Below are 55,573 nucleotides of genomic sequence, written 5' to 3'. Positions count from 1 at the left end.
TGTAGACGGTGAAGGCTGACGCCTCCGCGGCCACGCTCGGGCGCTCGGCGGCCGGTGCGGCCAGTGCGCGCGCACGCCCGGCGCCGTCGAGTGTCCGCACCACGTTGCCGTTCTCATACCAGATCGAATCGACGAGCCACTGACCGATGCCGTCGACGTTGCCGTGGATCGCGGTGTTGGTGACTGCACCGACAGCATCGACGAACCACAGGCTCGCGTGTTCGAGGTCCGCGCTCGTCGGGGTTGCCGCCGGGATGTGATCAGGGCTGAAGACGGCGTAGGCCTTCGTCGGCACCGTGCTCTGCCCCCACTCCGCGGCTGATGCCGCAGAGAGGTCAGGTAGCCCCGCCGTGATGGTCGCAAGGTCGTAGGACACGGTCCAGGTGACGGGCGTCCCGGTGGCGTCGTTCGAGTGCTCATCCAGCGGACGGGTGACCGTCGTCAGACGACCGGAGGCGTCGTAGGTGAACTGCCACGAGACTTGCCCCGGCGGCGCGAACCGCTTCAGCAGGGTACGACCGGCGACCGTCGTCGTGTCGTACTCATACGTCGAGCACAACGGCTTGCCGGCGCCTGCACCGTCGGGGTCGCGGCTACACACCGTGCCGAGACGCCCGGCGGCGTAGGTGTAGGTCGCCAGCGTTACCGCAGGCCGCCCAGCCACGACACGTTGGATGGTCGAAACCCGTCGAGCATCGCCGGTGCCGGTGTAGTTGACCTTGAGACCCCGACAACCCGTCTCCTGAACCGACGCCGTGCAGGTTGCGGCAGCCCCGGGTTCGGTTTCGGCGATCCAGGTGAGGAACCTGTCGTCATCGAACGTAAAGGTCGTCTCGGGCTCTTCCTCGGGTGTGTTGCTTGCCTCGAGCAGGACCCACGATCCGTCCTCGCCCTGCTCCCACACCGTCTCCGAGGACGGTGCCCGCGTCAACGTCACCGTGGCACCATCGAGGGTGAGGCGGCTTCCGTCGTCGACACCGGCCGGTCGGAACTGCACAGGCCCGTTCGGTGCCGTCGGGTCGATGCCCGGGTCCACCGTTGTGAACATCTGGGACGCGCCGCCTGCGGTGACCAGCACGAAGGTACGGTCCTTGGCGCGGTGATCAAGCAACTCTGCAGTGGATTCGCCCGGGGCGAGCAGTGTGTCCGACCAGCCTGGTCCGAACGGCCCGGGCGTCGTGGTCGATCGGTCGAACGAGGAGAACGTGCGCCCCACTCCCGCCAACGTGTCGGTGGCGTCAGTCTCCATCAACGACATCTCACCCGTCAGCAGCGCCACCTGGGCCGGCCCGACCGCGGTCACGGGGAGGTTCGGGCCGAATGCATTGTCGACGAGCTGGACCTTCCGCGGCCCCGAGCACACCTGCGACGGCGTTCCCGCGTAGGTGAAGCACGCATTCAGCTCGATCAGGGCAGGCGCCTTGATCGCCGCCTTCGGCACCGCAGCGCTTGCGGGGTCTTCCTGCGCCGTTGCGTCCCACAGAAGCGCAGGTGAGGTCGACGCCGATCCGTCGCTGGCGTTCGTGACCGTTCCCAGCCACGGCTCACCATCGTCGGCGAGTCCCTGGACAGGATGCCACGCGGTCTGCCCCGAGTAGCGCCACGACAGTGCCGCTGTGGTGGCATTCGGGGGACCAGACACCTGCACGGGGAACATCGCTGTCGAGCGAGTGGAACTGCTGGGTGCAAGGAACGACGCGCCGCCGTACCCGAAGGTAAAGGTTGCCGTCGATCCGACATTGCCGGCCTTGTCAGTCGGGGTCACCGTCAGCTTGTGGGAGCCCTTCCCGGGAAGCCACGCCAGCGATGCGGCGCCGCCCGTTCCCGCAGACAACCGAGGCTTGGACACGCCGTCTAATGTGTACGCGAACGATGCAGTATCGCTGGCACCTGTTAGCGTAAACACGTTCGACGACGGCGTGTCCTGCCGCCATTGCCCATTTGTGAAAGCCGATGCGGTTATCGCTACCGCGGGCTTCGCGGTGTCGGTCGTGAAAGCCGTCGAGGCCGAGTATGCCTTCGAGCTCAGACTTCCGTCGTTGGCGCGCACCTTTACCGAGTAGGCGACGCCGTGAGCGAGTGTCCCGGCCGGGACCGTCACAGATGCGCTCGAACCAGACGCGACGTAGGCGGACGTCCCGGTCCACTTGAGTGTTGCTCCTTGGTAGACCTCGAAGATACCCCGCACGTTGCCACCGTTGGGGTCCGCCACCGTGGACCGAAGGGTCGGAGTGAGCAGTACCGAGTACCCGGACGAGCTTGCAGGCGAGGTCGTGACCGAAGGAGTTCCGGCCGTGTTTGGGTATGAGTTGTAGGTAACCGCCATCCGTGGGCGCGTATCGGGGTTAGAGTGCTCGCTGGAACGGTACTTGCGCCAGGTGTAGTTGCTGGCCTCGTTGTCGGCGGCGATCCGGATGCCCCAGTTGCTCGACCCGTTGGCCCACGCCTGCACGATCGCGGTTGCATCCCACGCCGCCTGGTACCCGTCCGCATCACAGGACGCCGAGTAGCCGTATGCGGGCGAGAACGTACTTGAGCCGGTTGAGGTGACCGTCGGTTGGTTCGCCCAGGTCAAATCTCCGACCGACCAGGTCTCGGTGATGCGGCTGATCCGGATGGCCGAAGCTGTGCACGAGCCGGAGTACCAGTTCCGCATCTTGAACGTCGCCGAGACGATGTCCTGACCGGACCCGCCGTTGTCTGCCAGCATGCCGATGAACTTCACGAACGAGCGCGCCTTGTGACCGCCGGCGTCGTACGTGCCCGCCCGAAGCTCGCTCGAGCCGCCTTGGCTGGTGGTGTAGTCGGCGTTCTGGACCCAGGAGTCGCCGTTGGCGTAGCTGGTGTAGGACGGGTCCACCGTGACCGGATACTGGGTCGCCGGGTCGGACAGCCACGCCTCGTCGGGCGACAGCACCAGCGTCTGCTTCTCCTTGGCACCGCTGCCGCTGGTCTCAACGGCGGTCTCGACCGGCTCGACATTCGCCGGGAGCCCGTCGTGGCCTTCAGTGGCATCCCACATCAGCGGCTGCGGGGCGGTGACCACCTTCTTGCCGTCCGCCTTCAGCACCAGCGACCCGTTGGCCTTCTCAATCAGCTCACCCTCCGGGGTCTCCAGCGGGATCGGGATCTCCAACGGACCCGTCGGTGCCTCACGCAGCACAACCGAGTGCGAGAACCCCGTCGGCAAGGCCGTCACCACAAGATCGCCGTTCTCGACCGCGCCGGGATAGGTAACGATGTTGCCGTCCACGACCGGTTTCGGCAGCACCGTCGGCCACCCGAACGACGACCGGTTGCCGTCCTTGTCGGTCACCGTCGCGAACGTCTTGTCCCCGCCGTCGGAGAACACCACATCCGCCGACGCATACCGCGCCGCCAAACCCTCATTGTCGGCGGTCGCGACCACGTCCGTGTCGATGACGCGCCATGCCCCGGCGTCGTCGGCGACGCGGACAGGCCCCGACGCCGTCTCCGACGTCCACGTTCCATCCGGGTTCGCAAACACCTGCGCTGACTCGGTACGAGCGGACAGGTCCTCCACCGGTTCGCCAGTAAGCCGGGCGGTGACCGCCGCCGACACCGCATCCGGACGCTCCGTCACGCCGTCGCCGTCCGAATCCGACGCAGCCTTCGCTGGTGGTGGGTCCGCTGGAGCCGAAGGCTCAGCCGCCGCTGGCGACCCCGCCAGCAGTCCTGCAACCAGCGCCAGAGTCACAACCGCGACAACCGCGACGACCAACGACGACCAACGACATCAGGTACAACCTGCCGCATCATTCGCTACCCCGACGGCAGCATCACAGCCGCAAATCTCGCGGGCCGCTACAGTGGAACACCACTCCATCTGCCGGAACGTGACCAACCCGTGATAACCCGAGGCGCCCTTTCCAGACTCGTCGGCACGTTGTGGACCAAACTGCTCCGCGAGCGACGTTCGACTCCTGATGAAGGTCAACTCACCGGAGAGCGAGCGAACGCCCAGACCGCGATCGCGAATGCGGGCCCATGCCGACAAGAGCAGTGACGGCGCGCCACCGTCCGCTCAAGCGCTCCACGGGGACGGTGGCTGCGAAAGACGATCGCGCATGCAGCATTCGCGTGGAACACCCCCGGCCAGGGGATCGTCTTATCGCGTCGACCACGCTCGCTCGCACCAACCTCTCGACGCGACGATCCAGAAGAGAGCACCGACCCGAAGACCCAAGAGTCAATCAGATGGTCGCCCTCCTGACAGCCGCACCGCTGCGCCGCCAGCCAGTGCCGCCAGCGAGCACCGGCGGCAATTGTGGTGCGGTCCGCGAAAATGCCGCCCCCGGCCGCGCGGCGCCCCGGACGTAAGATGCGGCCATGACCGCCAGCGCGCACGGATCGAAGCTGCCAGGCCCACTCACCCCCGCCGCGGAGGCACCCGACCGCAACCTCGCCCTGGACCTCGTCCGGGTCACCGAGGCTGCGGCTATGGCTGCTGGACGCTGGGTCGGGCGGGGAGACAAGAACGGCGCGGACGGTGTCGCGGTGAACGCGATGCGGTCGCTGATCAACACCGTCGGCATGAGCGGCGTCGTCGTCATCGGCGAGGGCGAGAAGGACAACGCGCCGATGCTCTTCAACGGCGAGCAGGTCGGTGACGGCACCGGTCCGGCTGCCGACGTCGCCGTCGACCCGATCGACGGCACCACCCTGACCGCCAAGGGCATGCCCGGCGCCGTGTCCGTGCTCGCGGTCGCGCCTCGTGGGGCGATGTTCGACCCGTCCGCCGTCTTCTACATGGACAAGCTCGCCGTGGGCCCCGAGGCCGCCGACGTCATCGACATCCGCCTCCCGATCTCAGAGAACATCCGGCTGGTCGCCAAGGCCAAGAACCTCTCCGTCTCGTCGGTCACGGTCTGCGTCCTCGACCGACCGCGTCACTCGCAGCTCGTCGACGAGATCCGCGCGACCGGCGCCCGCATCAAGTTCATCTCCGATGGCGACGTCGCGGGCTCGATCTACGCGGCACGCCCTGGCACCGGCGTCGACATCCTCGCCGGCGTCGGCGGCACGCCGGAGGGGATCATCAGCGCCTGCGCGATGAAGGCCCTCGGCGGTGCGATCCAGGGCAAGCTCTGGCCGACCGACGACGAGGAGCGCCAGAAGGCCGTCGACGCCGGGCTCGACGTCGATGCCGTGCTCGGCACGGACGACCTCGTGAAGGGCGACGACTGCTTCTTCGTCGCGACCGGCATCACCGACGGCGAGCTGATGAACGGGGTCCGCTACGGCTCGGGCATCGCCGTCACGGAGTCGCTCGTGATGCGCTCGCGCTCCGGCACGTACCGCAAGATCATCTCCGAGCACCGCATGGAGAAGCTCAGGGCGTACGCCGCGATCGACTACGACGGCTGACACGCGATGCCCGTGCCCACAGCCCGGACGCTGGTCGTCGGCGAGGCGCTGGTCGACCTCACCGAGAGCCCGACGGGCCTCGTCGAGGCACGTCCGGGCGGTTCGCCGCTCAACGTCGCGGTGGGGCTGGCCCGGCTCGACGTGCTCACGACGCTCGCGGCGCAGGTCGGCGACGACGACGAGTACGGCGAGCTGATCCGCGACCACGTCGACGCCTCTGACGTCGACCTCCGCTCGCTCCCGCCTCACCACGGAGACACGTCTCTGGCTCAGGCGCGGCTCGACGCCGACGGTGTGGCCTCGTACCGGTTCGACCTCGCGTGGGACCCGACCGAGATGCCGAGCGCGAGCGACTTCGACCTCGTCCACGTGGGCTCGATCGGCGCGACGCTGCTGCCGGGTGCCGACGCGGTCGGTCGTCTCGTCGACGAGGCGTACGCGGCAGGCGTCGCGGTCTCGTACGACCCGAACGTCCGCCCCGCGATCACCCCGGACCTCACCGACGTACGGCGCCGGGTCGACCGGATCGTCGCCCGCGCGTCGTTCGTGAAGCTGAGCGACGAGGATGCGCGCACGCTGCGTCCGGACCTCGAGCCGTCCGTCTACGCCGACGAGATCGCGGCTTCCGGGCCACGGCTCGTGGTGCTCACCCGTGGCGGTGCCGGGGCTCGGTTGACCAGCGGCGACGTCTGCGTGGAGCTCGCCGCACCGCCGGTCACGGTCGCCGACACGATCGGCGCCGGCGACTCCTTCATGGCGGCGCTGCTCGCGGGCCTCGCCGTCCGCGAGTGGCTCGGACGGCCCTCGTACGACGCCGACGCCCTCACGTGGCTCGGGACGCTCGCGGCCCGCGCGGCAGCGATCACCTGCTCGCGGCCGGGCGCCGATCCCCCGTGGCGGCGGGAGCTGCTGCCTACGATGGAGGCGTGACCGAACGCCTCGCCACCCTCGACAGCGGGATCACCCTCGCGTACGAGACCTTCGGTGACGCTCACGATCCCGCCCTGCTCCTGATCATGGGACTGGGATGCCCGATGAACTGGTGGCGGACCGAGTTCTGCGAGGAGTTGGCGGCCCGGGGATTCCACGTGATCCGGTACGACAACCGTGACACCGGGCGCTCGACGCGTCTCGACGACCGACCGGTGACCCGCCGGCAGGTCGCGGCCACGGCTGCGGGGTCGCGCCGCCACGTGCCGTACACGTTGTCCGACCTCGCGGACGACGCCGTGGGGCTGCTGGACGCGCTCGGCATCGACGCCGCGCACGTCGTCGGTCAGTCGATGGGTGGGATGGTCGCGCAGACGATGGCGATCGAGCACCCGGACCGCGTCCTCTCCCTGACGTCGATCATGTCGACGACGGGCCGCCGCACGGTCGGGTGGCAGCACCCCCGACTCGCCGGCATGCTGCTCGCGACCGGCGGCGTGGGCGAGGACGGCTACGTCCGCCAGTCGATGCGCAGCGCGCGGGCGATCTCGAGCCGCCTCTACGGCCTGCCGCCCGCTGCGGTCGAGGAGCGCGCCCATGAGACGTACGGACGCGGCTGGTCGATCCAGGGCACGATGCGGCACATGCTCGCGGTGTTGACCCAGCCCGACCGCACCCACGTCCTCGGCGACGTCCGTGTGCCGACGCTCGTGATCCACGGGGGCGCCGACCGGATGGTCGACCCGTCAGGGGGCCGCGCGACCGCGGCCGCCGTACCGGGTGCGATGCTCCTGATGGTCCCCGGGATGGGGCACGAGATCCCGGTGGCGCTCGAAGGTCTCTTCGCCACCGCCATCGCCCGCAACGCACGGAGGTCCCATGCACACACGCGGTGACGCGGTCGTCCGGCGACGCGAGGACGGCGCGCTCGAGCTGCGGGTCAACGGCGTGTTCGTCATGGACGACGTCGAGACCACCTCGGAGCGCCTCCTGGCCCGCGCCGCGCTCGCCGGGTGCGCCGACCCCAGGCACGTCGTCGTGGGCGGGCTCGGCATGGGCTTCACGCTCCGCGAGATCCTCACCGACCGCCGCGTCAAGCAGGTCACCGTCGCCGAGCTGGAGTCCGCGATCCCCGCGTTCATGCGCGAGGGCACGCTGCCGGGCGCCGACCTGCTCGAGGACCGCCGGGTCGCCCTGCGCGTCGACGACGTCCAGGCGGTGGTGGCCGCGCTGCCCGAGACGAGCGTCGACGTGATCCTTCTCGACGTCGACAACGGGCCCGACTTCCTCGTTCACGACACCAACGCCGCCGTGTACGAGGCGCCGTTCGTGGCGACCTGCGCGGCGCGCCTGCGCGAGCGCGGCGAGCTGTGCATCTGGTCGATGGACGACTCCGCTCCAGTGCGCGAGGCGCTGACCGCCTCCTTCGCCCACGTGTATGCCGAGCGGGTCCCCGTACGGCTGCAGGGACGCGAAGAGGCGTACTGGCTGCTGCGGGGGCGGGTCCCCCGCCGTTGAGTCCATGCCGTACGGATAATCTCGGCCCATGAGCACTGAGACCGAGTACCGCATCGAGCGCGACACCATGGGCGAGGTCAAGGTGCCCGCCAACGCGCTCTACAAGGCCCAGACGCAGCGCGCCGTCGAGAACTTCCCGATCTCCGGCAGCACTCTGGAGCCGCAGCACATCCGCGCGATCGCGCTGGTGAAGCTGGCCTGCGCCAAGGCGAACGCCGAGCTCGGCGTCATCGACCAGGACGTCGCCGACGCCATCATCGCCGCCGCGCAGGAGGTGGCCGACGGCAAGCACGATGACCAGTTCCCGATCGACGTCTTCCAGACCGGGTCCGGCACGTCGAGCAACATGAACATGAACGAGGTCATCTCGACGCTCGCGACCCGCAGCCTGGGTCGCGACGTTCACCCGAACGACCACGTCAACGCGTCGCAGTCGTCCAACGACACCTTCCCGACGTCGATCCACGTCGCCGCCACCGAGGCCGCGACGAACGACCTGATCCCGGGCCTCGACCACCTCGCGGCCGCGTTCGAGGCGAAGGCCTCGGAGTGGGCCACGATCGTGAAGTCCGGCCGCACGCACCTCATGGACGCGACGCCGGTGACCCTCGGCCAGGAGTTCGCCGGGTACGCGGCGCAGATCCGTCGCGGCATCGAGCGCGTCCGGTCGGCGCTCCCCCGCGTCGCGGAGGTCCCGCTCGGTGGTACGGCGGTCGGCACCGGCATCAACACGCCGGCCGGCTTCCCGCAGCGCGTCATCGCGATCCTCGGCGAGGAGACCGGTCTGCCGCTGACGGAGGCGGTCGATCACTTCGAGGCGCAGGGCGCGCGCGACGGTCTCGTCGAGCTCTCCGGCCAGCTCCGTACGATCGCGGTCAGCCTCATCAAGATCAACAACGACCTGCGGTGGATGGGCTCCGGCCCGCGCACGGGCCTCGGGGAGCTGCAGCTCCCGGACCTGCAGCCGGGCTCGAGCATCATGCCGGGCAAGGTCAACCCGGTCGTCCCCGAGGCCGTGCTCATGGTGTGCTCACAGGTGATCGGCAACGACACCACGATCACGTTCGCCGGTCAGTCGGGTGCCTTCGAGCTCAATGTGCAGATGCCGGTGATGGCGCGGGCGCTGCTCGAGTCGATCCGCCTGCTCGCCAACTCCTCGCGCGTCCTCGCCGACAAGTGCATCGCCGACACGGTCGCCAACGAGGAGCGCTGCGCCGAGCTCGCCGAGTCGTCGCCGTCGATCGTGACGCCGCTCAACAAGTACATCGGCTACGAGAACGCCGCCAAGGTCGCCAAGACGGCGCTCAAGGAGAAGAAGACGATCCGCCAGACGGTGCTCGACATGGGCTTCGTGGACGACGGCAAGGTCACCCTCGAGGAGCTCGACGCGGCGCTCGACGTCTTGTCGATGACGCACCCATGATCTGACTCGTACCGAGGCCTCAGTCCGTGAGGAGCGAGTCGACCTCGGCGGCTTCCCAGCGCAGGGCGTACGCGGGGCCGCGGACCGTGACGCCGCCGGCGAGGTCGACGTGCAGCGCATCGTCCGCGGAGGAGCCGAACGGGTCATCAGCGACGAGCATCCGAGGGATCCCCGTACGCCGGACGGTGATCTCCCGCAGGCCTGGGACCACCAGCAGCTCCGTGCGCTCCCGCCGTACGACACAGACCTGCGCCGGGCCCGACTCGGTCCCGCAGGCGAGGGTCCGCTCGTCGACGCCGAGGTTGGTGCTCCCGATCACCGTCCGTACGACCAGGAGGGCGGCCAGGGTCGCGAACGTGCCGAGGGCAGCGCCGAGCAGGAGGACGAGAGGTCGGGGCATGCCGCACAGTCTGGCGTGCGCGCCGACCCGGGAGGCGCAGAACCCGACCCGGGAGGCGCAGAACCCGACCCGGGAGGCGCAGAACCCGACCCGGCAGCGTCAGGAGATGCGGCGCGCGACCTGGTAGCCGTCGCGGTCGAGGGCGAGCTCCCACTCCGTCCCGGGGTGCTGGACCTCGGCGTACGCGACGGCGTCGGGCGCGGCCTGGCCCCACCCGGCATAGGCGTCGATCACCACCCAGTCAGGCACCGTGTCTCCGACCGTGCCGGTCCAGTAGACCGTCCGCCCCGTCGACAGGTGGGTGATGAGTCCGATGTCCGTCTCGACGCTCGCCCCCTCGGGGACCAGGTCGAGCACCTCCCGCGCGGCGGCGGCACGCGGGCTGGCCTCGTACGTCGCCGCGTCGGCGAGCTTGGCCAGCGGGAACTGCGAGACCAGCGCGAGCGCGACGGCAGCGGCCACTGCCGGGACGTGCGTGGCGTAGCGGCGCATCCAAGCCGGCGCACCGCCCTCGCGCAGCCGCACGATCGCGTCGAGCATCGCCGCGAAGACGATCGGCATGAGCACCAGGCCGTAGTGCCAGTCGGTGCCCCAGTAGTAGGGATTGTCGCCGACGAAGCGCCACAGCAGGGTCGGTCCCGCGACGAGCACCCACGGCGAGCGCAGCGCGAGGAAGCCGGTGACCCCGAAGGTCGCGATCAGCGTGGGCAGCTTGGCGTCCCACCCCGTCCAGAACGTCTCCCACGGACCTGGCCCAGCCTCCTCGCCCGCGCCGATGACGCTGACGTAGTCGTACCCGCCTCCGGGGTTCAACGCCGGGATGATCACGAACAGGGTGAGCAGGAAGCCGCCGAGCCCGGCCAGGGCGGTCGCCAGGCCGATCCTGCGGGCGCCCGACAGCGCGAGGGCGACGCCGACCGCTAGCACGGTGAGGCCGAGGTCCTCCTTGACGAGCAAGAGCGGCAGGGACCACAGCGCCGCGGCTCGCCAGCGCCGTTCGACGTACGCGATGCCGGCGAGCGCGAGGAACAGCGCGGCGAACGCGACCTCATGGAAGTCGACCCACACCGCCGAGGCGATGCCGAACGACAGCCCGTACGCGAGCCCGACGGCGAGACCACCTGCCGTGCCGAGCAGCCGTACGGCGCCGCGCGCGATCACCCAGACCGACAGCGCGACGAGCACCGCCTGGGCGACGAGCAGCGTCCGTCCGTCGGGGAACATCCGGTAGAACGGCGCCACGAGCGCGGTGATCGGCGAGAAGTGGTCGCCCAGGATGTGGTAGCCGGGGCCCTTGATGTCGACGATCGGCGCCTCGAGGCGCGAGTACGCGGCGATCGCCTGCTCGAAGATCGCGTTGTCCCATGACGGCGTCTCGTACCGGCCGAAGCGCAGCAGCGACAACGTCGCGTACGCCCCGCCGCACAGCACGGCGAGCACTGCGGGCCCGACCATGCCGAAGATCCCGGCACGCCTGCGCACGCCGGGGTCGTCGTCAGTCCTCGGGTCGCTCATGCCGTCACGTTATCCGCCGCGGCATGAGCCGCCGCCAGGAACCTCAGCTGGGTCGGGGCCATCCTCCGCCAGTAGCCGACGTCGTGACCGCCACGTTCGAAGTCGCCCGCAGGTCGTGTGTCGAAGCCCTCGACGAAGTCTCGCGTCGCGTCGTAGAACGGGTCACCTCGCCCGCAGTCAACACGCAGACGGGTTCCCGCGAGGCTGCGTTGGCGCTTCATGACGCTCACGCGCGCGAAGTCCGCCGCGTCGTCATACGCACCCGGCGTGGTGTCGTCGTACGAGCGCCACAGTGCCGGCCTCATCACAGCGACCCCGGCGACGCGGCCGCGCCCGAGCGTCCGTGCGAGGTGCAGCGCGCCGAAGCCGCCCATCGACCAACCGGCGAGCCCGATCCGCTCAGTACGCAGCCCGCGGCGCTCCAGGAGCGGCAGCAGCTCGTCGATGACCATCGCGGCGGCGTCGTCGCCGTCGGCTCGGCGATGCCAGTACGACTCGCCTCCGTCGACGCTCGCGAGGGCGAACGGCGCCGCGCCGCCGCGTACCGCCGCGACGAGGAAGCGGTCCAGGCCGAGGTAGCGGCTGCTGAAGGCCGAGGCATGATCGTTGCCGCGGCCGTGGAGGACGACGGTGACAGGAAGGTTCTCGCGGTGCCCCGGTGGCCACGCGATCGCCCATCCGCACGACCGTCCACGGCGTGCCTTCGAAGCGAACGACCCTCCGATGACCTCACCGCCCTCGACGCGGGGTACCTTGCCGTCCGGCCCGTCGAGGACGTCGCGGCCGACCGCGAACGCGCCCGCGCCGGTCGCCGTCACCGCCACCGTGGCGCCGAGCCCGACGAGGAGTCTGCGGCGCGTGATCGGATGCGCCGGCGGACCGGCAGTCGGGAGGGACATACCGACATCGTGGTCCACCGCGGCGAGAGTGTCACCGGAAACACTGACCCGGGGGCGCCAGATACTGACCCGGGTTGGTCAGTACCAGCCGTTGCCTTGCTTGAACGACAGCGCCGAGCACGGCGTGCCGTACGCGTCCTTGATGTAGCCCAGGCCCCACTCGATCTGCGTGGCCGGGTTGGCCTTCCAGTCCTTGCCGGCCGAGGCCATCTTGGACCCGGGCAGCGACTGCGGGATGCCGTACGCGCTGGACGTCGGGTTGTCGGCGTTCCAGCGCCAGTTGCTCTCGCCGACCCACAGGCTGTTGAGGCACGAGAACTGGCGCTGGCCGAACCCGAAGTCGGCGAGCATCGACCTGGCGATCTTGCGGGGATTCTTGGCCTGCATCTTGGCGATCCTGGCCTTCTCGGCCTTGCGCTTCTGTGCCGCCTTGGCGGCCTTCGCGGCCTTCTGCTTCTTGAGCTCTGCGGCCTTCTGCTTCTTGACGTCCGCGGCGGACGGCGTAGGCGCGGGCCGCTCGCCGGAGCGCGAGGTCTGGGGCTCGGCGCGGTCACCGGTCTCGCCGGACGACTCGCCCTTCAGCACCTCGAGGCCGCGGACAGACGCCACCTCGGCCTCGGGTGGAGCCGCCGTGGCTCCGGCGACGGCACCACCGACGAGCGCAAGCGTCGCCAGCGCGGACAGGGTGACCGCGATGCGGGCTCGCGGGGTACGCGCACGAGTCAGAAGACGGCTCGCGAGCGGGGCCCGTGCGGCTTTTCGGCGCGCACGGGTATAGGGGGATGACACGCTATGTCCTCCGGGGGAAAGGAATGGACGCGGATTTACCCAGCGTGCGACGAGATCAAACCGTAATCAACCGGACAACTCGCCTAAACTCCCGCAGATGCGGCCCTGACCTGCGCAAACGGACTTTCCTGAGAATCGCACGGGCGGGCGCGTGGACCCGGCCTACCCCTCGTCGGTCGGCGCCGCGTGCCCGCCCGCCGCGGAGGCAGGACGTGCGGCCCCGGCATCGCCGTCGCCACCGCCCTGCGGCCGCAGCATGAGATTCTCGCCGGTCTCGGGATCGAAGAGGTGGAGCTTCCTCACGTCCATCACGAGCTCGGCATCATCGCCCTCACGAATCCGGGTGGTGGGCTCGAGCGTCACGACGATCTGCTGCTGCATCTTCTCGCCGTCGAGGTCCTTCGCCAGCTCGTCCAGCGTCGTGCGGACCTCCGGCGGTGCCTCGAACGGGATGTAGGCGTACTGCTCGTTGCCCAGCCACTCGACGACGTCCACGCCGGCGGTGAAGCGCACTCCGCCTTCGGGAGCACGCGATGCGGAGGCGTCGGTGAAGTGCTCAGGCCGGATCCCGCCGATGAGCAGCTCGCGACCCTTCGTCGCCTCCGCCATCTCGGGCGGCATCGTGAACGACACGAACGGCAGCTCGAGCTGGTCGCCCTTCGGCCTGGCGGGGAGCATGTTCATCGGCGGCGACCCGATGAAGCCGGCAACGAACAGGTTGACCGGGTTCTCGTAGAGCTCACGCGGCGTCGCGACCTGCTGCAGCACGCCCTTTTTGAGCAGCGCGACCCGGTCGCCGAGCGTCATCGCCTCGGTCTGGTCGTGGGTCACGTAGACGGTCGTCACGCCGAGCTTGCGCTGGAGCCGCGCGATCTCGGTCCGCATCTGGCCGCGCAGCTTCGCGTCGAGGTTCGACAGCGGCTCGTCGAAGAGGAACGCCTGGGCATCGCGGACGATCGCTCGCCCCATCGCGACGCGCTGACGCTGGCCGCCGGACAGGTTCGCTGGCTTGCGTTCGAGGAACTCGGTGAGTTCCAGCGTCTCTGCAGCATCGCGCACCTTCTTGTCGATCTCCTCGTTGGAGCTGCCCTTGTGCAGGCGCAACGGGAAGGCGATGTTCTCGTAGACGTTCAGGTGCGGATAGAGCGCGTAGTTCTGGAACACCATGGCGAGGTTGCGATCGCGCGGCGGGAGGTCGTTGACCCGCTTGCCGTCGATGAGCATGTCACCGGAGGTGATCTCCTCGAGCCCGACGATCATCCGCAGCAGCGTGGACTTGCCGCAGCCGGACGGACCCACGAGGATCACGAACTCGCCATCGGCGATCTCGAGGCTGACGTCGCGCACGGCCGGAGCATTGTCCCCGTACTGCTTGACGATGTTCTTCATCTCGATGGTGGCCATGGGTCAACCCTTCACTGCACCGGACGTGAGGCCGGAGACGATCTTGCGCTGGAACAGGAGGACGATGATGAAGATCGGGACGGTCACGACGACCGAGGCCGCCGCGATCGCCGCGATCGGCTGGTCGAACTGTGACGCGCCGGTGAAGAACGCCAGCGACGCCGGGACGGGGATCGCTCGGGTCGTCGATGTCAGGGATATGCCGAACACGAAGTCGTTCCACGCGAAGAAGAACGTGATGATCGCGGCCGTGAAGACGCCGGGCGCCGCAAGAGGAACGATGACCTTGCGGAAGGCCTGCCACGACGTCGCCCCGTCGACCTGGGCCGCTTGCTCCATCTCCCACGGGATCTCGCGGAAGAACGCCGAGAGGACCCAGATCGACATCGGGAGCGTGAAAGAGAGGTAGGGGATGATCAGGCCGAGCCAGGTGTCGTAGATGCCGATCGCGCGCCACATGTCGAACAACGGGCCGACTAGCGCGACGACCGGGAACATCGCGATCGCCAGAGCCATCGAGAGCACGAACTTCTTGCCCCGGAACCGCAGCCTCGCGATCGCGTACGCGGCGAAGGTCGCCAGGACCACCGAGATCGTCGTCGCGATGACCGAGATGCCAAACGAGTTGATCAGCGCGTGCTGGAACAGGTCGAACTTGAAGACGGTCTCGAAGTTGTCGAACCCCGGGTCGTGCGGCAGGAACCCGCCCTGGTTGACGTCGGCGTTGCCGCCCTTGAGGGACAGCGAGACGAGGTAGACCACCGGAGTCAGCGTGTAGAGCACGATGAGCTCCGCGCCCAGGATCGATCCCCACGAGATCTGCGGGGCCTTCTCACCGAGCAGCAGCCCGACCGCACCGGTGATCACGAAGACGGTGCCGGTGATCAGCCACAGCCACAGGTCGGGCCGCTCGATGAGCCACAGCCCGGCTCCGGCGAAGAGCAACCCGATCAGGATCGCGACCAGCGACCACAGCACGCGGGCCTTGCGACGCGGTGACATGTCAGTCTCCCCTCACCTGGCTCAGGTCCACCCGGAACACCTTCATCAGTCCGAACGCGATGATCAGCACGGAGAGGAACAGCAGCACGGACATGGCCGACCCGAGGCCGAGCTCGACGCGTTGGATCATCGCGTTGTAGACCAGACCCGACGGTGGAGCGGTCCCGTTCGCGAAGCCGGTCATGATGAACGGGCTGTCGAAGATGCGGTAGGCGTCGAGCGCCCGGAAGAGCACGGCGACCATGATCGCGGCGCGCATCGACGGCAGGATCACCTTCCGGAGACGCTGCCACCACGTCGCGCCGTCGACGGTCGCCGCCTCGATCGCGTCGTTCGGGACCTGCGAGAGGCCGGCGAGCAGGAGCAGGGACACGAACGGCGTCGTCTTCCAGATCTCGGCCAGGCAGATGACGAAGATCGACCCCCAGAAGTCGTCGAACATGTTGGTGCCGGGGTCCAGGTGAAGCCACTGGTTGACGAACCCGGTCGTCGGTTGGAACGCGTACAGCCACGCGTACGCCGAGACGACGGTGATGATCCCGTACGGGACGAGGATCGACGCCCGGACGATCCCGCGGGCGACGAGGATGTTGTTCATCACCATCGCGAACCCGAAGCCGATCACCAGCTCGACGGCCACAGTGACGACCATGATGAACACCGCCACTCCTACCGCGCGCCACCATAGCGAGTCCGACAGGACCACTCCATAGTTGGAGATCCCGACGAACTCACGGTTGTCGGGGTCGGTCAGCCGGTAGTTGAACAGCGAGAGATAGAGGGCCCGCAGCATCGGCCACGCGGTCACCAGCAGCATCACCGCGACGGCAGGGCCGGCAAGCTTCCAGCCGAGCCGGTTCTCGGCGCTCTCGGGCGTACGGGTCTTCGTCCGCCGCTCCGTGGCTGCGTGTTTCGGCTCGTCGGTCGTGGTCGCCATCGTCATCGCCTCCTGCTTCCCGCCGCGCCCGTCACAGAAGTGCCTTGCCCTGCAAGACGTCCTCGATGTATTGCTGCGACTCGGCAGGGGTGGTGTCCGGATCGACCGACGACGGCGGGTGCCAGCTCGAGTAGAGCGCAGTGCTGATGTCGCTCCAGTACGGCGTCAGCGGCCGCGGCGCAGCGGCGTCGATGCTCTCGCGCCACAGGGCAGCCATCGGGAACGCCTTCTGCATCTCCGGGTCGTCGTAGACCGCCGACCGCGCCGGCTGGTTGCCGGACGCCATCGCGTAGGTCTTCTGGCTCTCCTGCGAGGTCAGGCACGCCGCAGCGTCGTAGGCGAGCTCGGGGTGCTTGCCGTAGCGGGAGACACCGATGTTGATGCCGCCGTACGGCGGTCGGCTCTCGTCGCTGTCGGTGGTCTGCGGGTAGCGGGCCCAGCCGATGTCATCCTTGAACGGGGCGACGTTGGGATCGGAGTAGACGTACGTCCAGTTGACGAGGAACCCGCCGTTGGCCGCCGAGAACGATGCCACCGTGCCGCCCTCGTCCGCGTTCGACAGCGCGGGCGGCGCGGCCGACGAGTTGCCGAGCTTGGAGACGATCTCCGCAGCGTCCTTGCCGGCAGGGCTGTCGATGGTGATCTTCGCGTCCTTGCCCGCCTCGGGGTCCTCGACGATCTGACCACCCGCGCCCGAGACGAGGGCGTTGATCCAGACCGAGTAGCCCTCGTACCGCTTGGCCTGCACGCTGACGGTGGTGCGGGTCTCCTCAGCGGCGTCGATGACCTGGTCCCAGGTCACCGGCTGGGTCATGTCGAGCCCAGCCTTCTCGGCGACGGACTTCCTGTACCAAAGCACCTGGGTGTTCGACCAGAGCGGCACCGCAACCAGGTTGTCGTCGTACGTCGCCGCCGCGACGGCGCCGTCGAGCATGCCCTCCGAGAGGGTGGTCTGCTGCTCCTTGGGCATCGTCTCAAGGAAGCCGGCATTGGCGAACTCCGCGGTGAACGCCGGGTCGAGGCTCATCAGGTCGATCGACGTGTCCTCTGCCGCGAGGCGTCGGACGAGCTGCTCGCGCTGCTGCGACGCGTCGTTCGGCAGCAGCTCCACCTTGATGTCATAAAGGCCGTCGGACTCCTCGCTGCACTTCAGTGCGAGGTACGCCTGACCACCCGGAGCTTGCTTGCCGTCCTCGCCCGTGACGTACGGCTCGAGGTTAGAGACGTCCGGGTTGATGTACCAGGTGAGCGTCGGTGTGTCCCCGCTCGACTCGCCGCCGCACGCGGCCAGTCCTGCTGCCGTGCCGACCACGGCGACGGCAGCCGCCAACCGCCGCCCAGCCTTCGTCCCCATCGACTGCTCCCGTCCGTTGATGCGTCCTGGGACGCCTGACGTACGTGACCTCTCACACTGAACCACAGCGGTGGGACTCGTGCAGCCCGACACGGCGCTACAAGGCGGGGTCTTCGAGCATCTCCGTGACGAGCGCCGCGACCGGCGAACGCTCCGACCGCGTGAGCGTGACGTGGGCGAACAGCGGATGGCCCTTGAGCTTCTCGACCACGGCCACCACCCCGTCGTACCGTCCGACCCGCAGGTTGTCGCGCTGGGCGACGTCGTGGGTGAGGACGACACGCGAGTTGGCCCCGATGCGCGACAGGACGGTGAGCAGCACGTTGCGCTCGAGCGACTGCGCCTCGTCCACGATCACGAAGGCGTCGTGCAGCGAGCGGCCGCGGATGTGGGTCAGCGGGAGGACCTCGAGCATCCCGCGGTCGATAACCTCCTCGACGAGGTCACCGGACGTGACGGCGCCGAGCGTGTCGAACACGGCCTGTGCCCACGGCCCCATCTTCTCGGCCTCGGAGCCCGGCAGGTAGCCGAGGTCCTGACCGCCGACGGCGTACAACGGCCTGAATACCACGACCTTCTTGTGCATCCGCCGCTCCATCACGGCCTCCAGACCGGCGCACAGCGCGAGCGCGGACTTGCCCGTACCGGCGCGCCCACCCATCGAGATGATCCCGATCTCGGGGTCGAGCAGCAGCTCGAGAGCGACTCGCTGCTCGGCCGAGCGGCCGTGCAGCCCGAACGCCTCACGGTCGCCGCGGACGAGCTTCACACGCTTGTCCGGAGTGACCCGTCCGAGGGCGCTCCCCCGCTCGGACAGCAGCACCAGACCGGTGTGGCACGGCATGTCCAGCGCCTCTTCGAGGTCGACGAAGCCGCCCTCGTACAGGACGTCCACGTCGGCGCCGGCGATCTCGAGCTCGGCCATGCCGGTCCAGCCTGACTCCAGCGCGAGCTCGGCGCGGTACTCCTCGGACGTGAGCCCGACGGCCGAGGCCTTGACCCGCATCGGCAGGTCCTTGGAGACGAGCGTGACGGCGTTGCCATCGTCCGCCAGGTTTTTGGCGACCGAGAGGATCCGCGTGTCGTTGTCGCCGAGCCGAAAGCCCGACGGAAGCGCGCCCGGGTCGGTGTGGTTGAGCTCGACACGGACCGTGCCCCCCTCGTCGTTGACGAGCAGCGGGCTGTCGAGGGTGCCGTGGCGGACCCGGAGGTCGTCGAGGAGCCGCAGCGCAGCGCGCGCGAAGTAGCCGAGCTCGGGATGCGCCCGCTTGTCTTCGAGCTCGCTGATGACGACGATCGGGACGACGATCTCGTGCTCGGCGAAGCGGGTCAGCGCCCGGGGATCGGCGAGAAGCACGCTGGTGTCGATCACGTACGTCCGGCGCTGAGCGGAGGTCACACTGTCTGCAGCCACGACTGTCTCCTCGTCACGAGCCCACGCGCATCCCCGCGTCGGCTCACTCTCTCGCAGATGGAGCCGGGACGAGGGCGGCGGACCCGGGGGCGGGACCACCTCCGTCCGCGCGCACCGAAGCCGTGACGACGCCTGTGACGGCGTGCGCTCCGAACGATCGATGATGCACGGTCGGGCCTCCCGGTGCCGGTGGGATGTGGGCCCCGCCGACGAGACGACCGTACGACCGACGCGCGTGTGTTCTGTTGCGACACGCCACCGAAGCGATGAACGTCTGGTTACGCGGTCGGGGCTCGGCGCGCGCGCCAGGTGAGGCGTCGTACGAGGCTCCAGACCAGGACGGACGTGGAGAGTGCGGCGAGCGCGAGCCCACCCCACTGATACCAGGGGGCGCGGGTACGGGCGCGGTCCAGGCGGGCCGCCGTCTCGTCGGTGTTCACGAACGCGGTGTGGCCGGTGGGGTCGAAGATCACGGGCACCGTCGAGCCGAGGTCGGGGAGGTCGTCGGGGTTTCGTGCGCAGCCGCTGGTCAGCCGGCGGCTCCGCTCCCCGTCCGGGTAGGTGTAGACGGCGCACTGGACGGTCACCATGCGTCGGCGGGCTGCCTGCTGGCGCTCCTGCGTCCCCGTCATGGTGCCGGTCGCGGTGACACCGTCACCCGCCCGCAGCCGCGCGAAGTCGTCGGCGTCCCGGTTGGCGATCTCCACCGACGAGCTGCTCGTGCTGAGCCAGAAGACGAGACCGCCGAGCACACCGAGGACGACCAGCACGCCCCCTGACCGCGGCGTCACTGACCGAAGCGCCGCTCGCGCTCTGCGTACGAGCGGATGGCGCGCAGGAAGTCGACGCGCCGGAACGCGGGCCACAGGGCCTCGCAGAAGTAGAACTCGCTGTGGACGCTCTGCCACAGGAGGAAGCCGGACAGCCGCTGCTCTCCGGACGTGCGGATCACGAGGTCGGGGTCGGGCTGGCCCTTGGTGTAGAGGTGGTCGGCGATGTGCTCGACGTCGAGGACCTCGGCGACCTCGTCGATCGTGCGGCCCTGCTCGGACTGCTCGCGCAGCAGCGAGCGGACGGCGTCGGCGAGCTCCTGGCGTCCGCCGTACCCGACGCAGAGGTTGACCTCCATGCCGTCGGTGTCGCTGGTCGACGCGACGGCTTCCTGCAGGGAGCCCGCGAGATCGTCGGGGAGGAGGTCGAGGTTGCCGATGAGGCGGACGTGCCAGCGGCGCAACGCGGTCAGCTGGTCGACGAGGTTGCCGATGACACCGAGGAGAGCCCGGATCTCGGGCTCGGGACGCTGCAGGTTATCGACCGACAGGAGCCAGAGGGTGACGACCTTGACGTCGAGGTCGTCACACCAGCCGAGGAACTCGATGATCTTGTCGGCGCCCGCCTGGTAGCCGGAGGTGACGTCGCCGCCGGCCCCCTTGGCCCATCGCCGGTTGCCGTCGACGATCACGCCGACGTGTGCCGGGACCTGGTCCTGACGCAGGCTGCCGAGCAGCTGTCGCTCATAGACGGAGTAGAGCAGGTCGCGTACCGACACCGATGGTCCTCCCGTGAGGAGTGTTACCTACGCTCGCGTAGGTTCGTTCGTTAAGGTCGTACTTGTGAGTAAGCATGAGGCGTTCCCCCCAGCTTCCTTCGACGTCGGCGATCGTATCCGCGACGTCGTGGTCGAGATCAAGCCTAGACTGCGCGGCTGGCTCCACGCCGCCACCTGGCCACTCGCCCTGGTCGCGTTCGTGGTCCTCCTCGTGCTCGCCCCCGGCGCGAGGTCGAAGACGGGCGTGGCGATCTACATGGCCAGCGCGCTGCTGCTGTTCGGAGTCAGCGCCGTCTACCACGTCGGACGCTGGGGCCCTCGCGCCGAGATGCTGCTCAAGCGCTTCGACCACGCCAACATCTTCTTGCTCATCGCCGGCTCGTACACGCCGTTCGCGCTGATCCTCCTCGCCCCCCACGACGCCACGATTCTGCTCACGCTCGTGTGGGTCGGCGCGATCGGCGGGGTGGCATTCCGGGTGTGCTGGGTGCACGCACCGCGATGGCTCTACACCCCGATCTACGTGCTGCTGGGCTGGGCGGCCCTGTTCTGGCTCGACGAGTTCGCCGCCGCCTCGTCGACCGCGGTCCTCGTGCTGATCATCGTCGGAGGGGGCCTCTACTCACTCGGCGCGGTCGTGTACGGACTGCGTTTCCCCGACCCGTTCCCGCGATGGTTCGGGTTCCACGAGGTGTTCCATACGCTGACGATCGCGGCGTTCATCGTGCACTACGTCGGCATCTCTATCGCCGCGTACACGACCTGAGGCCGACCGCCTAGCCTGGGAGGATGACGCACCCTATCGGCCTGCCCCCTCTACGGCCGCTGACGCGGGCCGACCTCGACTCCATCCCCGACGACGGACACCGGTACGAGCTCATCGACGGCTCGCTCATCGTGACGCCGGCCCCGTCTCCGGAGCACCAGGACGCCGTCCTCGAGCTCACGGTCCTTCTCCGAGCGTCGTGCCCACCGGAGATGAAGGTCTTCGTCTCCCCGCTCGACGTCGTCCTCGCCGAGGACTCGGTGGTGCGACCCGACGTCGTCGTCGCTCATCGCGCCGACGTGGACGGCCGTGTCCTGAACGCGCCACCACTGCTCGCCATCGAGGTGATCTCTCCCAGCACCCGCAGCATCGATCTGCTGCTCAAAAAGTCCCGGTACGAGTTCGCGGGTGCGGCGTCGTACTGGGTGATCGACCCGGAGCCGTACGAGCGGTCGCTGATCTGCTGGGACCTCGTCGACGGCGAGTACGTCGAGGTGGCGCGGGCGGTCGGCGACGAGACCGTCGACCTCACCCGTCCGTTCCCCGTCTCGCTGTCGCCGGCCAGCGTGCTGAGCTGACCCGGCTGACGGTCCGACCTCGCCTACGACGTGAGTGCGGCGGGGTCGGTCACCGGACGCTCGCAGACGAACCCGCGGCACACGTACGCAGCAGGACGTCCGTCGACGAGGTCCTTGGCCTCGAACAGCGGCAGCGGTGTCCCGACCGGAGCGGCGACGACCACCGCGCCGGGCGACGGGAGCGCCAGCGCGGCGCGGTGTAGCGCCGCGGCACCGTCGCCCTCCCCGACCACGGCGATCTCGAGCGGCCCCGCGAGCAGCGCCTCGGCGACGGCGAGCGTCCATCCGGCGAATCGCGGCGACCCGGTGGCCAGCGCGGACGCCGAGCGCACCGCCTCCTCGGCCGCGGACCGATAGCGGCCCTCCCCCGTGATCGCCCCCGCCGACACGAACGCGGCAGCGACCGCCGACGTCCCCGAAGGCGTGGCGTTGTCGGCGAGGTCGCGGGGCCGTACGACCAAGGCCTGCGCATCATCGGCGGTGTCGTAGAAGCCCCTCCCCTCGGCCGGGTCAGCGTCAGGTGCGACCCGGAAGTGCGCGAGCACGACGTCGAGCAGCGCGCGCGCCCGCGTGAGCCACACCGCGTCACCGGTCACCCCGAGGACCGCGAGGTATGCCTCGGCGACACAGCCGTAGTCCTCGAGGACCCCCGCGTTGGCCGACGGGACGCCGTCGCGCGAGGTCCGGACGAGGCGGCCGTCGTCGCCCGTGTGCAGGGTCGCGAGCAGCGTCGCCGCGACGACGGCCGCGTCGGTGTACTCCGGCTCGCCGAGCAGCACCCCCGCCTCGGCGAGGGCGGTGACGGCGAGCCCGTTCCATGCGGCGACGACCTTGTCGTCACGAGCAGGCGCTGTCCGCTCGGCGCGGCGGGCGGTCGCGAGCCGCCCCCGGACATCGGCCCAGCGCGCGAGGTCGTCAGGGTCCTCACGCAGCTGTGCCGTCGACGTCCCGTGCTCGAAGGTCCCGTCCGCCGTGATGCTCAGCAGCTGCGCGGCCCAGGCGCCGTCCGCCTCGCCGACCACGTCGACGAGCTGCGCCGGGGTCCAGACGTAGAACGCCCCTTCGACGCCGTCGGTGTCGGCGTCCAGCGCGGATGCGAACCCGCCCTCGGCCGTCGCGAGGTCGGTGAGGAGGAAGTCAGCTGTCTCCCGCACCACGCGCAGCGCCAGGTCCGAACCGGTCTGGCGCCACAGGTGGAGAGAGACGCGCAGCAGGAGCGCGTTGTCGTACAGCATCTTCTCGAAGTGCGGCACCACCCAACCGGCGTCGACCGAGTAACGCGCGAACCCGCCGCCGAGCTGGTCGTACATCCCGCCGCGCGCCATCGCCTCGGCCGTGTGCTCGACCATCGCGAGCGCGTCTGCGGAGCCTGTGCGGGCCGCGTAGCGCAGCAGAAGCTCCAGGCACATCGACGGCGGGAACTTCGGCGCGCCCCCGAAGCCGCCGTTCGCCGCGTCGTACCGGGCGGCGAGACCACGGACGGCGGTGTCCAGGGCGTCGGCGTCGAGCGCGGGCCCGGTGGCATCCTCGAGCGCGCCGAGGTGCCCGACGACGTCGGCACTGATCCGGTCGACGTCGCCGCGCCGTGTCTGCCACACGTCGGCGACGGCCTCGAGCACCTGCCGGAACGCCGGCATCCCGTGCCTCGGCTCGGGTGGGAAGTAGGTGCCGGCGAAGAACGGGTCGCCGGTCGGCGTGAGCACGACCGTCATCGGCCACCCGCCCTGGCCGGTCATCGCGGTGGTCGCCCGCATGTAGACCGCATCGACGTCGGGACGCTCCTCGCGGTCGACCTTGACCGGAACGAAGTGCGCGTTGAGATACGCCGCCGTGTCCACGTCCTCGAACGACTCGTGCGCCATCACGTGACACCAGTGGCACGCGGCGTATCCGACGCTCAGCAGCACCGGGACGTCGCGCTCGGCGGCGAGCGCCAACGCCTCCTCGCCCCACTCGTGCCAGTCGACGGGGTTGTCGGCGTGCTGCAGGAGGTACGGAGACGTGGCGCGGCTGAGTCGGTTGGCCATGCCTCCACCGTAGGACCAGCCCGCTCCTGCACCCCACCCCGGCGAAACGGAGAGAAAAGCCCCCATTTCGGTCATCACACCCATCTCGGATAAATCGTTACGCTCACAGGGAGCGTGTGGCAGTTCGGCCACGCGGTCTCCGCAACCAGAGGAGAACGACATGGCACTCGACACGCTGATCGTCTTCGGCGCCAGCTATGACAACGAGGACGACGCCGTTGCCGACTACGACGCGGTGAAGGCGCTGTACAAAGACGCCGACCTGCTGGACACCTACGACGCGGCGGTGATCTCCAAGCACGAGGACGGCAAGGTCAAGATCGTCAAGAAGCACGAGCAGCCGACTCGCCACGGAGCGTGGGGCGGCCTCGGCATCGGCCTGGTGGGCGGCGCGCTGGTCGCGCTCTTCCCGGCGATCACGATCGGCGGCGCTCTCATCGTCGGGGGCGTGGGCGGAGGCGCTCTCGGCGCGCTCGCCGGCCACGTGACGCGAGGGATGAGCCGCCACGACCTGAAGGAGCTCGGCGAGCTGCTGGACGACGGTCAGAGTGGTCTGGTCGTGGTCGCGGCGACCGACATGGCGTCACGGGTCGAAGGGACCCTGCGTCGCGCCGCCAAGGTCACCAAGAAGGAGCTGCGCGCCGACGAGAAGGCACTCGAGGCAGAGATCGATGAGGCCTCAAAGTCCTGACGATCAGTCCGCGAACGCGAGCCCGCGCGCGCTGAGCTCCTCACCGAGGATGCGCACGGCCTTCGGTCCGACGCCATGGATCGCCAGGAGGTCCTTCGGCGTGACGTCGGTGAGCTGCGCGTACGTGGTGTAGCCGTGCCGCGCCAGCTCACGCCGGGCGGTGCGACCGAGCGCCGTCGGGTACTCGGTCGGGACGGGCGAGTCCTCGGGTGGCATGGATCCTCCTGCGGTCGAAGAACGAGAAGCGTAGCCGGGTCGCGGTCCTGACCGGGCGGGGTGACACCATGCCCGGATGACGAACGTGAAGGGCAAGGGCGACCAGGCCGGCCGTGAGGTCCGCGACAGCAAGGCGCTCGAGGTCGGGGCGCGCGTGGGGCTCGTCGCGTACGGCATCGTCCATCTCCTGGTCGCGTGGATCGCGCTGCAGGTCGCGTGGGGCGGCACCCAGGAGGATGCGAGCCAATCGGGTGCGCTGGCGATGGTCTCCGAGAGCGGGCCCGGCAAGGCGCTGCTCTGGGTGACCGCTGTCGGCTTCGTGGCCCTGGTGCTGTGGCAGCTGGCGGACGCCGTGTGGGGGTTCCGCGACAAGGACGGCGCCAAGCGCACGTTCAAGCGGGTCTCGGCGGCGGGCAAGGCCGTCCTGTACGGCGCTCTCGCCGTGCTCGCGGCCCGCCAGGCGTCCGGTACGTCGGGTGGCGGCGGCTCGGGTGGCTCGGGCGGCAGCGAGGAGACGCTGACTGCTCGCGTCATGGGAGCACCCGGCGGTCCCTGGATCGTGGCGCTCGTCGGGCTCGCGACGCTCGCTCTCGCCGGCTACCAGGGCTATCGCGGTGTGACGCGGTCGTTCGAGCACGACCTCGACCCTTCGGCGTCGAGCGGGACGAGCGGGTCGGCGATCGTCCGGCTCGGCCAGGTCGGCTACGTCGCCAAGGGGATCGCGCTCGGGATCATCGGGGTGCTCTTCATCCTCGCCGCGATCGACCACGACCCGGACCGTGCAGGTGGCCTCGACGACGCGCTCCGGACCCTGCGCGAGCAGCCGTTCGGGCCGTACCTGCTGACCCTTGTCGCCTTGGGGCTCGCGGCCTTCGGCGCGTACTGCTTCGGCTGGGCGCGCCACGTCAAGCGCCGCTGACCCTAGGCTGCGGGCATGGACTCCAGCGACTGGGACCGCCGCTACGCAGAGCAGCCCCGCCCGTTCGGCGCCGTCCCCAACGCGACGCTCGTCGCTGAGCTCGTCGCGCTGTCGCCAGGGCGGGCCGTGGACCTCGCATGCGGGGACGGCCGGCACGCCGCCTGGCTCGCCGCCCGCGGCTGGCAGGTGGAGGCCATCGACTTCTCCCCGGTCGCGATCGCGGACGCCGAGCGTGAGTGGGACGCGACGGGTGACACGGTGCGCTGGCTGGTCGGTGACGCCCTCACGTGGGAGCCGGGAGAACGCGTCGACCTCGTGCTGATCGCCTACCTCCAGACCGATCAGCTGCCGCTGGTGCTCGAGCGTGCACGCACGTGGCTGCGTCCGGCCGGCAGGGTCGTCTACCTCGGCCATGCGCGGGACAACCTCGCGTACGGCGTCGGCGGTCCGCGCTCTCCCGAGGTCCTGCCGACCGTGGCGTCCCTGGCGACCGCGCTCGACGGCATGGAGATGCTGTCGCTGCGTCACGTCGTGCGCGCGACGCCCGCCGGCGACGCATACGACGTCCTCGCGGTCGCGCGCGAGCTGCCCGCCTAGGTCGGACGCTGGACGAGCGCGACCAGCCTGGCCGGCGCCTGGATGCAGTAGGCGTCGACGAGGAGCTCGGAGAGCTCGTCCCAGTCGGTGTCGTCGTCGAGCAGCATCCCCACGACGTTGTCGCCCCACTCCCCGCGGAAGTACGGCGGACCCAGCCGCTCGAACGCCATCAGCTCGCCCGCATCGGCGCGGAAGGTGATGCGGAACAGCCCGTCCTCGCCGCCGAACACATGGGCCACCGTCGCCGAGCCCACGCGCCAGCGCACGCCGACCCACGCGTCCTCCTCGTCGCACGACGGGAGGACGAGGAGGACGGCACGGAGCCGGTCGAGCATCTCGAGAGGAACATCAGGTCTCGCCACGGCACCAGCCTCGCTCACGGCACTGACACGCGCCCGAGCGCGCCGGGCGCACGACCGCAGCGGTCCAGCTAGATTGAGCGCGTGCACGACACTGCGGCCCGCACCGGCGGGATGAGCGTCCGGGTCTGGTTCGGCGTCCTGGCAGTGCTGGGGACATGGGCGACGGTCGGGCAGGCCGTCACCGTCGTCACCGAGGGACGCAGCCTCGTCAACTTCTTCTCGTACTTCACGATCGAGTCGAACATCCTCGTCCTCGTCGCCGCCGTCGTCATCGCCCTGCGGGGCAAGATCGCCGGCTGGTGGCAGCCGGTCTACCTCGCGGGCCTCGTCGGCATCGTCATCACGGGCGCCGTCTACCACCTGCTGCTCGCGGGCCAGCAGACGCTGCACGGGGTCGAGGCGTGGTACGACCTCGTGCTCCACACCCTGGTGCCGGTCGGCTCGGTGGTCGGGTTCTTCCTGCTGAGGCCCCGCCTCGAGCGGCGTGCGTGGTGGTTCCTGGCCTGGCCGGTCGCATGGGTCGTCTACACGCTGGTACGCGGCGCCGTCTCGGACCCGCGCTTCGTCGGGCCTGAGGGCAAGCCACCGCTCCCCGTCCCGTACGACTTCCTCGACGCGGCTGCCGTCGGGTGGGGCCAGGTGGTCGTGACGCTCTCGCTCATCGCGGTGCTCGCGGTCGTGATCGCCGCGGCGGCGGTGGCGGGCGGACGCCGGCTCGGGCGCTGAGCCCGTCGCTCAGGCGTCGTCGTTCGGCGGCTGCGCCGACCGACGGGGCCGCTCGGTAGCCTTCTCGTCGAAGTCGACCTTCTTCATCTGGTGCGCCATGCTGCGCATCAGGAAGAAGAGCCCCACGCACAGCCCGAGGATGATCAGGAGCGCGACCCAGCCTGCGGGCTTGAAGTTGATCTGCTCGGCGGCGGCGAGCACGGCGGTGGACATATCACCAGCGTACGCCCGCCTGGCCGCCGCCCGGTCAGCGCAGTCCGGCGAACAGGTCGTCCTCGGGGGTCGTGGTCTCGACGAACGAGCGCACCAGCTGGTAGTCCTCGGTGGGCCAGGCCTCGGCGCGCACCTCCAGCGGAACGGCGAACCAGTGCCCGTCGGGGTCGATCTGGGTCGCGTGGGCGCGCAGGGCGTCGTCGGCGACGCCGAAGTAGTCGGCGCACGGCACCCGCGTGGTGAGCATGGCCTCCTCCTCGGCGGGGTCGACCTTCCAGTCCTTCATGCGCTCCGCGTAGATCGGCTCGAGACCGTGCCGTACCAGCGCGCTATCGACGGCCTCGGCACGCACCCGCGTGAAGCCGCGGTGGTAATAGAGCTTCTGGGGCTGCCACGGCTCGCCGAGCTCCGGGTACGCGTCCGGATCACCGGCCTTCTCGAACGCGTAGACGCTGACCTTGTGGCACATGATGTGGTCGGGGTGAGGGTAGCCGCCGTTCTCGTCGTACGTGGTGACGACGTGCGGGCGGAACGAGCGCATCAGCGCGATCAGCGGCTTCGCGGCCTCCTCGACCGGGACCAGCGCGAAGCAGCCCTCGGGCAGCGGCGGCGGCGGATCGCCCTCGGGCCAGCCCGAGTCGACGAACCCGAGCCAGTCCTGCTTGATCCCGAGGATCTCGCGGGCGCGGTCCATCTCCTCGCGCCGGATCTCACCGATCAGCTCGGGGTTGTCGATGATCCCGGGGTGGTCGAAGCTCGGGTTGAGGATCGACCCGCGCTCACCCCCCGTACAAGTCGCGACGTGGACGTCGACCCCCTGTGCGACGTACTTCGCCGTCGATGCGGCGCCTTTGCTCGACTCGTCGTCGGGATGCGCGTGCACGTGCATCAGGCGCAGCTTCTCCGCCACAGCAGGACTCCTCCGGTCGATCGCGTGGTCCACTCGGTCACAATGGTGTCATGCCCACCACCCAGCCCGACCTGACCGCCAGCCGGTACGGACGTCGCAGCAAGGGTCTGAGTCGCCGGACGTGGATGGTGATCGCCGTCGTCGGCGTCACGCTCGGCGTGATCGCGGCATGGTTCGTCGCGCAGTACCAGACCGAGGACAGCTTCCAGGCCGACGTGGTGGCCTTCGACGTGCTCTCCGACCACGAGACGTCGGTGACCCTCCGGGTGTTCCACTCCTCGGGCAAGCCGGCCGAGTGCGACGTCGCCGCCCAGGCGCAGGACAAGTCGTACGTCGGCGAGAAGACGATCACGATCCCCCGTACCACGACCGGCAACACCGCCACCACCGACGTGGTCAGCACGGAGCGGCGTGCCGTCACCGTCGTCATCCAGGAGTGCCGCCTCACCTCCTGAGGCACGTCACGCCTTGGCCCAGGGCCGCAGAATTGCTAGGCTCGTGGTTTCCGGCCCCAGGCGTGATGTCTGGGGTTTGTTACATCCGAGGAGCTATCCCCATGACGACGAGCAACGAAGAGAACACGATCTGGCTGACCCAGGAGGCGTACGACCGTCTGCGGGCCGAGCTGGACCATCTTCGCGGACCTGCTCGTGCGGAGATCGCCACCAAGATCGCCGAGGCGCGCGACGAGGGCGACCTCCGTGAGAACGGGGGCTACCACGCCGCTCGCGAGGAGCAGGGCAAGTCCGAGGCCCGCATCCGCCAGCTCGAGGACATGCTGCGCCGCGCCGAGGTGGGCGAGCAGCCCGCCGACGACGGGCTGGTCGAGCCCGGGATGGTCGTGACCATCATGTTCGCCGGCGACGACGACACCGAGACTTTCTTGCTCGGCTCGCGCGAGATGCTCGGCCTGGACGCGTCGGTCGACATCGAGGTCTACTCCCCGCAGTCGCCGCTGGGCGCCGCGATCAACGGCAAGAAGGCCGGTGACACCGCCACGTACGCCGCACCCAACGGGCGCGACGTGACCGTCAAGATCGTCGACGCCAAGCCGTACGTCGCCTGACAAGGCGCTGTTGGTCGAGCCAACGCCGCCGTTGGTCGAGCCTGTCGAGACCTGTGCCCGTCGCCCTCCGGGGCGGCGGGCGCTGGCATGTCCGGGACGTCACGTGTAGGTGATGACGTACCCGTGGTCGCGCAGCATCTGCTCCACCGCGAACCGGTGCTCCGGACCGCGTGTCTCCACGCTCAGCGTCACCTCGACCTCGTCGATGGCGAGGGTCGAGCCGGTGCGCTCATGGACGACGTCGAGGACGCTGACCTGCATCTCGGCGAGGATCCTCAGGAGCTCGTCGAGGGAACCCGGGCGGTCGGAGATCCGGACCCGGAAAGACAGGAAGCGGCCGGCTGCCGCCAGGCCGTGGCGGACGACGTTCATGAGGAGCAGCGGATCGATGTTGCCGCCGCTGAGGACGCTGACGACGGGACCGGGGTCGTCGGCGAAGACGTCGGGATGCTCCAGCAGCGCGGCGACGCCGGCGGCACCTGCCGGCTCCACGACGAGCTTGGCGCGCTCAAGGAGCATGAGGAGCGCCTGGCTGAGCGACTCCTCGGTGACGGTGACGACGCGGTCCACGTAGCGGGCGATCTCCTCGTACGGGACGTCGCCGGGCCGCGACACCGCGATGCCGTCGGCCATCGTGCGCTGTGCGTCCACGGACATCGGTCGGCCCGCGCGCAACGACTGCGGGTATGGCGCGACCCGCTCGGACTGCACCCCGATGACCCGGATGCTCGGGTTGATCGCCCGCGCGGCGAGCGCGACCCCCGCGACGAGCCCACCCCCACCCACCGGGATGACAATCGTCGTGGCGTCGGGGACCTGCTCGAGGACCTCGAGCCCCAGCGTCCCCTGTCCAGCGACGATGTCGGGATGGTCGAACGGGTGGATGAGCACGGCACCGACGCGCTCGGCATAGGCGTGCGCCGCCACGAGCGCGGACTCGACCGACGTGCCGGCGAGCTCGATCCTCGCCCCGTACTCGCGGGTCGCCGCAAGCTTGGGCAACGGCGCGCCTTCGGGCATGAAGACGGTCGCGGTGGTCCCGAGCAGCGAGGCGGCGAGGGCGACACCTTGCGCATGGTTGCCGGCGCTGGCCGCGACGACGCCGTGTGCCCGCTCCTCGGCGGAGAGCCGTGCGATGCGGACGTAGGCACCGCGGATCTTGAACGACCCGGCGCGTTGGAGGTTCTCGCACTTGAGCACGACCTGTCGACCGATCAGCGCACTGAGCGCACGCGAAGGCTCGACGGGGGTGCGGACAGCGACGCCGGCGAGCAGCTTCTCGGCAGCGCGCACGTCGTCCAGGGTGACCGGCATGCCACCAGCCTAAGCATGAAAGCCGCAGCGAGGTGGCCCGCACTCGACCTAGCGTCGAGAGGATGGTGAGGGGGACACCACGATGACACGAGCAGGACCGACAACCACCGAGAGACTTCACCGAGGGACGGGCGCTGCCGCCGCCGTCGTTCTCGCCGCCGGGGCGCTGACCGCCGCGAGTGCGACGCCCGCCGCCGCCGACGACCTCGACCACAGCCCGCTCCGCACGCTGGCGGGCGCCCGTACGGGCCTGAGCGAGGCGATGGGGGTCGCCAGGGACGGCGCAGGCAACCTGTACGTCGCGAACCAGGTCGGCTGGGTCACCGTCTACGGCCCGAACGGCAACGGCGACGTGACCCCGACACGGAGGATCCAGGGCTCCGCGACGGGGCTCGGGGCGCCGTGCGGGGTGACGGTCGACGCGGCGGGGCAGATCTACGTGAGCGATCGTGGCGCCAGCCCCGCGATCAGGGTCTTTGCCCCTGATGCCAACGGCAACGTCGCCCCGGCCCGTACGATCACGTCGCCCGCGCTGACACAGCCGTGCGACCTCGAGCTCGGGCCTGGCGGCACGCTGTACGTCGCCAACGAGCACGCCCCGGACGCCGTCCTCGTGTTCGCCGCGAGCGCGAAGGACAAGACCACTCCCACCCGTGTGATCCAGGGAAATCTCACCAAGCTCGACAGTCCTGTCGGCCTCGCGTTCGACGCGCGGGGCGACCTGCTCGTGGCGAACTTCTCGGGCGACAGCGTGACGGCGTACGCCGCGACCGCCAACGGCAACGCGGCGCCTCGGCGGACGCTGACCGGGGCGACGACGCGACTGGACGGCCCCTCGGACCTCGAGGTCGACCGGCGCGGATTCGTCTACGTCGCGAACCAGCTCAGCCCCGCGGTGCAGGTCTTCGCAGCCGGGGCCGACGCGAGCACGGCGCCTGCGCGGTCGCTCCAGGGTGCGAACACCGGCCTCGGCACCGCGCCGCCGCGGGGACTAGCCGTCGCGAGCGACCACTCGATCGCCGTCGGCCAGTGGGTCGCGAACAAGGTGTCGGTCTATCGCGCGGTGATCGCGCCGCCCGCGGCACCCAAGCCACCCGCCACACCGAAGCCACGGATCACCGTGCCGGGCAAGGTCCGCGCGCTCACCGTCACTGGCGCCCGCAAGGCGAAGAAGCGCACGATCCGGTGGAAGGCCCCGGCGTCGAACGGTGGTGCCGCGATCACGCGCTACCGGCTCGTCATCAAGAAGGGCAGCCGCACGCTGGTGACGAAGGCTCCGGGCGCGGGCAAGCGCTCGTACACCGTCAAGCGCTCCAAGCTGCGCAACGGCAAGAACAAGGTGTCCGTCCGCGCAGTGAACGCCAAGGGGTCGAGTGCCTGGGCGCACAAGACGTTCGTCGTACGGAAGTAGCTAGTCGGGCGTCGGTGGCGCGAGACCAGCCTCTCGCGCCTCGCGGGCTGCCTCCGCACGCTCGGCGAGGTGGCGCACGATCGCGTTGACACAGGCGACGATCGGCACGGCGAGGAGCGCGCCGACGATCCCGGCGACGGTGACGCCGGCGGCGATCGCGAGGATGATCGCCAGCGGGTGGAGCTGGACGAGGTGGCCCATCAAGAAGGGCTGCAGGATGTGCGCCTCGATCTGCTGCACGGCGACGACGCCGGCGAGCATGAACAGCGCCACCCACGGGCCCTGAGCCACCAGCGCGACGAGGACGGCGACGAGCCCCGAGACAAAAGCGCCGACGATCGGGATGAACGCGCCGAGGAACACCAGCGTCGCGATCGCCAGCACCAGCGGCACCCCCAGCAGCCACGCGACGAGCGCGATGCCGACGGCGTCGACGAGCGCGACCAGCACGGTCGCGCGGACGAACGCGGTGAGCGACCACCAGGCGACCCGGCCGGAGCGGTCGGCGTGCTCGCGGGCGTTGCGCGGGAAGAGCCGGACGACCCAGTCCCAGATGCGCCCACCCTGGTAGAGGAAGAAGTACGTCGCGAAGAGCACGATGAAGAACCCAGCGAGCACGTGCGTCACGGTGGTTCCGAGCTGGGTGACCCGGTCGACGATCCCCGTCCCGCTGCTCCCCCACTCCTCGATGGTCTTGGTGGCCCGGTCGATCCAGGAGTTGAGCTGCGCGTCGCTGAGCCCGAGTGGACCGGTGCGGGCCCAGTCCTGGATCTCCTGCAGCCCGTCGACGACCTTCGTCCGCAGGTCGTCGAACTGCGTGGAGACCTGCTGACCGACGAGGGTGAGCATGCCGACGACGGCGCCGATCCCGAAGATCATCACCATCAACGTCGCGAGCGCCCGAGGAAGGTGCAGGGCCTCGATCCGGTCGACGAACGGACGGACCAGGGCAGAGACGAGGATCGCGATGGCGATCGGCACGGTGAGGCTGGAGAAGTAGCCCAGCAGCCACATCACGCCCAGACCCGCTGCGGCGATGACGATGAGCCGCCACCCCCAGGAAGCCGCCAGCGAGATCCCGTACGGGACGTTGGGCGGGGTCCCGTCCCCTGGGGAGGGCGGCGCCGGGGCGGCGTACGGGCTGAGGGTCGGGACGGGATCTCCGAGGACGCCGGTGCGTTCGTCGAGGAGCGTGAGGTCGCGGCGTGCGGTCGCGCGCATGCGCTCGACGAGCTCGTCCAGACGCTGGCGTCGCGACCTCGCGCGCTCCGCTGCCTCCTCGGTCACTCCCTCGTCAGGCGCGGCGTCGCCGGGAGCCGGGTCCTCGGGAGCCGCGCCCTCGGGCGCCCCGTCCTCGCTCATCGGCCGAGCCGCTCGAATGCGCGCTCGAGGTCGGCGACCAGGTCGTCGGCACTCTCGATGCCGACGCTGACGCGGACGAGGTCGGCCGGCACCTCGAGCGGAGAGCCTGCCGCAGAAGCGTGGGTCATGCGGCCGGGATGCTCGATCAGCGACTCGACACCGCCGAGCGATTCAGCGAGCGTGAAGAGCTCGGTGTGCTCGACGACGTCGAGGGCTGCCCGCTCACCGGCGGCCATCTGGAAGGACACCATCCCGCCGAACCGCTTCATCTGACGTGCGGCGACGGCGTGACCCGGGTGCTCCGCGAGGCCCGGGTAGATCACGTGCGAGACCTCCGGACGGCTCTGCAGGAAGGCGACGATCCGCTCGGCGTTGTCGCTGTGACGCTCCATCCGCAGCGCGAGGGTCTTGAGCCCCCGCAGCACGAGCCACGAGTCGAACGGGCCCGCAACGGCGCCCATGGAGTTCTGGTGGAAGGCGATCGGCTCCGCGAGCGTCTCGTCGCGGGCGATCAGGGCGCCGCCGACGACGTCGGAGTGGCCGCCCGCGTACTTGGTCGTCGAGTGCACCACGAGGTCGGCGCCGTGGGCGAGAGGCTGCTGCAGGTACGAGGAGGCGAAGGTGTTGTCGACGACCAGCAGCGCGCCGGCCTCGTGCGCGACCTCGGCGAGCGCCTCGATGTCGGCGATCCCGAGCAGCGGGTTGGTCGGCGTCTCGACCCACACGATGCGTGTCTCGCCGGGCGTGACCGCCGCACGGACCGCCTCGACGTCGGCGATCGGCACCGGGTCGTACCGCAGGCCCCAGCGCGACTCGACCTTGTCGAACAGCCGGTACGTCCCGCCGTATGCGTCATCGGGGATCACCACGTGGTCGCCGGGTTTGGTGAGCGCCCGCAGGAGGGTGTCCTCGGCGGCGAGCCCGCTCGCGAACGCGAACCCGCGGGCGCCTCCCTCGAGCGAGGCGAGGCACTCCTCGAGCGCCGTCCTCGTAGGGTTCGCGCTCCGCGAGTACTCATAGCCTTCGCGGAGCCCGCCGACCCCGTCCTGCTTGTAGGTGCTGGTCGCGTAGATGGCCGGCACGACCGCCCCAGTGCGGGGGTCAGGCTCCTGACCTGCGTGGATCGCACGCGTCTCGAATCCGAAGTCACTCACACCCGCGAGCGTAACGGTCGCGCCCTCAGCCTGCCTTCACGGAGGCGGGCCGACGCGCGGCAACCGCCAGATCAGGGAAGTCGGAGAACACACCGTCAAGCCCGAGCCGGTAGAACGTCCGCAGCTCAGCGTCGAGGTCGCCGTGCGCGTTCGGGTCGGTGCCGTCGCGGTGATCGGCGGGAAGGAACTGGTTCTCCGCGCGGAACGTCCACGCATAGACGTCGAGCCCCGCCCGATGCGCGTCGCGGACAACGGTCGTCGGGGTAGTCAGCGCCCCGGTCGCGTCGCGCGGGATGAGGACGTTCTTCTCCGCGCTGAGGACGTCGGCGTACCCTGCCATCGCCTTGAGACCTGCTGGGGTCACCATGTCCACGTACGTCGTCGGGTCACCACTGACGACGTGGTCGTACGGACGCCCGCTCGGGTTGACGTTCTGGGCGAGCGGGACGCGCACCCGCTTGGCGAGGGTCATGAGGTTCGCGGTCTCGAACGACTGGACGGTGACCGGCGACCAGCGGTGGTCGAGCCCACGGCGCTTCAGCGTGCGGACGAGCGGATCCTCGAGGTTCTTGCCGATCGACTGGAAGTACGTGGGGTGCTTGGTCTCAGGTGCGACGCCGATGACCCGTCCGCGGCGGATGCTCTCGCGCTTCGCCAGGTCGAGAACCTCTTCGAAGGTTGGCACCTCGAAGCGGCCGTCGTACGCGGTGTTGCCGGGGCGCACGAGCGGGAGGCGCTCCTTGGCCCTCAGGGTCTTGAGCTCGGCCAGCGTGAGGTCCTCGGTGAACCACCCCGTCACCGCGCGTCCGTCGATCGTCTTGGTCGTCCGGCGGTCGGCGAACTCCGGGTGCTGGGCGACGTCGGTGGTGCCGCCGATCTCGTTCTCGTGGCGGGCGACGAGGACCTTGTCCTGGGTGATGACGAGGTCCGGCTCGATCACGTCCGCGCCCTGGCGGATCGCCAGCGCGTAGGCAGCGAGCGTGTGCTCCGGGCGATAGCCGGAGGCGCCGCGGTGCGCGATGACGATCGGGTCGGCGGGTCTGTGGCGCGCCGAGTTCGAGGTGGCGTGTCCGTCGGCGGACGCCGCGGGTGCGGCGGACACGAACAACGGCCCCGCCACCGCAGCGGTGAGGGCGGTGATGAGGATGCTGCGCAAAGGGTTCATATGACGATCGCAGCGGTGGCAGGTGGCCGGAGGCCGTCAGCCGGAAGTGGGGCATGTGAACGGTGCGCGAACCTCCGTGGGCGGACCACGTGGAGCCCCGCCGCTCGAGCGTGTCGAGACCCCCGTCCCCTCACCGCTGCCCGGCGAACTGCTGGTCCAGGTCGAGGCGTGCGGGGTGTGCCGGACGGATCTGCACGTCACCGAAGGCGACCTTCCGGTCCATCGTGACCATGTCGTCCCGGGTCACGAGGTCGTCGGCCGGTGGTCGCGGACGGTACCCGTACCCGCTCGACCGCGCGCTCGAGGCCCTTCGGGATCTGAAGGCCGGACGGTTCGACGGCGCGGCGGTGCTCGTGCCGTAGCGCGACGACTCAGGTGCGCGAGACCTCGAGGAGTCGTCTCAGGTGGTTCTCGAGCACCGACGGAGGAGCGGCGCCTGGCGGGGGCGATGAGACGTACTGGTGGCCGGTCGGTGTCGTCCACGTGCGGACGCCGTCGTGATCGGTGTCGACGCGCCACCGGCGGGTCTGCTTGAGGAGGTTGTCCGAGCGGCAGAGCCCTTGGGCGTTGGCTCGCGTCGTCGCGCCCCCCGCGGCGTACGGGGTGACGTGGTCGATCTCGCGGGTACGGCACTCGCACCACGGGCGGGCGCAGTAGTCGTCGGCCGCGCGCACCATCCGCGCGACCACCTCGGGGAAGCGGCGCCGCCGCGGGTCGACGTCGGTGATCTGGTGGCCGTCGTCAGCGGTGAAGAACCGGCGTACCCACGAGCGCCCCGACGTCGCCAACCCCCGCGCCAGCTCGCCCGGGACCGGCCCGTAGCCCTGCAGCACCGCCGAAGCGTCGTCGGCGCCGAACAGCGTCTCGGACCGCATCAGGACACCGACCTCGACGTCCACCGCGGCGCCGCCCGACGTCACGCCATTGCCGCTGAGCGCCTCGAGCGCCAGATCGCACGCAAGCTGCGCGATCGTCCGCGGGTCGCCGTCGCTGCGACGAGCGGAGGCCTCGGCGTCGAGCCGGTGCCACACCCCCACCAGCTGCTCGGCGGGCGCGTAGATCGACAGCATCGCCATCGCATCCAGCTCGGGCCGCAGGTGAACGTGGCGTTCCTCGCGAGCCCGTACCGTGCGCTCGTACGCCGCGTGCGGCTCGTGGTCGAGGACCAGCCGGCGCGCAGCGGCCGCGGCACGCTTGGGCCCCAGCTCGCGCAGCTGCGGCGCGAGCTCACGGTCGACCTCCGCACGCGTCGACGGATCGAGAGAGACCGTCTCGCGACACACGGCCGCGACCACCGCCTGGTTGACCTCGCCGTCACGCAGGAGCGCGTGCGCCTCGGGGTGGTCCTCGAGGTCACGGGCGAGCCGGTAGGTGGTCTCGCCGGCGGTCGCCGACGCCTGACGCGCCATCGCGATCTCGGCGAACAACGACCGGCACAGGTCGTGCTCGGTCATCGACGAGCCGACCACCTCACGCCGGCGACGATCGAGCGCCGTCATGGCGTCGGCCTGCATGCCCTGGCCGATGCGGACGACCGCCTCGCACAACGCCACAGCCACGATCTCCCCCGCACCTGCCGCGACGACCTCGTCATCGAGCCCGTCCAACGTCGAGGCAGCATCGCTCACCGCCTCTCCCACCCGCTCAAGGAGAGCCGCGAGCAAACCGTGCGTCGCGTTGTCGCTCATGAGTTCGATTATACTGTGGTGCGGGTGTGGCGCGCCACGACTTTCCCCAGCTTTCGCCGGGAACACCGACAGGGGCGCCATGGTTGTACGTGGCGGACCCGAGGAGGAATCTGATGTTCTCGTTCAAGACGCACCTCATCTCCGCCGACCAGGCGCTGCCCGGTCGCGAGACCCGCCCCTTCACCGTCGGTGACCAGCACCTCGTGCTGGGGACGCCGATCGTCACCGATCCGCCCGAGGGCTTCGAGGTCGCGGTGTTCGGGCTGGGCTGCTTCTGGGGTGAGGAGCAGACGTTCTGGCAGGTGCCCGGCGTGTGGTCGACGTCGGTCGGCTACGCGGGCGGCTTCACCCAGAACCCCACGTACGAGGAGGTGTGCAGCGGGCGCACCGGCCATGCCGAGGTGGTCCGCGTGATCTACGACCCCGCCAAGGTCTCGTACGACGACCTGCTCAAGGTCTTCTGGGAGAACCACGACCCGACCCAGGGCATGCGCCAGGGCAACGACCGTGGCACCCAGTACCGGTCGGTGATCTTCACGACGACGCCGCAGCAGCAGGAGCAGGCCGAGGCGTCGCGCGCCGCATACCAGAAGCGGATGAGCGCCCGCGGCTACGGCGAGATCACCACGGCGATCGCTCCGCTCGGCGACTACTGGTACGCCGAGGACTACCACCAGCAGTACCTCGTGAAGAACCCGTTCGGCTACTGCCCGAACCACTCCACGGGCGTCTCGTACGCGACGAGCTGACACCCCGCTGCTGAACGCCTAACGCTCGGGGCCTCGCACGCCACGGTCATCCAGGCTCCGGAGGAACCTCCGGATCTCGTGGGTGACGGCGTCCGGGGCCTCGACCATGCTCACGTGCCCGACCCCCGGCAGCACGACCAGCTGCGAGCCGGGGATCCCTGCATGCAGGGCGTCCGCAACGGCGCGTGGAGCTCGGACGTCCTGCTCCCCGTGCAGCAGCAGCGTCGGGACGTCGACCCGCGGCAGCACGTCACGCAGGTCCGCCTCGGCCGATGCCAGCGACATCGCCCTGAACCCGTCAGGGCTGAACGCCCGCACGCTCGCGGTGAACTCCGCGACGGCGTCCGGAGGCGCGGATCGGGAGAACATCGACCCCGTCATCGCGTCAGCGAAGTCCTCCGGAGAACGCTCCGCGAGCTCCAGACACGTGCGCAGCCTCGCCTCGACCTCCTCCGCCGGCAGCGATCCCGTCCATCCTGCGTACCCACCGGCCATCACGAGCGACCGCACGATGCCTGGGTGGCGCTGGAAGGCCGACAGCTCGAGGATCGCGCCGAACGAGATCCCGCCGAGATGCGCTCGCTCGATGCCGAGCACCCGGAGGAACGCGGCCAGGCAGTCGGCGTAGTCGGTGATGCGGAACCACTCCGGCGGGTCCGACGACCGGCCCGCGCCGGGGGCGTCCCAGAGGATCACCGTGCACTCGTCGGCGAGGGCGTCGGCCTGCCTGCCCCAGGTCGAGCGGCCGTCGCCGACGAACCCCTGCGTCAGGACCAGCTCCGGCCCACGACCCACCCTCTCGTAGGCGATCCGTAGTCCCTCGACCTCGACCTGCGCCATGACTGCCCACCCCAACACTGCTCTCCGTACCCCTCCAGAGTCGCACGAGGCACACTGGAGCCATGCGGATCACGCCCGTACGGACGGTCGTCGCCGCGCTCGCCCTGACGGCGACCGCGGCCTGCACCGCGGAGCGTACGGACAACGAGGCGGACCAGTCCCCCGCGACGTCGGCGGGCACCTCGTCACCGACCACGCCGCCCGCGACCAGCCCGCCGACCACGACCTCCCCGACGACACCGATGCCGACCGCAACCAGTCCCGTCTCCCTCCCCGCCCTGATGGCCAAGGAGTACGACGGCCGTGCCCTGCGCCTGCGCCGCATGCTCGCCCGCACAGACGCGTACGTCCGCCACGCCGTCACCTACCGCAGCGGCGACCTGCGGATCTCCGGCATCCTCAACGTCCCTCGCGGCAAGGGCCCGTTCCCGGTGGCGATCCTGGCCCACGGCTACATCGACCCCGCGATCTACACGACCGGGCGCGGGATGATGCGCGAGCAGGACTACCTGGCGCGTGAAGGATTCGCGGTGCTGCACGTGGACTACCGCAACCACGCCGGCTCCGACGACGACCCGGAGGCCGAGCGCGACCTGCGGCTGGGCTACACCGAGGACGTGATCAACGCCGTCCTCGCCGTGCGTCGCTCCGACGACCCGCGCCTCGACGGCGACCGCGTCGGGCTCGTCGGGCGGTCGATGGGCGGCGGCGTCGTCCAGAACGTGCTCGTGACGCAGCCCGGGCTGGTCGACGGGGGCGTCGTGTTCGCGTCGGTCAGCAGCAGCACGGTCGACAACTACGAGCGGTGGATCGAGAACGACCGGCCCGAGGTCGCCCAGTCGATCGTCCGCGCCCACGGGTCGCCCGAGGACAACCCGGAGCTCTGGGCGCAGGCCTCACCTCGGACGTACGTCGGCCGCGCGACCGAGCCGCTGCTCATGCTCCACGGCACCGTCGACGACACCTGCCCCCCGCGATGGGCCCGGCGGACGGCGGCGGCGTTCGAGGAGGCGGGCAAGGACGTCCGGCTCGTCTGGTACGAGGGTGAGGGCCACACGTTCGGTCCGCAGTGGCCCGCGTCGATGCGCGAGACCGTACGGTTCCTGCGGCGCCAGCTGTGAGCGCTCAGCCGGCCATCGAGGCGTAGCGCTTCGCCGCGCGCGCCTTGGCCTTCTCGGCCTCGACCTCGCGGTCCTTGGGCGGCGCGTTGGCAACCAGGTCGTCGAGCAGGTGCTGGGTGAGATGGGCGATCTCGTGCACGGCACGGTCGAACGCCTCGGCGTTGGCCTGGGACGGCTTGGTCATCCCGCTGACCTTGCGCACGTACTGGAGGGCTGCCGCCTCGATCTCTTCGTCGGTCGCGTGCGGCTCAAAGTTGTGAAGGGTCCTGATGTTGCGGCACATGCCTTCACGCTACGCCCTCCGGCGGGTCGTTTCAGGGGCTAGAGTCGGCACCCATGACACAGACGCCGGGTACGCGGTCGTGGTGGGGCTGGGGCATGCAGGAGGAGGCGCTCGACGCCCGCGAGACCGAGGCGCTGGTCCGGCGGATCGCGCGCCTTCTCCCTGACGCCGACCCCACCCCGCACCTCGCGCCCACGCTCACGGCCGACGACCTGCCGGCGATCAGGGTCGAGCCACCTGCCTCGCTCAGCGCCTTGTGCAGCACCGACACGGTCGACCGCGCGGCGCACACCCACGGCAAGGCGTTCCGTGACGTCGTGCGCAACCTGCGCGGCGACCTCGCCCACGCGCCCGACCTCGTTGTACGCCCACACACCGAGCGCGACGTCGTCGACGTGCTCGACTGGGCCTCGTCCGCGAACGTCGCGGTCATTCCGTACGGCGGCGGCACCTCGGTCGTCGGCGGCGTCGAGCCGCGTCTCGACGGCGACTACGCCGGAGCGGTGTCGCTCGACGTGACCGCGATGGACCAGGTCCTCGAGGTCGACCGCACCAGTCGCGCGGCGCGGATCCAGGCGGGCGTCCTCGGACCGCATCTCGAGGACCAGCTGCGCCCGTACGGCCTCACGCTGAGGCACTTCCCGCAGTCGTTCGCGTTCTCGACGCTGGGCGGCTGGCTCGCGACGAGGGCGGGCGGGCACTTCGCCACGCTCGCCACCCACATCGACGACCTGACGGAGTCGATGCGTGTCGTCTCCCCGTACGGGGTGGGCGAGTCGCGTCGCCTCCCCGGCTCGGGCGCCGGCCCGTCCCCCGACCGGATGTTCCTCGGGTCGGAGGGGACGCTCGGCGTGATCACCGAGGCCTGGATGCGGCTCCAGGACCGGCCTCGCTGGCGCGCCGGAGCGTCGGTGCACTTCGCGGACTGGGACGGTGCCGTCGACGCGACACGTGCCGTTGCCCAGTCCGGGCTCCACCCGGCGAATTGCCGTCTCCTCGATGCCGGCGAGGCGTTCCTCAACGCCGGTGCAGCGGTCGGCGGCGGCGTGCTCGTGCTCGGCTTCGAGTCGGCCGACCATCCTGTCGACGCCGCCCTCGCACGGGCGGTCGAGCTGTGCCTCGACCACGGCGGGACGCTGCCCGAGGATGCGGACCGCGGCGCCGACACGGCGCGGGACGCCGCGGCGTCCACGTGGCGCTCGTCGTTCCTCCGCATGCCGTACCAGCGCGACGCCCTGGCCCAGCGCTCGGTCATCGCCGAGACGTTCGAAACGGCGACGACGTGGGACCGCTTCCCCGCGCTGCACGCCGCGATCACGGCCGCGGCGACCGAGGCGATCCGCGAGGTCTGCGGCATCGGTGTCGTCACCTGCCGGTTCACCCACGTCTATCCCGACGGCCCGGCTCCGTACTACGGCGTCTACGCACCCGGCCGCTGGGCGAGCATCGTCGAGCAGTGGGACGCCATCAAGACCGCGGTGTCTGAGGCGATCCTTGGCAACGGCGGCACGATCACGCACCACCACGCGGTCGGTCGCGACCACAGGCCGTACGCCGCGCAGCAGCGCCCTGCGCCGTTCGCCGCCGCGCTCACCGCCGCCAAGCACACCCTCGATCCGGCCGGGATCCTCAACCCGGGCGTGCTGCTCTGAGCCGTGCCCGCGTCAGCGCTTCGACCACGCGAGCAGATCATCGAGCGGCCAGGTGTCGACGACGCGCTCGGCCGTGACGCCCGCGGCCTCGGCCCGCGCGCACGCCAACCCCTGCCACGCCAGCTGCCCCGGCGCATGGGCGTCGGTGTCGATCGAGAACAGGCATCCGCGTTCGAGTGCCACCTCGATCAGCCGGCTCGGGGGGTCACGGCGCTCGGGTCGGCTGTTGATCTCGACCGCCGTGTCGAACTGCTTGCACGCCTCGAAGACCATCTCCGCGTGGAACGCCGACTCAGGCCGCGTTCCTCGGCCGCCCTCGACCAGCCGCCCGGTGACATGGCCGAGCACGTCCGTGTGCGGGTTGGCGACGGCGGCGACCATCCGGCGCGTCATCGTGTCGGCCTCGTCGCGCAGGCGCGAGTGGATGCTCGCCACCACCACGTCGAGCCGCTCGAGAAGCTCAGGCTCCTGGTCGAGGCTTCCGTCGTCGAGGATGTCGACCTCGATGCCGGTGAGGATCCGAAAGGGTGCGAGCTCGTCGTTGAGAGCAGCAACCACGTCGAGCTGCTCACGCAGGCGATCCGGCGACAGCCCCCGTGCGACGGTCAACCGCGGCGAGTGGTCGGTCAGCGCGCAGTACTCGTGGCCGAGCGACTTGGCAGTCCTCATCATCTCGTCGATCGAGGCCCCGCCGTCGGACCAGGTGGAGTGCGTGTGGAGGTCGCCACGCAGCGCCTGCCGCAGCGGTGTGTCGTCGCCGGGGATCGGTGCGGCGTCCGTACGGAGCCTGGCGAGGGTGTCGGGGACCTTCCCGGCCCGGGCCTGCGCGATCACCGCTGAAGTCTTGGCCCCGATCCCGCTGAGCTCCGTCCAGGTGTCGCGTGCAGCCAGCCGGTCGAGGTCGGCGTCCCCGAGATCGTCATAGACGTCGGCCGCCTTCCGGTACGCCATGGGCCGGCGGGGCTCGGCCCGGGCGCGTTCGAGGAGGTACGCGATCTCACGGAGGGCAGCCGACGGCCCGGGGGCCGGGGCATTCATCCCGGCCTCCGGGCCGTCCGCGTGCCTGCGTCGCGCGGGGACGGGTCAGATCCGCATCTGGTAGGTGAGGCAGTCTGCCTTGTCCTTGCCGGGTCCGACCCGGATCGCGTCGGCGGTGCACTCAAGCTCGGAGTTGTGGACACAGTCCGAACGGTGGCACGCACCGACGCGCGCCACCACCTTGGCGAGGCCACCGCTGGGCCCCAGGTCGATGAAGGTGCCGCACGCGGCGTCGTTGGTCGAGCCGGCGATCGTGATCGCTCCGGCGTGGCATGCGTGCTCGTGGTTGTACGAACAGCCGGCGACTACGCACTCGCCGACCTCGGGAAGTTCCGTGACGGTCATGCCCTACCCCCTGTGCGATGGCCTAGAACCTCAGGCTAGAGCGCCGGTCCCGGCATTAGGCAAGACTCAGCGGGGCCAGGGTAAGGCAAGGCTCTCCGTGCCTGGGCATCCCCCGAGCAAGCCGCTGGGTCCGGTGCCGTCCCTCCCGAACACCGGACCCAGCGGGTCTGGCGGGCGCCGATCGCGCAATCCCTCCCAGTCACACGACCGGCACCCGGTCTCAGCGCTCAGAACTGGATCGGACCTGCCTTGAGCGACATCTGGTTGCCGCTGCCCGAGAGCAGCTGCGTGAGGAGGAAGTCGCGCCCACTCGTGGGACCGACCTTGAACCCGCAGCCCTGGAAGCCGGGGATCGTGAACTCGCCGACAAGGTTCGCCGGCTCGGTCAGCGAGAACGGCTCGGTCGACCGGAGCGTGGTCGTGACCTCGCCGGTACGGCAGCCGCTGCGCACGATGTTCAGGAACGGCAGGAGATCGGACGACACCCGCGGGACCTCGAGGCGGAACGCCACGTCGACGACGACGATGCCATCGTTGCCGACGGTCGCCGCGGCATTGCGGGTCTGCACGATCTTGACCGTCGAGGTCGTGTCACCGAGGCCGGGGATACCCAGCAGACGGATGTGGGCGTCGATCGTCGGGATGGACAGGTCGCCGACCACCGAGATCGGCGGTCCGAAGTCGAAGTCACCGGTCAGCTTGGCGCCTTCGGGGATCTCGAGCGTGGCGTTCTGCTTGGCCACCGTGGTCGTGCCGCTGATCGGCAAGGTGACCGGGACGGCGCTGGCTGGTGCCGCTGTGGCGACCAGGCTCCCGATCATCAGTGCGCCGACAGCCGACGCTGCGCCGATTGACGGCAATCTGGCGAGTCGTGTGCGAATGGACATGGGTCTCCCTCACGGTCGGACGGCGCACCCACGGCGATGATCCTCCGGGGGCAGGAGCCGTACCTGTGTTGTGGCTCACGACACTACTCACAGGTAACCTAGCCCTGCAACCATCGGTTACACTGCGCAACTACCTGTCTGTGACGTCGATCCGGAGACCCTCGCCGCCCTCAGACGACGAGACGCTCGCGCAGCCCGTCGATGACCACGGCCTCTGCTCCAGCGTCGTAAAGCCAGCCCGCCGTCCCTCCGGGATGGCTGTCCCAGACGTCGAGGACGGCGTCGATCGCGTCCTGCGGGATCGCGAGGTACGAGGTGGGCGCGGGCCGTGCCGGATCGATCGGCGCCGACATGTGGAGGCGGCGCAGCACCGCGTCCATCGAAGCCCCGGTGGCCAGGTAGTCCTTGACGACCGCGTCGCGCGACACCCCGGCCGTACGGAGGATCATCGCGACCGCGACACCCGTACGGTCCTTGCCCGCCGCGCAGTGCAGGAGGGTCGGGCCGTCGTGGGCGGCGACCTCACGGGCGACCTCGACCAGCTCGGCACGCGCGATCTCGAGCATGCCGAGATAAAGCGCCTGCAGACCACCGGTCGCCATCCGCGCGACGACCTCCGGGTTGGCCGACTGCGGGCCGTCGGGGCGCAGCGCCTCGAGCAGCGAGATCCGGCGCACCGTCGCGCCCGCTCCCGCCAGCGGGTGGCGAGGTCCGGCCTCGGCGCTCGAGCGAAGGTCGAGGACCAGGCTCGGCGGCCAGCGCACCCCGTCCGGGCCGCGGTCGTCGGCGCTGGGCATCGCGCTGCGCAGCAGCACCCCGTGGGTGGTCGTGGCACCGTCCTCGGTCGGGAGTCCGCCGAGGTCGCGAAGATTGGGGACCGTCTCAGGCATCGGCCACCACCGGGAGGACCTCCTCGCCCAGCAGCGCGACGTGCTCGAGGTCGGCCAGGTCCAGCACCTGCAGGTAGATCCGCTGCGAACCCTGCGCGGCGTACTCGGCGATCCGCTCGGCCACCTGGGCCGGCGTCCCGCAGAGGCCGTTCTCGGCGAGCTCGTCGACCTCGCGACCGATCGCGGCCGCCCGGCGGGCGATCTCGGCGTCGTCGCGACCGCAGCAGACGACGAGCGCGCTGGAGTACGTGAGCTCCTCGGGGTCGCGCCCGATCTCCTCGCACGCGGCGCGCACCCGGTCGTACTTCGCACGGTGCTCGGAGACAGGGGTGAACGGCAGGTTGAACTCCTGCGCGAAGCGCGCCGCGAGCGCCGGGGTCCTCCGTGCGCCCTGACCACCGATGAGGACCGGCGGGCGGGGTGACTGCACGGGCTTGGGCAGCGCCGGGGAGTCGGCCAGGGTGTAGTGCTTGCCCCCGTACGAGAAGAGCTCGCCGACCGGCGCCTCCCACAGGCCGGTGACGACCTCGAGCTGCTCCTCGAGGCGGTCGAAGCGCTCCCCCGTCGCGGGGAACGGGATCCCGTACGCCTCGTGCTCGGCAGCGAACCAGCCGGCGCCGAGGCCCAGCTCGACGCGACCGCCGCTCATCTGGTCGACCTGGGCGACCTGGATCGCGAGCACACCCGGATGGCGGAACGTCGCCGACGTCATCAGCGTCCCGAGCCGGATGCGGGACGTGTCGCGGGCGAGCGCCGCGAGCGTCGTCCAGGCATCGGTCGGACCAGGCAGTCCTTCGGCATTCATCGCGAGGTAGTGGTCGGACCGGAAGAACGCTCCGAAAGCGTGCTCCTCGGCAGCGACCGCGACGGCGAGAAGATCGTCGTACGTGGCACCCTGTTGTGGCTCGGTGAAGATGCGCAGCTCCATGATGACCACTCTGCCACGCACCGCTGAGGCGCCCCTGAACCACTGAGATGGCGAGGCGCATCGAGGCCTGGTAGAGGAGGACCGCGATGCACTAGGGTTTGGGCGACCGCGCCTGGAATCCTTCCAGTTTCCGGGTGCGCCCCCACCCCCGGACGACTGCTGCCACCCCGCCTGCCGGCAGCCGTCGAGAGAGAAGTCATATCAACGTGCGCACAGTCACGAAGCTCGTTGCGGCAGTCGGACTGGCCCTGGTGCCCGCCCTCCTCGTCGCCCCCGCGAGCCACGCCACCGGCAACCACAACAAGGTCTGCTCCGGCCTCGACTCCGGCAAGAAGGACGTCCAAGGCAGCAAGAAGTCGCTCACCTTCACCGCCCCCGACGGCAAGCTCATCGACGGTTACTGCGTGAAGGCTGGTTCGACGCAGCAGGGCAACGGCCCCGTCTACATCGCGGTCGACCCGGCCAAGGCGTCCATCACCATCGAGCACCCGTCCGGCAAGGACATCAGCCACTACTCCGTCTCCTACGCGACGGACGGTGAGCCCTGCGTCGGCACCAGCACCAAGACCGGCGGCGGCCACAAGCCCAAGCCGGACCCGTGCGAGCCCACAGCGACGGCGACCTACACCCCGCCGACCTCGTCGCCCACGAGCCCGCCGACCGAGACCACGCCTCCCACCACCGAGCCGACGACGCCTCCGACCACGGAGCCGCCGACGGAGACCACGCCTCCCACCGAGCCGCCGACGGAGACCACTCCGCCGAGCCCGACCGAGAGCGTCGCGTCTGAGACCGAGACGGCACCGCCGGCCGACGGTGGCGGTGACGACGACGAGGACCAGGGCGTCGCGGGCAGCGACGAGAACGCGCCGACCGCGGTCGACGCCGGCCTGGTCGGCAACACCACCAACACGTCCACGACATCGATCGCCACGATCGTCGGTCTGACGGGAGGAGCGCTCCTCCTCGCGTCGGCAGTCATGATGTGGATGCGCAAGCGCGGTGACCACCGAGCCTGATCTCGTCACCGTCCGCCGTGAGGCGCGTGCCCGTCGCCGGGCACGCGCCCGCGTGCGTGCGGCCATCGGAGCCGTCGTGGGTGTCGTCGGTGTGGCCTGTGTCGCGTGGGCGATCATGGGCGCACCGGCGCCTGCGACGGCTCCGAGCTCGGCGAGCGTGACACCCACGCCGCAGGTGACGACACCGACCGAAGCGGCGGGCGGCATCGTCGCCCTCCCCAAGGGACGCGCGCGTCCACGACTCGTCGTCATCCCCGCGCTCGGCGTCAAGGCCCCCGTCGAGCCGATGCCGGTGATCGACGGTGTGCTCACTCCCCCGAGTCCCGCGACGACGGTCGGATGGTGGGACCGCAGCGCCCGACCCGGATCGTCACGGGGCACGGTCGTCGTCGCAGGGCACAAGGTCCAGGCAGGTGGCGGCGCCTTCGACACGCTCGGCACCCTGAACCCCGGCGATCGCGCGACCCTGCGGACGACGCGTGGCCGCGTCCACTACGTCGTGAAGCGGGTCGTCACGTACGACCGCGCGACGCTCGCGCAGAAGTCGAAGAGCATCTTCCGCCAGGGCGGCAGGCCTCGCCTCATCCTCATCACGTGCGAGGACTGGGACGGGCAGGCGTACCGCTCAAACACCGTCGTCTACGCCACGCCCGTCAGCTGACGACGCGGCGGTCGTCCTGGGCAGCCGCGCGCGCCTCGGGGCTCGCTCAGAGCGTGGCGACGTACCCCAAGAGATCGTGGCGCGTCAGCACGCCCACCGGGTCGCCGTCCTCGTGGACGACCACGGCATCCGCGTTCCCGAGCGCGGCGACAGCCTCCTCCACGGGCTCACCGGCGCCGATGCTCGGCAGCGAGGGCGCCATGTGCTCCTCGACGGTGTCGGCGAGCGACGCCTCGCCGTGGAAGAGCTTGTCGAGCAGGTCGCGCTCGCTCACCGCACCCGCGACCTCCGCAGCGCGCACGGGCGGCTCGGCCCGCAGCACCGGCATCTGCGAGACGCCGTACTCGCGGAGGATCTTCACCGCCTCGGCGACGGACTCGTGGGGGTGGGTGTGGACGAGGTCAGGGAGACGCCCCTCCTTGCCGCGGAGCAGGTCGCCGACCGTCTGCTCGCCGCGCGGCGGAGTGAGGAAGCCGTAGCGGGCGAGCCACTCGTCGTCAAAGACCTTCGTGAGATAGCCGCGTCCACCGTCGGGCAGCAGCACGACGATGACGGCGTCGGGGTCGTCGATCTCCTGCGCGAGGCGGACTGCCGCGGCCGCGGCCATGCCGGCGGAGCCGCCGACGAGCATCGCCTCCTCGCGTGCGAGGCGCCGCGTCATCGCGAACGAGTCCGTGTCGCTGACCTCGATGATCCGGTCGCAGACGTCACGGTCGTACGTGTCGGGCCAGAAGTCCTCGCCGACACCCTCGACCAGGTACGGCCGCCCCGTGCCGCCGGAGTAGACCGAGCCGTGCGGGTCGGCGCCGACGATCTGGACCCGTCCCTCGCTGACCTCCTTGAGGTAGCGACCGGTGCCCGAGATCGTGCCGCCGGTGCCGATGCCGGCCACGAAGTGCGTGATGCGGCCGTCGGTCTGCTGCCAGATCTCCGGGCCCGTCGTCTCGTAGTGGGCACGCGGGTTGTTCACGTTCGCGTACTGGTTGGGCTTCCAGGCACCGTCGATCTCGCGCACCAGACGGTCGGAGACCTCGTAGTAGGAGTCGGGGTGCTCCGGCGGGACCGCGGTCGGGCACACGACGACCTCTGCCCCGTACGCCTTGAGGACGTTCCGCTTGTCCTCACTGACCTTGTCCGGGCACACGAAGACGCAGTGGTAGCCCTTCTCCTGGGCGACCATCGCGAGCCCGACACCAGTGTTGCCGCTGGTCGGCTCGACGATGGTGCCACCCGGCTTCAGCTCGCCGGACTCCTCGGCGGCCTCGACCATCCGGGTGGCGATGCGGTCCTTCACGCTCCCCCCGGGATTGAGGTACTCGACCTTGGCGAGCACCAACGGCGAGGCGCCGTCCGTCACTCGGCGAAGGCGTACGAGCGGAGTGTCTCCGACCAGATCAAGCAGCGCGTTAGCGTAGTCCACACTCGCAGTCTAGAGAGCGACCAAGGATGGTGGTGGGGCGGCAATGACTCGGGCACGTGCAGCACGCAGGCTCGCGACCGCGGCGCTCTTCGGCGGGGGCGGGCTCGGCCTGCTCGGCGGCGGAGCGGTCGGGCTCCTCAAGCTGCAGGCGGGGCGCGCGCGCGACAAGATCGGCGTGAGCGACGACCGGCCGCCTACGCCCGACGGGGTGTACGGCGCGGAGCTGCCGGGCGAGCCGATCCGCTTCGTCATGCTCGGCGACTCCACCGGCGTCGGGTACGGCATGCTGCGGGCCGAGGACACGCCGCCCGCACTGTTCGGCGAAGGGCTCTCGCAGATCGCAGGGCGTCCCGTCGAGGTCTCCAGCCGCGCGATCGTCGGTGCGGTGTCGACCGACCTCGCCGCGCAGATCGCACTCGTGCTGCCATCCCACCCGCAGGTCGCCGCGCTCGTCATCGGCGCCAACGACGTCACGCACGTGAAGAACGTCTCCGGAGCCGTCGCCGCGCTCGGCGAGGCCGTCCGCACGCTGCGCGAGAACGGCTGCGAGGTCGTCGTCGGGACCTGCCCCGACCTCGGTACCGTACGCCCACTCCCCCAGCCGCTGCGGATGCTCGCCCGAACGATCAGCCGACGCCTCGCCGCCGCGCAGGTGATCAGCGTCGTCGAGGCCGGAGGGCGGGCGGTCTCACTGAGCAACCTGCTCCAGCGCGACTTCTGGACCGCCCCCTCGGAGCTGTTCGGCGACGACAAGTTCCACCCGTCGGCCGCGGGCTACGCGAGCATGGTCGCCGCGATGCTGCCGTCGGTGGCGGTCGCAGTGGGCGCCTGGGACGACGACGAGGAGTCGGCCGCGTTCCCGGAGGGCATCGTCCTGCCGGTCTCGTTCGCGGCCGCAGAGGCGGTTGACACGGGCGGCACCGAGGTCTCGCGCTCCGAGGTCGCCGGAGCCGCCCGGGGCCCGCGCGGACGCTGGGCCGCCCTCCGCGTCCGCCGCTGACGCCCGCGGGTCACTTTCTGCGGGCGCCGGGTCGCTCTCTGCGCTTCCCGGGTCACTCCGCCGTACGGTGACCGCATGATCCTGAACCGTGCAACGCTCGACGGGATCGTCGCCGGACGCGTCGACCGGGCGTACCGGCGATGGGCTCGACCCCGCGTACGGCCCGGCACCCGGATGCGCACGGCCGTGGGCGTCCTCGCAGTCGAGGAGGTCGTACGGGTGGACCCGACGACGCTCGGCGACGCCGAGGCACGATGTGCGGGTCTGGCCGACGCCGACGCGCTTCGGCGCGCTCTCGCACGTCGCACGGACGGCGACGTCTATCTCGTACGACTCCGGTACGACGGCGCGGACCCGCGTGTGGCGCTCCGTGAGGACGACGCGATGTCAGCAGAGGTCCGTGCCGACCTCGACCGGCGACTCGCGCGGATGGACGCCTCCGCCGACGCGCCCTGGACCCGGCGCGCGCTCATGATCATCAAGGAGCAGCCGGCCGTTGTGTCGACCGAGCTTGCCGCCGGTCTCGGCATGGAACGGATGCACTTCAAGCGGCGGGTCCGGCGACTCAAGGAGCTCGGCCTGACCGAGAGCCTCGAGGTCGGCTACCGGCTCTCGCCACGGGGCGCTGCATACCTCCGCAGAGAGTGACCCGGGGAGCGCAGAGAGGGACCCGGGAACGGAGACGGGCGCCCCGACGTCCACCCAGCCGCGAGGCCGAGAACGTCGAGACGCCCGTCTCGAGGGGGCGGCCCGGATCTAGTTGTCGCCGCGCAGGATCGCGAGAATACGCAAGATCTCGATGTAGAGCCAGATCAGCGTGACGGTGAGTCCGAAGGCGGCGCGCCAGGACTCGCGCTCGGGCAGCCCCTCGCGCACACCGGTCTCGACGTAGTCGAAGTCGAGGATGAGGCACAGCACACCCAGGACGACCGCGATGCAGCTGACGATCAGGCCGAGCATCGAGAAGTCACGCAGACCGAAGTCGGCGCCGAAGAAGCTCAGCACGAAGTTGAGCAGCACGACGGCCATGAAGCCGAACAGCGCCGCCGTCACGCCGCGGCGGAACTTGTCGGTGACCTGGATGTTGAAGAAGCGGTAGACGAACAACGTGCCGGCGAACGCGGCGATCGTGCCGAGCACGGCCTGCGCGACGATGCCGGAATCACCGACGTATGAGGCGACGACCTTGGAGAGGGCACCGACGAAGACGCCCTCGACGACCGCGTACGCGAGAACCAGCGCCGGGCTGATGATCTTCTTGAAGGAGTTCACCAAGGCCAGCACGAAGCCGATGATCGCGCCGCCGGTCGCGAACGCGAACGCCGTGTTGAGCGCCGACTGGTCGACGGTGACGTCGCCGAGGTAGAACCAGACCAGCGCGGCGGAGACCGCGGTGAGCCCGATCGTCAGCGCGGTCTTCTGGACGACCGAGTCGACGGTCATCCGGTCGACGACGGCCGTGTCGTACGGGCCCTGGCCGCCACCGTCACCGGCGTCGCCGGGCGCCCCGACCTGCCAGGTGCTCGGATCGGAGTATCCAGTCTGGCTGGCGCGTCCGTTGAACTCGTCACTGCGGGAGAAGACGGGGTTGTGGCTCTTCATCAATCCTCCGTACGGGGGGCGGGCTCCGACCTGAGCCCGTCCTTTGGCCAAACCCTACCGGAGCACCCCGCCCCCACCGCCAGCCTCGGCGAGTCGGATGGTTTTACGTTCACTTTCTTCCCGCCGTACGTGTTCCCACCGTTCGAGTCATCGCCGGCTCCTCCGGTATCCGGAGCGTAACTTTGTTGGACAGGGTGATTACAGGTCGGTTACAGGCGTTCCGTACGGCGGCACCTGTACGGCACGATCAACACAGCCTCCGCGCGCCGACCAGGGGGCGATCACGTTGGGAGACAGATAGTGAAGATTGCTCAACTGGCCGCGGGTCTGACCGCCGCGGCTCTGGTGCTGACGGGCTGCGGAGGCGGGGACGACGAAGGCGACGGTGAGACTACCGTCCGGCTGAGCATCGAGCAGGATGTCGACACGCTCCTGCCGATGGACTCCAACGTCAACGACAACATCAGCGTGCTCGACGTCGTCTACGACGGGCTCGTCCGCTACGACCCCAAGACGACGAAGCCCTACAACTACGTCGCGGAGGACGTCAGCACCACCGACAACACGGTGTGGACGATCAAGATCAAGGACGGCTTCGAGTTCCAGAACGGCGAGCCCGTCGACGCCGCAGCGTTCGCCCGCGCATGGAACTACGCCGCGTACGGGCCGAACGCGATGGGCAACAACTACTTCTTCGAGCGCTTCACCGGCTACGACGAGATGCAGGGCGAGTACGAGGAGGACGACGAGGGCAACGTCACCGTCACGACGGAGCCGACTGCCAAGGAGCTCACCGGCGTCAAGGTCGTCGATCCTCAGACCCTCGAGATCACCCTCAACGGCCCGTTCGCCGGCTTCTCCACGATGCTCGGCTACACCGGCTTCTTCCCGGTGGCGCAGGAGTGCATCGACGACGTCGATGCGTGCGCCGTCAAGCCGATCGGCAACGGTCCGTTCGAGGTCGAGGAGTGGGAGCAGGGCCAGCGCCTCACCGCCGCGAAGTGGAGCGACTACAAGGGTGAAGAGACGCCCGACTTCGACCGCATCGAGTGGACCGAGTACTCCGGCGACTCCGACTGGGCCGACTTCGAGGCCGGCGACGTCGACGCCACGGGCGACGTCCCGCCGGCGGAGTGGGAGCGTGCGACGAGCGACCCCGACCTCTCCTCACGGATGATCGAGGGCCCGGGCGCGGCACTGTCGTACCTCGGCTTCCCGATGTATCTCGGCAAGCCCTTCGACGACGTCGAGTTCCGCAAGGCGATCTCGCTGGCGATCGACCGCAAGACCATCGTCGACAAGGTCGTCCCCGGCCAGTACGTCGCCGCCGACAGCTGGGTCATCCCCGACGGTGTCCCGGGTGGCGTCGCCGGGACCTGCGAGTTCTGCACGTTCGACCCGGCCGCGGCCAAGGCGGCGCTGGCGAAGGCCGGCGGCTGGCCCAAGGGCAAGAAGCTCACGATCCACCTCGGCGAGGACGAGACGCAGGAGGCGATCTTCAAGGCCGTCGGCGACTCGATCCAGCTCAACCTCGGCATCCCGTACGTGCTGGACCCGACGCCGGACTTCTTCGACCGCCGCTCGGCTCGCGACTTCGACGGCATCATGCGCAGCAACTGGTTCCCGGACTACCCGCTCAACGAGAACTACCTCGCGCCCGTCTACGCCAGCGGAGACGCCAAGAAGGGCAACGAGAACTTCGGCTACTACAACGCCGAGTTCGAGAAGCTCATCAAGGAGGGTGACGCGGCGCCGGACCTCGAGGCGGCTGTCTCGAAGTACCAGGAGGCCGAGAAGGTCATCGCGACCGACCTGGCCGGCGTCCCGGTCATGTTCGCCCAGAACGTGATGTTCTACAGCGACCGTCTCGACGACGTGGTGCTCGACCCGTTCAGCGGGGAGATCAAGCTGCGTCTGCTCAAGGTGAGCTGACGTCGGTCCGGTGGCCGGCGCCCGTGGGGCGTCGGCCGCCGGCCGCACCATGTCGCCGTACGGCCGCACCGGTCGTACGGCCTCGAGACGGAGGGAGATGAACGCGGGTTGGGTCGATACATCACGCGTCGTGTGCTGCAGGGTGTCCTCACCCTGTTCCTCGTGATCCTGCTGCTGCACCTGCTCACGACGCTCGCCATCCAGCTGAACGGCAACCCAGCGCAGGCGTTCTTCGGTGACCGCCCGCCGAGCCCGTCGCAGCTGGCCGCGGTCGAGAAGCGCTACGGCCTCGACGACTCCTGCTACGACCAGCTCGGCAACCCCTGCCTCGGGCCGTTCGTCGACCGCCTGGGGGCGTACGCGTCCGGCGACTTCGGCGAGAGCCTTCGCGGCCGCGAGGTCACCGACATCGTCAGCGCCGCCGCCCCCAACACCCTGCGCCTGTTCGCGGTGGTGGCCGTGACGTGGGCGCTGATCGGCATGACCCTCGGCTCGATCGCGGCGCGTCGCCGCGGCAAGCCGTCGGACCAGGGCATCCGCGGGCTATCCGTCCTCATCGACGCGCTGCCGATCTTCGTGCTGCTGCTGATCTACAAGTACGTCTTCTCCGTCCCGCTGAGCAAATGGGCCAAGGAGACGTTCGGCAGCGACAGCCTCCCTGCGCTGCTGTTCAAGCCGTCGTTCTCCCTCGACCACCCGTGGGCGACGCTGATCGTCCCTGGCATCCTGCTCGGGCTCGCGGGCTCGGCGGCGTTCATCCGGCTGGTCCGCGCAGCGCAGCTGGAGAGCTACAACGCCGACCACGTGCGCGCGGCCCGCTCCAAGGGGTTGTCCGAGCGGCACGTCGCGGTCCACCACGTGGTCCGCAACTCCTCGATCCCGGTCGCCACCGCGGTCGGCATCATCTTCACCGAGGCGCTCGCCGGTGCGGTGATCACCGAGGGGATGATGAACATCTACGGGATGGGCGGCGTGCTCTGGAAGGCCGTCCAGGACAGTGACGTGTCGGTCGTGATCGGCATCGTCACGCTCCTCGCGGTGGTGACCGTCGTCGTGATGATCGTCGTCGACGTCGTCTATGCCGCACTCGACCCGAGGATCCGCTATGACTGACCCCAGCGTCTCCGCGCTGATCGCGGAGGAGACCGAGGGCGGCGCACCCAACCGCTCCTTCTGGTCGGACGCCTTCCGTACGTTGCGCCGCCGCCCCACGGTCATCGCGGCCACGGCGGTCGCACTGTTCTTCCTGGTCGTGGCTGTCTTTCCGTGGCTGTTCACCGACAAGGACCCGCAGCGCTGCGACATCGCCGATTCGCGCATCCCGCCGCAGTGGTTCGGCGGGGACCACCCCTTCGGCACGAACGTGCACGGCTGCGACGTGCTCGCGGAGCTCGTCTACGGCTCCCGCCCGTCGCTGCTGCTCGCCTTCATCGTCGTGGGGGTTTCGGTGCTCATCGGCATCGTGCTCGGCACCCTGTCGGGCTACTACCTCGGCATCGTCGACGCCGTGATCTCGCGG

General features: G+C 70.0%; 55 protein-coding genes and 1 pseudogene (2 of these 56 running past the window's edge). 25 read left to right on the top strand and 31 right to left on the bottom strand.

Translation table 11 applies throughout. From position 1 onward, the window contains the following. Positions 1 to 3,604 carry the 5' portion of a DNRLRE domain-containing protein gene (locus ACFSDF_RS09675; RefSeq protein ID WP_377157294.1) on the bottom strand. Its footprint begins 2,579 nt before the window's first position, so 3,604 of the gene's 6,183 nt are visible here — the first part of the coding sequence; it begins with the start codon at positions 3,602 to 3,604; the stop codon falls past the left edge of the window. Between the two features lie 746 nt (positions 3,605 to 4,350). Here ACFSDF_RS09675 and glpX point away from each other — a divergent pair. From glpX to ACFSDF_RS09650, 5 genes are read left to right on the top strand one after another with little or no spacing between them, the layout of a single operon-like run. Continuing rightward, positions 4,351 to 5,388: a class II fructose-bisphosphatase gene (gene glpX / locus ACFSDF_RS09670; RefSeq protein ID WP_139087654.1), complete on the top strand. Its 1,038-nt coding sequence runs from the start codon at positions 4,351 to 4,353 to the stop codon at positions 5,386 to 5,388. Between the two features lie 6 nt (positions 5,389 to 5,394). Beyond that, complete coding sequence (locus ACFSDF_RS09665) at positions 5,395 to 6,318, top strand: carbohydrate kinase family protein (protein ID WP_167001839.1); 924 nt, start codon at positions 5,395 to 5,397, stop codon at positions 6,316 to 6,318. After that, complete coding sequence (locus ACFSDF_RS09660; RefSeq protein ID WP_377157291.1) at positions 6,315 to 7,214, top strand: alpha/beta fold hydrolase; 900 nt, start codon at positions 6,315 to 6,317, stop codon at positions 7,212 to 7,214. The genes ACFSDF_RS09665 and ACFSDF_RS09660 overlap by 4 nt, the downstream gene beginning before the upstream one ends. Continuing rightward, on the top strand, positions 7,198 to 7,836 hold the full coding sequence (locus ACFSDF_RS09655) for a spermidine synthase (protein ID WP_377157289.1): 639 nt from the start codon (positions 7,198 to 7,200) through the stop codon (positions 7,834 to 7,836). The genes ACFSDF_RS09660 and ACFSDF_RS09655 overlap by 17 nt, the downstream gene beginning before the upstream one ends. 28 nt (positions 7,837 to 7,864) lie before the next feature. Continuing rightward, entirely contained in the window at positions 7,865 to 9,259 is a 1,395-nt protein-coding gene (locus ACFSDF_RS09650; protein ID WP_377157287.1) for a class II fumarate hydratase, read from the top strand. Between the two features lie 19 nt (positions 9,260 to 9,278). Here the strand turns inward: ACFSDF_RS09650 and ACFSDF_RS09645 are convergent, their stop codons facing one another. From ACFSDF_RS09645 to ACFSDF_RS09595, 11 genes are all read right to left on the bottom strand, one after another. Further along, positions 9,279 to 9,659, bottom strand: coding sequence for a hypothetical protein (locus ACFSDF_RS09645; protein ID WP_167001833.1), 381 nt, complete (start codon positions 9,657 to 9,659; stop codon positions 9,279 to 9,281). A gap of 99 nt (positions 9,660 to 9,758) precedes the next feature. After that, positions 9,759 to 11,174 (bottom strand): DUF2079 domain-containing protein, encoded by a 1,416-nt coding sequence (locus ACFSDF_RS09640; RefSeq protein ID WP_167001831.1) that lies wholly within the window; start codon positions 11,172 to 11,174, stop codon positions 9,759 to 9,761. Further along, positions 11,171 to 12,073, bottom strand: coding sequence for an alpha/beta hydrolase (locus tag ACFSDF_RS09635; protein WP_167001830.1), 903 nt, complete (start codon positions 12,071 to 12,073; stop codon positions 11,171 to 11,173). The genes ACFSDF_RS09640 and ACFSDF_RS09635 overlap by 4 nt, the downstream gene beginning before the upstream one ends. 78 nt (positions 12,074 to 12,151) lie before the next feature. Continuing rightward, positions 12,152 to 12,862 carry an aggregation-promoting factor C-terminal-like domain-containing protein gene (locus ACFSDF_RS09630; RefSeq protein ID WP_167248866.1) on the bottom strand — a complete coding sequence of 237 codons (711 nt, stop codon included), beginning with the start codon at positions 12,860 to 12,862 and terminating at the stop codon, positions 12,152 to 12,154. Between the two features lie 162 nt (positions 12,863 to 13,024). Next, complete coding sequence (locus ACFSDF_RS09625) at positions 13,025 to 14,266, bottom strand: ABC transporter ATP-binding protein (RefSeq protein ID WP_167001826.1); 1,242 nt, start codon at positions 14,264 to 14,266, stop codon at positions 13,025 to 13,027. 3 nt (positions 14,267 to 14,269) lie between these two features. Next, positions 14,270 to 15,268 (bottom strand): carbohydrate ABC transporter permease, encoded by a 999-nt coding sequence (locus tag ACFSDF_RS09620; RefSeq protein ID WP_167248868.1) that lies wholly within the window; start codon positions 15,266 to 15,268, stop codon positions 14,270 to 14,272. Position 15,269: 1 nt separating this feature from the next. Beyond that, entirely contained in the window at positions 15,270 to 16,211 is a 942-nt protein-coding gene (locus ACFSDF_RS09615; RefSeq protein ID WP_377157283.1) for a carbohydrate ABC transporter permease, read from the bottom strand. Positions 16,212 to 16,236: 25 nt separating this feature from the next. Then, the gene (locus tag ACFSDF_RS09610) at positions 16,237 to 17,559 is read right to left on the bottom strand and encodes an extracellular solute-binding protein (protein WP_167248870.1); all 1,323 of its coding nucleotides are present in this window, start codon (positions 17,557 to 17,559) and stop codon (positions 16,237 to 16,239) included. Positions 17,560 to 17,656: 97 nt separating this feature from the next. After that, entirely contained in the window at positions 17,657 to 18,973 is a 1,317-nt protein-coding gene (locus ACFSDF_RS09605; RefSeq protein WP_377157281.1) for a PhoH family protein, read from the bottom strand. 278 nt (positions 18,974 to 19,251) lie between these two features. Further along, positions 19,252 to 19,743, bottom strand: a complete 492-nt coding sequence (locus ACFSDF_RS09600) for a DUF3592 domain-containing protein (RefSeq protein WP_377157279.1) — start codon at positions 19,741 to 19,743, stop codon at positions 19,252 to 19,254. 17 nt (positions 19,744 to 19,760) lie between these two features. Next, entirely contained in the window at positions 19,761 to 20,522 is a 762-nt protein-coding gene (locus ACFSDF_RS09595; protein ID WP_167001814.1) for an isoprenyl transferase, read from the bottom strand. Between the two features lie 64 nt (positions 20,523 to 20,586). Between ACFSDF_RS09595 and trhA the strand changes: the two genes are divergently transcribed. Both trhA and ACFSDF_RS09585 read left to right on the top strand, forming a co-directional pair. Then, positions 20,587 to 21,288, top strand: a complete 702-nt coding sequence (gene trhA / locus ACFSDF_RS09590) for a PAQR family membrane homeostasis protein TrhA (protein WP_208322273.1) — start codon at positions 20,587 to 20,589, stop codon at positions 21,286 to 21,288. Between the two features lie 23 nt (positions 21,289 to 21,311). Then, positions 21,312 to 21,866 carry a Uma2 family endonuclease gene (locus ACFSDF_RS09585; RefSeq protein WP_167001812.1) on the top strand — a complete coding sequence of 185 codons (555 nt, stop codon included), beginning with the start codon at positions 21,312 to 21,314 and terminating at the stop codon, positions 21,864 to 21,866. A 23-nt stretch (positions 21,867 to 21,889) separates the two neighbouring features. Here the strand turns inward: ACFSDF_RS09585 and ACFSDF_RS09580 are convergent, their stop codons facing one another. Beyond that, positions 21,890 to 23,893, bottom strand: coding sequence for a thioredoxin domain-containing protein (locus ACFSDF_RS09580; RefSeq protein WP_377157276.1), 2,004 nt, complete (start codon positions 23,891 to 23,893; stop codon positions 21,890 to 21,892). A 160-nt stretch (positions 23,894 to 24,053) separates the two neighbouring features. On the opposite strand from ACFSDF_RS09580, the gene ACFSDF_RS09575 reads away from it, so the two are divergent. Then, the gene (locus ACFSDF_RS09575; protein ID WP_377157274.1) at positions 24,054 to 24,584 is read left to right on the top strand and encodes a DUF1269 domain-containing protein; all 531 of its coding nucleotides are present in this window, start codon (positions 24,054 to 24,056) and stop codon (positions 24,582 to 24,584) included. A gap of 3 nt (positions 24,585 to 24,587) precedes the next feature. On the opposite strand, the gene ACFSDF_RS09570 is transcribed toward ACFSDF_RS09575, so the two are convergent. Continuing rightward, positions 24,588 to 24,800 carry a helix-hairpin-helix domain-containing protein gene (locus ACFSDF_RS09570; RefSeq protein ID WP_167001806.1) on the bottom strand — a complete coding sequence of 71 codons (213 nt, stop codon included), beginning with the start codon at positions 24,798 to 24,800 and terminating at the stop codon, positions 24,588 to 24,590. 76 nt (positions 24,801 to 24,876) lie between these two features. Here ACFSDF_RS09570 and ACFSDF_RS09565 point away from each other — a divergent pair, with 76 nt between their 5' ends. Together ACFSDF_RS09565 and ACFSDF_RS09560 are read left to right on the top strand one after the other, a co-directional pair. Then, complete coding sequence (locus tag ACFSDF_RS09565; protein ID WP_377157271.1) at positions 24,877 to 25,719, top strand: DUF1206 domain-containing protein; 843 nt, start codon at positions 24,877 to 24,879, stop codon at positions 25,717 to 25,719. A gap of 15 nt (positions 25,720 to 25,734) precedes the next feature. Then, a complete protein-coding gene (locus tag ACFSDF_RS09560) occupies positions 25,735 to 26,316 on the top strand; it encodes a class I SAM-dependent methyltransferase (RefSeq protein WP_377157269.1) in 582 nt (193 codons plus the stop codon). On the opposite strand, the gene ACFSDF_RS09555 is transcribed toward ACFSDF_RS09560, so the two are convergent. Then, positions 26,313 to 26,678 (bottom strand): MmcQ/YjbR family DNA-binding protein, encoded by a 366-nt coding sequence (locus ACFSDF_RS09555; RefSeq protein WP_243842893.1) that lies wholly within the window; start codon positions 26,676 to 26,678, stop codon positions 26,313 to 26,315. The genes ACFSDF_RS09560 and ACFSDF_RS09555 overlap by 4 nt on opposite strands. Before the next feature lie 81 nt (positions 26,679 to 26,759). Between ACFSDF_RS09555 and ACFSDF_RS09550 the strand changes: the two genes are divergently transcribed. After that, positions 26,760 to 27,404 (top strand): Pr6Pr family membrane protein, encoded by a 645-nt coding sequence (locus ACFSDF_RS09550; RefSeq protein WP_377157267.1) that lies wholly within the window; start codon positions 26,760 to 26,762, stop codon positions 27,402 to 27,404. Positions 27,405 to 27,413: 9 nt separating this feature from the next. Here ACFSDF_RS09550 and ACFSDF_RS09545 read toward each other — a convergent pair whose 3' ends face one another. After that, positions 27,414 to 27,617, bottom strand: a complete 204-nt coding sequence (locus ACFSDF_RS09545) for a hypothetical protein (protein WP_167001798.1) — start codon at positions 27,615 to 27,617, stop codon at positions 27,414 to 27,416. Positions 27,618 to 27,651: 34 nt separating this feature from the next. Further along, on the bottom strand, positions 27,652 to 28,506 hold the full coding sequence (gene mca / locus ACFSDF_RS09540; RefSeq protein ID WP_377159038.1) for a mycothiol conjugate amidase Mca: 855 nt from the start codon (positions 28,504 to 28,506) through the stop codon (positions 27,652 to 27,654). Positions 28,507 to 28,577: 71 nt separating this feature from the next. Between mca and ACFSDF_RS09535 the strand changes: the two genes are divergently transcribed. Together ACFSDF_RS09535 and greA are read left to right on the top strand one after the other, a co-directional pair. Continuing rightward, entirely contained in the window at positions 28,578 to 28,982 is a 405-nt protein-coding gene (locus tag ACFSDF_RS09535; RefSeq protein ID WP_377157265.1) for a DUF4307 domain-containing protein, read from the top strand. A 101-nt stretch (positions 28,983 to 29,083) separates the two neighbouring features. Continuing rightward, a complete protein-coding gene (gene greA / locus ACFSDF_RS09530) occupies positions 29,084 to 29,593 on the top strand; it encodes a transcription elongation factor GreA (protein WP_167001793.1) in 510 nt (169 codons plus the stop codon). Between the two features lie 99 nt (positions 29,594 to 29,692). Here greA and ilvA read toward each other — a convergent pair whose 3' ends face one another. Then, positions 29,693 to 30,907, bottom strand: a complete 1,215-nt coding sequence (gene ilvA / locus ACFSDF_RS09525; RefSeq protein WP_377157263.1) for a threonine ammonia-lyase — start codon at positions 30,905 to 30,907, stop codon at positions 29,693 to 29,695. A gap of 82 nt (positions 30,908 to 30,989) precedes the next feature. Here ilvA and ACFSDF_RS09520 point away from each other — a divergent pair, with 82 nt between their 5' ends. Further along, complete coding sequence (locus ACFSDF_RS09520) at positions 30,990 to 32,318, top strand: hypothetical protein (protein WP_377157261.1); 1,329 nt, start codon at positions 30,990 to 30,992, stop codon at positions 32,316 to 32,318. Here the strand turns inward: ACFSDF_RS09520 and ACFSDF_RS09515 are convergent, their stop codons facing one another. The 3 genes from ACFSDF_RS09515 to ACFSDF_RS09505 are packed head-to-tail and all read right to left on the bottom strand — an operon-like array spanning position 32,319 to position 35,999. Beyond that, positions 32,319 to 33,680: an AI-2E family transporter gene (locus ACFSDF_RS09515; protein ID WP_377157259.1), complete on the bottom strand. Its 1,362-nt coding sequence runs from the start codon at positions 33,678 to 33,680 to the stop codon at positions 32,319 to 32,321. Then, positions 33,677 to 34,834, bottom strand: a complete 1,158-nt coding sequence (locus ACFSDF_RS09510; RefSeq protein WP_167001787.1) for a cystathionine gamma-synthase — start codon at positions 34,832 to 34,834, stop codon at positions 33,677 to 33,679. Before ACFSDF_RS09510 ends, ACFSDF_RS09515 begins: the two co-directional genes overlap by 4 nt. 25 nt (positions 34,835 to 34,859) lie before the next feature. Further along, positions 34,860 to 35,999 (bottom strand): glycerophosphodiester phosphodiesterase, encoded by a 1,140-nt coding sequence (locus ACFSDF_RS09505; RefSeq protein ID WP_377157257.1) that lies wholly within the window; start codon positions 35,997 to 35,999, stop codon positions 34,860 to 34,862. Between the two features lie 22 nt (positions 36,000 to 36,021). Here ACFSDF_RS09505 and ACFSDF_RS09500 point away from each other — a divergent pair. Beyond that, positions 36,022 to 36,204 (top strand): annotated as a pseudogene (locus tag ACFSDF_RS09500) (hypothetical protein); the annotation flags it as partial. A gap of 166 nt (positions 36,205 to 36,370) precedes the next feature. On the opposite strand, the gene ACFSDF_RS09495 reads toward ACFSDF_RS09500, so the two are convergent. Beyond that, on the bottom strand, positions 36,371 to 37,687 hold the full coding sequence (locus tag ACFSDF_RS09495; protein ID WP_377157255.1) for an HNH endonuclease signature motif containing protein: 1,317 nt from the start codon (positions 37,685 to 37,687) through the stop codon (positions 36,371 to 36,373). A gap of 113 nt (positions 37,688 to 37,800) precedes the next feature. Here ACFSDF_RS09495 and msrA point away from each other — a divergent pair, with 113 nt between their 5' ends. Then, positions 37,801 to 38,436, top strand: a complete 636-nt coding sequence (gene msrA, locus ACFSDF_RS09490; protein ID WP_167001779.1) for a peptide-methionine (S)-S-oxide reductase MsrA — start codon at positions 37,801 to 37,803, stop codon at positions 38,434 to 38,436. Positions 38,437 to 38,454: 18 nt separating this feature from the next. Here the strand turns inward: msrA and ACFSDF_RS09485 are convergent, their stop codons facing one another. After that, positions 38,455 to 39,276: an alpha/beta fold hydrolase gene (locus tag ACFSDF_RS09485; protein ID WP_167001777.1), complete on the bottom strand. Its 822-nt coding sequence runs from the start codon at positions 39,274 to 39,276 to the stop codon at positions 38,455 to 38,457. Between the two features lie 62 nt (positions 39,277 to 39,338). Here ACFSDF_RS09485 and ACFSDF_RS09480 point away from each other — a divergent pair, with 62 nt between their 5' ends. Next, on the top strand, positions 39,339 to 40,397 hold the full coding sequence (locus tag ACFSDF_RS09480) for an alpha/beta hydrolase family protein (RefSeq protein WP_377157253.1): 1,059 nt from the start codon (positions 39,339 to 39,341) through the stop codon (positions 40,395 to 40,397). A 4-nt stretch (positions 40,398 to 40,401) separates the two neighbouring features. On the opposite strand, the gene ACFSDF_RS09475 is transcribed toward ACFSDF_RS09480, so the two are convergent. Beyond that, entirely contained in the window at positions 40,402 to 40,680 is a 279-nt protein-coding gene (locus ACFSDF_RS09475) for a DUF2277 domain-containing protein (RefSeq protein ID WP_167001775.1), read from the bottom strand. A gap of 53 nt (positions 40,681 to 40,733) precedes the next feature. On the opposite strand from ACFSDF_RS09475, the gene ACFSDF_RS09470 reads away from it, so the two are divergent. Then, on the top strand, positions 40,734 to 42,332 hold the full coding sequence (locus ACFSDF_RS09470; RefSeq protein ID WP_377157251.1) for an FAD-binding oxidoreductase: 1,599 nt from the start codon (positions 40,734 to 40,736) through the stop codon (positions 42,330 to 42,332). Positions 42,333 to 42,344: 12 nt separating this feature from the next. Here the strand turns inward: ACFSDF_RS09470 and ACFSDF_RS09465 are convergent, their stop codons facing one another. The 5 genes from ACFSDF_RS09465 to ACFSDF_RS09445 all read right to left on the bottom strand — a co-directional run bounded on the left by ACFSDF_RS09465 (position 42,345) and on the right by ACFSDF_RS09445 (position 46,420). Beyond that, complete coding sequence (locus ACFSDF_RS09465; protein ID WP_167001771.1) at positions 42,345 to 43,370, bottom strand: PHP domain-containing protein; 1,026 nt, start codon at positions 43,368 to 43,370, stop codon at positions 42,345 to 42,347. A gap of 45 nt (positions 43,371 to 43,415) precedes the next feature. Then, a complete protein-coding gene (locus ACFSDF_RS09460; RefSeq protein ID WP_167001770.1) occupies positions 43,416 to 43,715 on the bottom strand; it encodes a DUF1540 domain-containing protein in 300 nt (99 codons plus the stop codon). 227 nt (positions 43,716 to 43,942) lie between these two features. Continuing rightward, complete coding sequence (locus ACFSDF_RS09455) at positions 43,943 to 44,602, bottom strand: hypothetical protein (RefSeq protein ID WP_377157249.1); 660 nt, start codon at positions 44,600 to 44,602, stop codon at positions 43,943 to 43,945. Between the two features lie 170 nt (positions 44,603 to 44,772). Further along, positions 44,773 to 45,492, bottom strand: coding sequence for a tyrosine-protein phosphatase (locus tag ACFSDF_RS09450; RefSeq protein WP_377157247.1), 720 nt, complete (start codon positions 45,490 to 45,492; stop codon positions 44,773 to 44,775). Then, a complete protein-coding gene (locus ACFSDF_RS09445; RefSeq protein WP_377157245.1) occupies positions 45,485 to 46,420 on the bottom strand; it encodes an LLM class F420-dependent oxidoreductase in 936 nt (311 codons plus the stop codon). Before ACFSDF_RS09445 ends, ACFSDF_RS09450 begins: the two co-directional genes overlap by 8 nt. 206 nt (positions 46,421 to 46,626) lie before the next feature. Between ACFSDF_RS09445 and ACFSDF_RS09440 the strand changes: the two genes are divergently transcribed. Together ACFSDF_RS09440 and ACFSDF_RS09435 are read left to right on the top strand one after the other, a co-directional pair. After that, entirely contained in the window at positions 46,627 to 47,439 is an 813-nt protein-coding gene (locus ACFSDF_RS09440; protein WP_167248896.1) for a hypothetical protein, read from the top strand. Next, on the top strand, positions 47,423 to 48,100 hold the full coding sequence (locus ACFSDF_RS09435) for a class F sortase (protein ID WP_377157242.1): 678 nt from the start codon (positions 47,423 to 47,425) through the stop codon (positions 48,098 to 48,100). The genes ACFSDF_RS09440 and ACFSDF_RS09435 overlap by 17 nt, the downstream gene beginning before the upstream one ends. A gap of 46 nt (positions 48,101 to 48,146) precedes the next feature. Here the strand turns inward: ACFSDF_RS09435 and ACFSDF_RS09430 are convergent, their stop codons facing one another. Further along, positions 48,147 to 49,520, bottom strand: coding sequence for a cystathionine beta-synthase (locus ACFSDF_RS09430; RefSeq protein WP_167001760.1), 1,374 nt, complete (start codon positions 49,518 to 49,520; stop codon positions 48,147 to 48,149). Between the two features lie 43 nt (positions 49,521 to 49,563). Here ACFSDF_RS09430 and ACFSDF_RS09425 point away from each other — a divergent pair, with 43 nt between their 5' ends. Together ACFSDF_RS09425 and ACFSDF_RS09420 are read left to right on the top strand one after the other, a co-directional pair. Continuing rightward, positions 49,564 to 50,520 (top strand): SGNH/GDSL hydrolase family protein, encoded by a 957-nt coding sequence (locus ACFSDF_RS09425; protein WP_167001758.1) that lies wholly within the window; start codon positions 49,564 to 49,566, stop codon positions 50,518 to 50,520. 75 nt (positions 50,521 to 50,595) lie between these two features. Continuing rightward, on the top strand, positions 50,596 to 51,168 hold the full coding sequence (locus tag ACFSDF_RS09420; RefSeq protein WP_377157239.1) for an ASCH domain-containing protein: 573 nt from the start codon (positions 50,596 to 50,598) through the stop codon (positions 51,166 to 51,168). Positions 51,169 to 51,276: 108 nt separating this feature from the next. On the opposite strand, the gene ACFSDF_RS09415 is transcribed toward ACFSDF_RS09420, so the two are convergent. Then, positions 51,277 to 52,122, bottom strand: a complete 846-nt coding sequence (locus ACFSDF_RS09415; RefSeq protein ID WP_167001754.1) for a Bax inhibitor-1/YccA family protein — start codon at positions 52,120 to 52,122, stop codon at positions 51,277 to 51,279. A 300-nt stretch (positions 52,123 to 52,422) separates the two neighbouring features. Here ACFSDF_RS09415 and ACFSDF_RS09410 point away from each other — a divergent pair, with 300 nt between their 5' ends. The 3 genes from ACFSDF_RS09410 to ACFSDF_RS09400 form a co-directional block, all read left to right on the top strand. Beyond that, positions 52,423 to 54,054: a peptide ABC transporter substrate-binding protein gene (locus tag ACFSDF_RS09410; RefSeq protein WP_167001752.1), complete on the top strand. Its 1,632-nt coding sequence runs from the start codon at positions 52,423 to 52,425 to the stop codon at positions 54,052 to 54,054. A 108-nt stretch (positions 54,055 to 54,162) separates the two neighbouring features. After that, entirely contained in the window at positions 54,163 to 55,167 is a 1,005-nt protein-coding gene (locus ACFSDF_RS09405; protein WP_167001750.1) for an ABC transporter permease, read from the top strand. Next, positions 55,160 to 55,573: the 5' portion of an ABC transporter permease gene (locus ACFSDF_RS09400; RefSeq protein ID WP_167001748.1), read on the top strand. Its footprint extends 522 nt past the window's final position; the window shows 414 of its 936 coding nt (coding positions 1-414); it begins with the start codon at positions 55,160 to 55,162; the stop codon falls past the right edge of the window. Before ACFSDF_RS09405 ends, ACFSDF_RS09400 begins: the two co-directional genes overlap by 8 nt.

The organism is Mumia zhuanghuii (genome assembly GCF_042681565.1).
Classification (GTDB): Bacteria; Actinomycetota; Actinomycetes; order Propionibacteriales; family Nocardioidaceae; genus Mumia.
This window is presented reverse-complemented; position numbering and strand designations above follow the sequence as displayed.

Bases quoted from the DNA above. Each gene is read 5' to 3' on its own strand.
- ACFSDF_RS09615 (WP_377157283.1), bottom strand. From the start codon at position 16,211: ATGACGATGGCGACCACGACCGACGAGCCGAAACACGCAGCCACGGAG.
- ACFSDF_RS09575 (WP_377157274.1), top strand. From the start codon at position 24,054: ATGGCACTCGACACGCTGATCGTCTTCGGCGCCAGCTATGACAACGAG.
- msrA (WP_167001779.1), top strand. From the start codon at position 37,801: ATGTTCTCGTTCAAGACGCACCTCATCTCCGCCGACCAGGCGCTGCCC.
- ACFSDF_RS09445 (WP_377157245.1), bottom strand. From the start codon at position 46,420: ATGGAGCTGCGCATCTTCACCGAGCCACAACAGGGTGCCACGTACGAC.
- glpX (WP_139087654.1), top strand. From the start codon at position 4,351: ATGACCGCCAGCGCGCACGGATCGAAGCTGCCAGGCCCACTCACCCCC.
- ACFSDF_RS09665 (WP_167001839.1), top strand. From the start codon at position 5,395: ATGCCCGTGCCCACAGCCCGGACGCTGGTCGTCGGCGAGGCGCTGGTC.
- ACFSDF_RS09450 (WP_377157247.1), bottom strand. From the start codon at position 45,492: ATGCCTGAGACGGTCCCCAATCTTCGCGACCTCGGCGGACTCCCGACC.
- ACFSDF_RS09610 (WP_167248870.1), bottom strand. From the start codon at position 17,559: ATGGGGACGAAGGCTGGGCGGCGGTTGGCGGCTGCCGTCGCCGTGGTC.
- ACFSDF_RS09505 (WP_377157257.1), bottom strand. From the start codon at position 35,999: ATGAACCCTTTGCGCAGCATCCTCATCACCGCCCTCACCGCTGCGGTG.
- ACFSDF_RS09470 (WP_377157251.1), top strand. From the start codon at position 40,734: ATGACACAGACGCCGGGTACGCGGTCGTGGTGGGGCTGGGGCATGCAG.
- ACFSDF_RS09620 (WP_167248868.1), bottom strand. From the start codon at position 15,268: ATGTCACCGCGTCGCAAGGCCCGCGTGCTGTGGTCGCTGGTCGCGATC.
- mca (WP_377159038.1), bottom strand. From the start codon at position 28,506: ATGCACGTGCACGCGCATCCCGACGACGAGTCGAGCAAAGGCGCCGCA.
- ACFSDF_RS09645 (WP_167001833.1), bottom strand. From the start codon at position 9,659: ATGCCCCGACCTCTCGTCCTCCTGCTCGGCGCTGCCCTCGGCACGTTC.
- ACFSDF_RS09415 (WP_167001754.1), bottom strand. From the start codon at position 52,122: ATGAAGAGCCACAACCCCGTCTTCTCCCGCAGTGACGAGTTCAACGGA.
- ACFSDF_RS09625 (WP_167001826.1), bottom strand. From the start codon at position 14,266: ATGGCCACCATCGAGATGAAGAACATCGTCAAGCAGTACGGGGACAAT.
- ACFSDF_RS09455 (WP_377157249.1), bottom strand. From the start codon at position 44,602: ATGTCCATTCGCACACGACTCGCCAGATTGCCGTCAATCGGCGCAGCG.
- ACFSDF_RS09570 (WP_167001806.1), bottom strand. From the start codon at position 24,800: ATGCCACCCGAGGACTCGCCCGTCCCGACCGAGTACCCGACGGCGCTC.
- ACFSDF_RS09480 (WP_377157253.1), top strand. From the start codon at position 39,339: ATGCGGATCACGCCCGTACGGACGGTCGTCGCCGCGCTCGCCCTGACG.
- ACFSDF_RS09460 (WP_167001770.1), bottom strand. From the start codon at position 43,715: ATGACCGTCACGGAACTTCCCGAGGTCGGCGAGTGCGTAGTCGCCGGC.
- ACFSDF_RS09580 (WP_377157276.1), bottom strand. From the start codon at position 23,893: ATGGCCAACCGACTCAGCCGCGCCACGTCTCCGTACCTCCTGCAGCAC.
- ACFSDF_RS09635 (WP_167001830.1), bottom strand. From the start codon at position 12,073: ATGTCCCTCCCGACTGCCGGTCCGCCGGCGCATCCGATCACGCGCCGC.
- ACFSDF_RS09475 (WP_167001775.1), bottom strand. From the start codon at position 40,680: ATGTGCCGCAACATCAGGACCCTTCACAACTTTGAGCCGCACGCGACC.
- ACFSDF_RS09585 (WP_167001812.1), top strand. From the start codon at position 21,312: ATGACGCACCCTATCGGCCTGCCCCCTCTACGGCCGCTGACGCGGGCC.
- ACFSDF_RS09515 (WP_377157259.1), bottom strand. From the start codon at position 33,680: ATGAGCGAGGACGGGGCGCCCGAGGGCGCGGCTCCCGAGGACCCGGCT.
- ACFSDF_RS09520 (WP_377157261.1), top strand. From the start codon at position 30,990: ATGACACGAGCAGGACCGACAACCACCGAGAGACTTCACCGAGGGACG.
- ACFSDF_RS09640 (WP_167001831.1), bottom strand. From the start codon at position 11,174: ATGAGCGACCCGAGGACTGACGACGACCCCGGCGTGCGCAGGCGTGCC.
- ACFSDF_RS09560 (WP_377157269.1), top strand. From the start codon at position 25,735: ATGGACTCCAGCGACTGGGACCGCCGCTACGCAGAGCAGCCCCGCCCG.
- ACFSDF_RS09565 (WP_377157271.1), top strand. From the start codon at position 24,877: ATGACGAACGTGAAGGGCAAGGGCGACCAGGCCGGCCGTGAGGTCCGC.
- ACFSDF_RS09425 (WP_167001758.1), top strand. From the start codon at position 49,564: ATGACTCGGGCACGTGCAGCACGCAGGCTCGCGACCGCGGCGCTCTTC.
- ACFSDF_RS09485 (WP_167001777.1), bottom strand. From the start codon at position 39,276: ATGGCGCAGGTCGAGGTCGAGGGACTACGGATCGCCTACGAGAGGGTG.
- ACFSDF_RS09495 (WP_377157255.1), bottom strand. From the start codon at position 37,687: ATGAGCGACAACGCGACGCACGGTTTGCTCGCGGCTCTCCTTGAGCGG.
- ACFSDF_RS09420 (WP_377157239.1), top strand. From the start codon at position 50,596: ATGATCCTGAACCGTGCAACGCTCGACGGGATCGTCGCCGGACGCGTC.
- greA (WP_167001793.1), top strand. From the start codon at position 29,084: ATGACGACGAGCAACGAAGAGAACACGATCTGGCTGACCCAGGAGGCG.
- ACFSDF_RS09465 (WP_167001771.1), bottom strand. From the start codon at position 43,370: ATGAATGCCCCGGCCCCCGGGCCGTCGGCTGCCCTCCGTGAGATCGCG.
- ACFSDF_RS09650 (WP_377157287.1), top strand. From the start codon at position 7,865: ATGAGCACTGAGACCGAGTACCGCATCGAGCGCGACACCATGGGCGAG.
- ACFSDF_RS09535 (WP_377157265.1), top strand. From the start codon at position 28,578: ATGCCCACCACCCAGCCCGACCTGACCGCCAGCCGGTACGGACGTCGC.
- ACFSDF_RS09545 (WP_167001798.1), bottom strand. From the start codon at position 27,617: ATGTCCACCGCCGTGCTCGCCGCCGCCGAGCAGATCAACTTCAAGCCC.
- ACFSDF_RS09655 (WP_377157289.1), top strand. From the start codon at position 7,198: ATGCACACACGCGGTGACGCGGTCGTCCGGCGACGCGAGGACGGCGCG.
- ilvA (WP_377157263.1), bottom strand. From the start codon at position 30,907: ATGCCGGTCACCCTGGACGACGTGCGCGCTGCCGAGAAGCTGCTCGCC.